Raw genomic sequence first — 46,231 nt, 5'->3', positions numbered from 1 at the left:
ATATTCCCGAAGCACCGTGGTATATCGTCGAGGGCAATGACAAGAAGCGGGCCCGCCTGAATTGCATGGATCATCTCCTGCAACAAATTCCCTATGAGGATGTTCCACACGAGGACATCACGCTGCCCCAGCGGGTGTTCAATCCAGACTACGAGCGAAAGGTCTTGCCGCCGGAACTCTACGTCCCCTCAAAATACTGATCGGGTTGGGAAACAGGCGGCCGAAGCATAAATGATCGCTGCCGCTGGCACCTTCGCGTGGCAAGTTAATGGGCGTCCCGTCTACGACTACTACCGCTCTAGCGATTTCGTAACCCTTGGTTCGCCCGTTGTGGACATTCCCCATTCGGAGTGATCGGACATGACTTCAATACGAGATCTGACCGTCCACGAGCTGCCCGGTCGATGGGGAAAGTTCGCGTTTCAACACGTCGCGAGCCTCGCCGCTGATGACCGAGACCGGAGCGGCAACGGCCACACGGGCCGCCGACCCGGCAAAGTTGGCAGCCGCCACCCCCGCGCGATCCGCGAATGACGCCTCTCGTCCCGATAGCGATTGCCCGGCCAGCCGTCTCCCAAGCAGGCGTACGATCTCAGGACTATCGGCAAAGGCATTGTGGCCGAGCGGATCGTTCGAGGCGATGGCGCTCGTGTCGATGACCGAAACGCCAAGTTTATCAAGTACAGAGGCATATGGTTTGAGATCTGCACCACCGACGCGGTCGACGCCGCCGGAGAGCCAGCCAGAGACCTCCAGAGCCTTGTCGCGCGTCGATGTCAGGATCGCAAAATGCGGCCGTTTTGGTCCCATTTCGATGAACTGGCGGCGAAACACATCGATATCGATGTCTGGCGATGCAAGGATGACATTTTTGATCTTGGCCGGGATAGATTTTTCGCGCATGGCAACCCCGCGCAGTGCCTCCGCCGCGAGCCAGGTCCCCATCGAATGCGCGAGGATGGTTACGTCGTCGACATCGGGGCTCCGGGTCGCCTGAAGGATCAGGTCCTCCAGGGCTCGTCGCGAGTAGTTGGCGCTTTCCTTGTCATAAAGGTAGTCGAAAACCCGCGCCCGCGATGGCCAGGCGAAGAGAATTGGTGCCGCATCGGTGCCCGAGTCGTGAACGATCTGGGCGAAGCGAAAGACGGCGTCGGCGTAGGTATTGTTGAAGCCATGGACAAAGATGAGCACCTGCCGCTTGGCGTTACGGTTCTTGCGAAACCACTTGAAAGCCTGTCCTTCCGTCGCAACCTTGCCGGCTTCAAGGACTGCAAACTCCTTTTGCGGATTCGGCGGTAGGCGTGAGGGCCATTGCACCTTGCCGATCTTGCGGTTTCGATCTGGAGGAATGGAGACGGAGACGTTGTTGAGCGAGATCGCCGTTCCGCGCTCGCCCGAATAGAGCCGACCGGGATCGTCCGATGATTTGCGCGTCGTCGCTACCAGCATGTTCACCCGGCTGGCATCGCTTGCGGTCACGGCCACTTGAGGCTGCAGGACGTTTTCCACCCGGGTCGCGCATCCGGTTATGGCGATGCACATGAGCACCGCCACCGAAAGCAGTTGAGGAGCGCATCTTCGAAAGAGGGCGGAAGACATTCTGGCGTCCATCTCAGTGCTCCTCGATCTCACGCGGTATCCGGAACCAGGCGACATAAAGCGCCGGCAGGAAAAGTAGCGTCAGCGCCGTTCCCACGACGATGCCGCCCATCATTGCGTAGGCCATCGGTCCCCAGAAGATCTCGTGCGAGATAGGGATCAGCGCCAAGGTCGCCGCAGCCGCGGTCAGCATGATCGGCCGCATGCGATGTTCGGTCGCCTCGACGACCGCCTTCCATGGCGACATTCCCTCCGCTCGCAATTCCTCGATCTGCACGATCAGGATCACCGAGTTGCGGATGAGGATTCCGACGAGCGCGAGCACGCCAAGGAGGGCAACGAAGCCGAGCGGGGCATGGCTCAGATAAAGGGCCGCGACCACGCCGATGAGGGCCAATGGGGCAACAGAGAACACCAGGAACAGCCTGTGGAAGCTCTGAAGCTGCACCATCAGCAGTGTTGCCATGACGAGGAGCATGGCCGGGATGACGCGCGCGATCGGACCTTGCGATTTGGCACTTTCCTCGACTGCGCCGGCGACTTCGACGTGATAGCCTGCCGGCAACGTCTTTTCGAACGCCGCAATCTTGTCGGTGAGCGCTTTGACAATGGTTGCCGGCTGCGTCGTATCGCTGATCCCGGCCTTGACGGTGATCGTCGGGAGCCTGTCGCGCCGCCAGACCGTCGGCTGTTCGAGCTCATAGCGGAACGTTGCGACCGACGACAATGGCACCGGCTGGCCGCTGCTGGCTTGGAGCTGCAGGTCGAGCAGCGTGCCGATCGAGCCGCGCTCCTTTTCCGCGGCACGGCCGACGACATCGACGAGATAGATGTCGTCCCGGACCTGCGTGACCGAGTCTCCTTGAACGACGGTGTTGAGCGCCATGGCGATGTCCTGGGACGAGACGCCAAGCTGGCGCGCCTTGTCCTGCATCACGTCGATCTTCACAACGCGCGCCGGTTCATTCCAGTCAAAGGCAAGGTTCTTGAGGGAAGGATTGGTGCCGACGACAGACCCCAGTTTTTGTGCCAGATCACGCACCGTCTGAAGATCCTCGCCGGACACGCGGTACTGAATCGGCTTGCCGACGGGGGGTCCGATTTCGAGGAGCTTCACATAGGCGTCAGTTCCGGGAAAGGTCTTCTGAAGGTAAGCTTCGACGTCCTTCTTCAGCTTGTCGCGGACATCGAGCCCTTTGGTGACGATGACGGTCTGCCCGAAGGCAACGTCGGCCGGCTGGACATCGAAGGAAAGAACGAAGCGGGGCGCGCCCCGTCCGACATAGGTCGACCAATGCTCGACCGCAGGGTTGCCGGCTAACACCTCGCGCTCGAATTGCCCCATCTGACCGCCTGTTTCGGCAATCGAACTGTTCTGCGGCAGGTTCCAGTCAATGATGAGTTCCGGACGGTCGGAGCTCGGGAAGAACTGCTGCTGCACCATCGACAGGCCGACGACCGATCCGGCAAAGAGGAGAACCGTGGCGATGATCGTCATCCAGCGCCAGCGCAGGCAGAATTGTAGCAAGCGCGAAAATACCTTCGCGGACCGGCCCTTGTGTTGTGCATGCTTCTTCATCGACTTGGGCAGCAAGGTCACGCCGATAAGGGGCGTGAACACTACAGCAACGATCCAGGATACGATGAGTGATACGGCGATGACGACGAAGAGGGTGAAGGTGAACTCGCCGGCGCTGCTTTTGTTGAACGCGACCGGGATGAATCCCGCGACGGTCACGAGCGTGCCGGTGAGCATCGGGAAGGCTGTGGACGTGTAGACATAGGTAGCCGCCTTGGTGAGACTGTCACCCAATTCCAGACGTGCCACCATCATCTCAACCGCGATCATGGCGTCGTCAACGAGAAGGCCGAGCGCGATGATGAGCGCTCCGAGCGAAATCCGCTGCAGCGAAATGCCAAAATAGAGCATCACCATGAAGGTGATGGCCAAAACGAGCGGAATAGCGATCGCCACGACAAGCCCCGCACGGAACCCGAGACTAATGAAACTGATCGCAAGCACGATGGCGACCGCCTCGAACAGCGCTTTTGTGAAGCCTCCCACTGCCTCGTGAACCACCTCCGGCTGGTCGGAGACCTGTTCGACCGAAACGCCAATGGGAAGATCCTGAACGATCCTGGTCATGGTCTTTTCCAGCGCTTCGCCGAAGGCCAGCAGGTTTCCGCCTGTCTTCATGCCAATCGCCAACGCGATTGCCGGCTTCCCGTTGAAGCGGAAAAGAGAGCTTGGCGGATCGACGTAGCCGCGACTGATGCTGGCGACGTCGGTCAGCGCAAAGAAGCGGTCGTTTACCCTCAGATTAATGCCGCGCAGGGTATCTTCGGAGAGAAATCGGCCGCCGACGCGCAAGGCGATGCGCTCCGGACCCGCCTCGACGAAACCGGACTGTGTCACGGCGTTTTGCGCTTGCAGTGCCGAGATGATTGCGGCGCGGTCGAGGCCAAGGGCAGCGATCTTGCGGGTTGAGAACTCGAGATAAATAACCTCGTCCTGCTCGCCGACGATGTCGACCTTGCCCACATCCGGTAGTTTGAGGATCTGGGTTCGGGCGTTCTCGGCGAAATCACGCAACTCCCGCTGACTTAGCCCGTCGTCGCTAAAGGCAAAAATATTGCCGTAGACGTCGCCGAACTGATCATCGAAGAACGGACCAACCACCCCTTGGGGGAACTCGTGCCTGATATCGTCAATCAGGTTGCGGACCCGCGACCAGGTCGGCTTGACGTCCTGCGCGTTCGTCTTCGGCAGCAGATCGACGAAGACGATCGTCTGTCCGGCGGTGGTGATACTGCGGGTATGCTCGAGATTGTCGAGTTCCTGCAGCTTCTTTTCGATGCGGTCGGTGACCTGCTGCGTCACTTCCTGGGCGGACGCGCCGGGCCACTGGGCCTGGATCACCATCGTTTTAATTGTGAAGGACGGGTCTTCCTCGCGGCCGAGGGCCATGTAGGCATACGCGCCGGCCACTGCGAAGATGATCATAAAATACCAGACGAGCGAGCGATGCTCGAGTGCCCAGTCTGAAAGGTTGAACTTGTTCACGGGCGCTGCTCCTGTTGTGTTCTCACGGCCTGCCCCTCGGCCAGCTGGTTGACGCCCGCGACGACCACTTCTTCTCCGTCCTTGAGCCCAGAGAGGACCCGGATGGAGCGGACGCCAGTCGGGGAGATGTCGAGTCGTACGGGTCTGAGTGAAACGGTGTGGGTTGCGGGGTCGACAACCCAGACACGGTCAGTGCCATCGCTCTTGACGAGCGCCGTTGCAGGCAGCACGACGGGCAGCCCCTGTTGCGCCTTTGGCGGCGTAGCGGTGACCACCGAACCAAGACGGAAAACATCCGGTGCTTTATCGATGGCGATTTTCAGCCTGTGGGTGCGGGTACCGGCATCGGCCTGCGGGCCGATCTCGCGCAGGACGCCTGAGGTCCGCAGCGTGTCATCGAGCTGGAGGGCGATGTCGAAATGGTCGCCCACGCGCACAGACCGGAGATACTCTTCCGGAACGTCGACGATCACGTCACGCTGGTCAAGGCGAGCGAGTGTGAGGACTGGCTCGCCGGCGGTTGCCGTCTGTCCGACTTCAACGGACGTGGCCGCCACAACACCATCGAACTCGGCCTTGAGCTCGGCATAACCAAGCTGCTCACGTGCCTTAGCGAGGCCGGCATTGGCCTTTGCCACGTTAGCCTGCGCCGATTTCAACTCCTGCTCGGCAAGATCCAGATCCGCGGCACTCGCGGCGCTCGTCGACGCCAGCCTCTGCTTGCGCTCCTGCGTCAACAGGGCGTTCCCACGGTGCGCTTCAGCGCTGCGCAGATCGGCTTCGGCGCTGCGGACGGCGAGTTCAAGCGCGAGCGGATCAATCCCGGCCACGACGTCGCCGGCACGCACGAGGTCGCCCACACCCGCTTTGCGTGATACGACGCGCCCCAACGTGCGGAATGCGAGATCGGTTTGCACTCCCGCCTGGACGACGCCAGGAAAGCGCACTGTCTGCGCCTGCGTTGCGCTGGCGGCTACGGACTTGACGGGGCGCGGTCCAGCCAGCTCGCCAGAGCTGGCGTCCTGATTGCAGCCGGCAAGAAGAGCGACTAACGCAAGGACTGAAATCGAGCAATGAAAGCGGCAATGGGACATCTTATTTGTCCTCCCAGGCCACGGTTTGACCTTCCTTGAGAAACTTTCCTCCCTCGGTGATGATCAGGTCCTGCGGGGCGATACCGCCGGACGCGATCACGTCGCGATCGCGGTATCTTGCGACTGCGATCTTCCGGAGTGAGACAGAACTGCTGCCCGGGGCGACGAGCCACACGGCGGGCTCGCCTTTGGCGGAGGCGATAGCGCTCGCAGGCAAAACGATCCCCTGGCGTGGCGGCGAGCGGAACTCGCCGACAACGGGCGTGCCGAGCGGCCATTGCGCATCTTCGGGGAGTGCCACCTTGATACGGATGGTTCCGGTTCTCGTGTCGATGAAGGGAGAGACCTCCCTCACCGTCGCCCGCGCTCCGGGGGTGCGATCCGACACCGGTGCAACATCGACACCGGATAACGGCTGACCTTCGAGGAAAAAGGCCTCGAAGATATTGAAAACGGCGTCCCGGGGCCCGTTATGGGCAAGTGTGAAGGCGGGCTGCGCCGCCGACACCACCCGGCCCACCTCGATGTCCCGCGCGGTTATGATCCCGTCGGCGTCGGCTTTCAGTTTGGTGTAGGAAAGAGCATCCTCCGCCGTCCCCAGCGCCACTTCGGCAGCTTCCAGGGAGGCCCGCGCCGTGCGCAGCTCCTTATCAGCCTCATCAAAAGTGGCCTGGGAGATGGACCGCGAGCGCAGCAGCGCCTCATACCGCTCGTAAGTCAGCGTCTTCTGCGTGGCGACCGCTTGCGCCGACTGCAGCCCCGCCCTTGCGACTTCCACATCGGCACGCTGTTCGCTGTCATCGAGGCGGGCGAGAATGTCGCCGGCGTGCACGGGTGAACTGACGTCGACAAAGCGCTCAATCACCCTGCCGCTTACCCGGAACGAAAGGTTCGACTGGATCCGGGCCTTGACCTCGCCGGTGATTTCCGCTCGCGGCTGATATTCGGCGAGCGAGGCGTGAATGGCGCGGACATGCTGCGGCGGCGGTGCGACTTCTGCTTTGTCTTCGCAGGCGGCGAGTTGGACGCAGGCGAGACCGATTCCAATAAGACGTATAGGCTGCATTTTTTGCTCCATTACGGTTTGCAACCAAAAAGGTATGAGCCAGGGGCGCAGCTCAGCCTCAGCGATAGGGTTCGAGGTTTTTATGGTGTGAGAAATCCTACGCCTGCCAGCGGCGGATCAACATTTCAGTGACTATTAAGTCATTTCGAACTTATAGTCAATATGAAATAGGCGCATGGGTGCTATGCAAGAGAATGGAAATGTAAATCTCTCCGGCTTCGAACTGGCCTTTCAGGTCAATATGACTTACTTGTAGGTAGAATTTTGAGGAATCACGATGGCAAACATCAACCTGATCCGCCGAGCCGAAATTGGACGCGAAAAGCGCGTAAAAACCCGTGCGCAGCTTGTTGAAGCTGCCAATGTTCTGTTTGCCGGACGGGCTGTGGAATCCGTCACGGTGGATGACGTGGTTCAGGAGGCAGGCGTCGCGAAGGGAACGTTCTACACTCATTTTGATAGCCTGGAAGCATTGGCCGCGGCGGTCGCGGAGGAATTGGTCCAGTCGTTCGATGAACTGCTGCAGCCGGGCCGGACCGCCCTCACCGAGCCTGCCCTGCGCATTGCCTTCGGCTGTAGAGCATTCATCGACAAAGCCCTCAATGACTCCCGATGGGCCGCAGTGGTCGCAAGGATGACAGCAACCAATCCGCAAAGCGGCGACAACATCCGCCGCCGTCTCCTCGAGGACCTCCAACACCTGTCTCAGGAAGCGCCGGCGGCGGAACTGAACGTCGAGATTGTCGTCGGGATTATGCTCCACATGTTGCGCGTGATCGGTGAAGACAGACTGTCCTCGTTCGACCCTGATGCTGTCATCAGTGCCATCTTGCGCGCGATTGGCCTCAGCGCCCAGCAGGCGGGATCGGTACTCAAGCGCCTGCCAGCCGCTGGCATGTAGTAGTCTTGGTCAGCAAGGATAGACTGGCCGGACAAAGCGCCATCATGTCGATAGGGATAATCCCTCAGGCGGAGCGCTCCCGAGTGCTCGAAGCGCCGCCTGCAAGGCCTTGCGAGTCAAATCAGGCGTTGGGGCTCGCTCGAAAGTGCCTCGTGTCACCTGGAGCCAAATTCCGACGAAGATGTCAGTGGCGAGTTCCGGGTCCAGCACGGCCATGTGTCCTTGTCTTATCGCTTCGGCGATATCGGCCGTAAGCTTTTTGCGAACTCCGCCGCCGAACTTGTTCGGCTTTTGCGAGGTTTGAACTACCAGCCGCGCCCAGGCAGTATCGGAAAGCGCCTTTTCCAGGGATTGCGCAAATGCAAAGGACAGGCGCGCGACCGGATTGCTTAACCCCGCATGAGGAGGTGCCAGCACCTCGTCAAAGCTCCGTTCCAGCTGCACATTCACCGCAGCAATCAACTCCTCGACGTTGCCGAAGTGATAGTAAAACGTGCCCTTGGCGAGGCCCGCCGCCTCTGCCACGGCATCCAAGGTCAGCGCAGCCCCTTCCGCAAGCAGCGTCGCTCCCGCGTTGAGGATATGTGCGCGGGTCCTCTCGCGCCGGTCGCGTCCGATTTTTGCCCTCCGTGCCAGATCAATCTTCGCCATTAGCCATCCTCTATCCAAATGTCATATTGACCTTTTAGTCGAAATGACATAAAAGTGCAATTAAGATAACGGGCGACTGTCCCATTGTTATGAAATCCTGTTGCTACACAGGTGTGAGGTTATTGATGCCATGCCTTCTTCATCTCGATTCCAGCATACTCGGCGAAAACTCGGTGAGCCGGGCGCTTTCGGCGGCGGTGGTCGCACGGATCCAGTCTCTCGATCCGATGACTGAAGTGGTCTATCGCGATCTTGCGGCCCAACCGATCCCGCACCTGTCGGGCAAATACGTCGGCGTGGTCCGGGCGGGCTTGGATGTCGGCCAGGATGCTGCATTAAAGACGGACCTTGCGCTTGGGGCAAACGTTCTAGAGGAGTTTTTGACCGCAGACACGGTCGTTCTCGGCGTCGCGCAGTACAATTTCAGCGTGCCCAGCCAGCTGAAGGCATGGATCGATCGCATCGCCGTCCCCGGCAAGACCTTCCGTTACACGGAAAAGGGACCCGAAGGCCTGCTTGGCAGCAAACGCGTCATCATAGCGCTGGCGCGCGGCGGCTTTTACGGACCGGGCTCCCCCGCCGAGAATTTTGAGCACACGCTGAGTTACTTGAGGAGCGTGTTCGCCTTCGTCGGCATCGTTGATCCGGAAGTCATCACTGCCGACGGCGTTAATATCAGCGCTCGGCAGCGCGAGGTATCGCTAAAGGCGGCGCAGGCGGAGATCGGTACCCTTGCGATAGCATAAGTGTTCCGGGTGGCGTTAAAACTTCACCCTGAACCCCGCTGTCCCATTGAGACTATAGCTTTCGGCGAAGTGAGACAGGCTGGTGTTGACGGAGACCTCACTGTAGAGCGAGTAACTGTCGTTATTCCAATTGTAGCTGCCGCCTGCCCCGATGCCGCCCCAGGTGCGGTCATTGGCGGTGGCAAAGTTCACGCCTGAGACGTCGGTCTCATTGCCATCCAGGAACTCATAATAGAGGTTGGCGATGCCATAGAGATTGGTGCGGGTGAGCTTTCCGGCTCTGTCCTCCCAGGCATTTTGATAATCGGCGGAAACGCCGATCCGGCCCTTGAGGCTGTCGCCGCTGCCAAACGACACGTCGGTGCCGAACGGATCGGTAAAGTCGTCGATATCGACATTGGAATAGGCCAGCTGCGCCTGCGGCGTCATGGTCCAGTTCTGGTTGAGATTGAACCGTTTTCCGGTTTCAAGGCCGAAGGCGTAGCCAAAGCCGTCATTGCCGTCGGCGAGACTGCTCCCAAGCGTGGTGGAGGTGAGATCGCTATCATACCATGTCGCCTGCGCCTGTCCGTCGAGGTAAAAGCCGTTCTGGCCATACCAGGTCAGCGTGCCGCCGAGACCATATCCATCGGTGTCGATCGAGCCATCACCGAAGAACGAGGCTATGTCGGCGGAGGCATGGCCGTAATGGGCGGTGAGACCGCCGATGAGCTTACCGGCATCGCTTTCATGGAACTGGCCATCGATCCCTGTCTCTACCTCCCATGTATCGGCATCATAGTCAGACAGCGTAGTTGAAGTCCTGGGCTCGAACTTGCCATGCGCACCTTCAATCCGGCCCCAGATACCACGGGAATCGATCGCGATATCGCCACCTTCCGAGGGGAGCGGTGCGGCTTCGACCATGCCCGAGCCATCGCCTTGCGCCAGCGCACCATTGCCTGCCCCGGCCCAATAGCGATTGCCTCCGCGCTGCTGCAGGGTCGAGACACCGTTCAGGCTTTGCAGGACCTGACCATAGGCTTCGTAGATCGGCACGCCGGGTTGATAGATCGGGCCCTCAGGTCCACCAGGATTTCCAGGTACACCCGGTTCCCCAGGGTTTTCCGGCTCACCAGGTTCGGCCGGCGAAGTAAGTGCAGATCGCAGATACCAGTCTCCATCGCTGGGGGTGCTCACCCCGTTCTTATGCAGGGTATAGCCATAGGCACCGGCAATGACCGCCTGTTCGCCATTGATCACATAATCGCCGAGCAGCGAGAATGCGCCATTCGAGGCGCCGCCCACATCGACAATCTTGATCCCTTCGATCGTCTGCGCACCGGTACCACCGACATTGATTACCCGTACACCGGCGCTGCCGGAGGTGTCGCCGGTTACCACCAGACGGTCCGTCGGCGAGGCGTCGCCGCCGAGCGCAGTTTCGATCTCGAGCACACCGCCGCTTCCGATATAATTGCCGTTTATGGTCAATGTGCCGATGGAATTGCCAGGAGCAACGGTACCAGTGTTGGTCACATCGCCGAAGATCGTACCGATGCCGCCAAGCGTACCGGCACTGGCCACGGAAACCGGCGTCGCGATTGAGCCATTTATGGCCAAAGTGCCGGCAACAACGGACGTCAGGCCGCTATAGGTATAATTGCCGTTCAGGATCGTTTTGCCACTGCCATACTGCATGACCTCGCCGGTCCCGGTGATGACATTGTCGAAGGTGACCGTATCGGAGCGGAAGAAACCGAGCGTTCCGCCATTCAGGGTGATATCGCCGATGACACTGCCACTGGTGCCGCCATTGCCAACGGTCAGGAACCCGCTCTGGATATCCCAGTTCGTCGTGGCTGTACCTGTACCTGTGAGATACCAGTCGCTCGTACCGGTCTTCTGGTAGATATCGAAGTTCTGATATTGCGGGCCGATGGCCGACACGTCGAAGATGGCGTCATCGGTTCCGCCAAGGCGAAGGGTGTCGGTGGTTGCCGCTGCATTCGCAACGACATTGCCTTCAATCACCGATCCGGCCTGCAGTTCAAGGTTGATGATGCCTGTCGTCGCTCCCGGCGCCAGCCCGATCGCGTTCGCCTGGCCAGCACCTGCCCGGATTGTGCCGCTGTTGATGAGATTGAGACTTACGGTCGCCGTATTCGCTTGGATCGCATGAGCCCCCGCTCCGCCTTCAATCGTACCACTGTTGACGACCGGGTTTGCGCCGGTGCGAACCTGCAAGCCTTGCCCGCCGCCGAGGGCTCCTGTCCCGCCCCGAATCGTGCCCTTGTTGATCAAAGTGCCTGGTGCGCCCGGTCCGCCGAGTATGACGCCCGGTCCTCCAGATCCACCAAGGCTGCTTCCTCCTTCCACAAATCCGTTGTTGGTCACTGATGCCCCAAGCCGTATCTGCAGACCTTGCCCTCCGCCTCCCAAATCCGCGTTACCGCCTTTGAAGTTCCCCACCAGCGTAAACATGCCGCCGGCTCCACCAACCAGGTTCACCCCGCCGCCACTGCTTGCACCGGCACCGGCTTGGCCGGAAAGTGTGAAACCTTGAGTGTCAATGGTGATGGGCTTGGCGGGTGCGGTCAGACTTGTGGTTGTAACCGAAAAACTGCCGGTAAGCTGGATCGTTGCATTTGGATCGGCATCGGCGTTCGCCGCCGCAATGGCTCCATTGAGCTGTCCCGGGTCGCTGGCCGTATACGTCCCTGCCATGACTTCCGAGGGAATTCCGCAAACGAGGGCCAGTGCGGCACAACTCACGCCCGCGAGAAGATGCCTGTTTCTGACCCGGTTGGCAGTATAGAACCTATCGTTCATGCTATTTCCCAAGATTGTCTGAATAGCGAGTGTCGCTAGTTGGTCCAATCAATGGCGGGATTCGATTAACAGGCAAGTGACGCAACCAGATCAATTTAACGGTAGGGTTAAAATAACAACCATTGGTTGCATGTCGGCAACATGCAATTTTTACTGGTTAAATACTGTTTTTCATTGGTGGAACAAAACGGCAAAGTTAATACAAAAAATCAGGGATCGAGCGATGGCGCCAGGCTCTTGATCGTTTTCACGTGAACGTTTCTGCAGTGTCCGCCCTGCGCCGGCATAAGCCGGTATCCGCCGTTCAATCCGCCGCTGAAGCACTGTTGATGGCGTCGATTAGCAGGTTGGCCGGAAATGGCTTGCGCAGATAGGCAATGCAACCGGCCTGTGTCGCCTCCGCTTCCAGTGCGCCGTCTTCGAGAGCAGTGATGAAAATCACCGGAAGCTTGGACCCCGAAGCCCTCAATCGGCGCTGCAACTCGATCCCGGATATGCCGCCGAGATCAATATCGAGGACAAGGCAGTTGATTTCGGTCGCGGCAGAGTGACGAAGAAAGTCTTCGGCCGACGAATATTCCTCCGTCACGAAGCCATGGGCATTCAGCAAGCGCCGAACGCTCCTGCGCATGCTCGGATCGTCTTCCACGACAGCCACGATGCTTGGTGGGCGTTCCAACTTTGTGCCTCACTTCAGCCAGTGTTGAGAAAATGGTCAGCTCGATGGATGATAGAGCTGACTAAGGACCAACGATACTGTCCTAAAGGGAAGTGCGCAGGCTTCACTCATAAGGCGATGGGTTTGACGCAGGATCGAGGCGCCCCATTTTCTCCGCAATCAATACCGCCTCGGCAAGGGAGCGCACTCCAAGTTTTTCCATGACGCAGTGCCGATGTGCCTTGACCGTTCTTTCAGACGTTCCCAGAACGTAGGCGATTTGCTTGTTCAGCTTGCCGCGAACAATCAGATCGAAAACCTGCGCTTCGCGTGGAGTGAGGCTTCCCACCCGAACCTGAAGGCTATGAATCCGATCCTGTTCGACATGCCGTTTTTCATACTGGCACAGCGCTCGTTCGATCGCCGCCAATAAGGTCTTGCCAACAACCGGCTTCTCTAGAAAATCTTCTGCGCCCGCTTTCATCGCCATCACACTGGCTTTGATGTCGCCTTGGCCTGTGAGGTAGATGATCGGCAGCAACGGTGCTTTCTCCACGAGATGCTGTTGCAGTTCAAGCCCGCTCAGGCCAGGCAATTGAAGGTCGAGGAGGATACAACCAGGTTCGAAGTTCGGTAAGACCGCGAGAATTTTATCGCCGGACTCATAGAGCGCCACCCGAAAACCGGATGCCTCTACCAGCCGGCCCACTGCAGTTCGAAACGAGGCGTCGTCATCGACGATGTGAATAACTGGTCTCACCTGGCTTATCCGTTTCGAGCGAGAGGCAGGACGAAGCGGAAAACAGCGCCGCCTCCCGGACTATTGTCTGCCCATATTTTGCCCGCGTAGGTTTCGACGATCATCCGGGCGATGGGAAGGCCAAGCCCGGTGCCGGTCGGCTTGGTCGTGTAGAACGCGTCAAAGACTCCGACAAGCTTTTCGCTGGGGATGCCGCGGCCGGTATCCGAAATCGACAATTCGACCTTGGATTCCTTCGTCAGCCGGGTCTGGAACACCAGACGCCTTTCGGTCGACGCCACGTCGAGCATGGCATCCATCGCATTGGTGGCGAGATTGAGAATGACTTGCTGGATATGGACCTTGTCAGCGCGCACGCGTAGTTCCTCCGTCACGCCGAGGGAACTGACCACGATGCTTCGCTGCTCGGCTTCTGGCCGGAGAATTTGGATCGCACCGTTTATCACATCATTGAGGTCGAACTCCGTCCAATCGATCTCACTGCGCTTCTTGAGCAGCCCCCTTAGACGGGCAATGATATCGCCCGCACGCTGATCGTCATCTTTAATGTCGACGAGAATCTGCTTTATCAACTCGAGATCCGGCGTCACGCCCCGGAGCAAGAGCTCTGCCGCCTCAGCGTTGCTGCGGATCGCGCCGAGTGGCTGGTTGAGTTCATGTGCAATAGACGCCGTCAACGCGCCAGCCGTCGCGGACTGGTTGAGATGGACAAGCTCAAGGAGACGAACGCGTGATTCCAGTTCCGCGGCACGGCGGCGGCGGCGTTCGATAAGCAGGCCGGTAATGACGACGCCTTGCGCAGCAATGACAGCGAGTGTGGCGAGGACCGCCAGCCAGTGCTGTTCCCAGAGTGTTTTTTCCCGGAACCATTGGACAGTTCCGGAAGGCAGATCGCTCTCCGAAAGCCCCCAGCGCTTTAATTGTCTCGCATCGGCAATATAGGTTTGCGGAGCATCGACGTTGGCAATCGGCTTCCCGGCTACCGCATCGATGGCGAGGTCGGCAACGGCCAGCCCCAGCGACTCGAATGTCACCATGTTGCCGCCGACGATGCCGTAGTCGAGGTAGGTTGGATAAGGGCCGTAGAACGGGGCGCTGGCAGTTGCCGCTATCTGTTTGATGGCTTCGCGCGGTATGAAGTTGCGCCCGGTGCGATCTTTGAAAATGGTCAGGGCGAGGACGATGCTGTCGGGGGGAAGATGAGCGGCGCGATCGACGAACTCATCGATCGTCAAGTTCTCCAGATAGGTCGTTTCATAATTCTTGGCCCGGCCCGCAAGGTCGGAACGAGCCGTTGCGAGCCACGCACGATCGAAGTCCGCCGATCCCCCGATAATGAAAAGATGCCGCGCCTGGGGCTGAAGGCTGCGTGCCAACTCGAGCGTCTTCGTTACGTCATACTCGTTGAAGACACCGACGACATCACTGGGCAAGCGCATACTCTCGGCGGTCGATTTGCTGAAGCCGGTAACAAGGATTTGCGCTCCGGGAGCGATGATATTGCGGTTTGTGACGATGAAGCTTGCCGATTCCTCCCCGAGCGCAACCACCACGTCCGGGCGGCGATCGGCATATTTGCCAGTGAGAAAGCGGGCCATTTTCTCGATGTGGGTCTTTTCCGGAAATCTCGAAAGATCGAGAAACTCCGAGAAAATATCGATCTTGCCTGATGTCCTTTCCCGCAGCCGGTTTCGCACTGCTTCCCCGGCTTCAGTTGTTGCGGCTATTCTCTCATCGTAGGGATAAAGGATCAGAACGCGGGGAGCGCGGTCCACAATCTCCATCGAGGCGGCCGGTGCCGCCATGAGGAGCACGAGAAATACGCAACACAATACGCCCGGATTCTGGGCGAATCGGCTCGATCGAACCTTCCAATTGCGCACCATGCCCATCGTACTTGCCCCCAACAAGCTGATCCATAGTAACAGATTGGCCGGGTAGTACTATCCGGGGAAGTATGGATGCCCATCCGGGAAATGCCCCCACTCTTTGGCAAGACGATTATCGCGATATATTGGGTTCCGGGGCTACCGATGGCGGTCCGATCGATGGCTGATGCATGCGTGTTGCCCCAAAGTACAATATCGCCTCGGCCCGCTCTTGCGTACGATGTTTGCGACCTGCGCACCATTTTCCAAGGCACGCGGTTCGAAATCTCGAAGAAGTTCTGGCTGAGCAGACGGGTCAAGGCGAACACGTTGGTCGCGACGTGTGCATGTCCTGTCCAGTGCTTTGTTAGAACCTACCAGCACATTCCGCTCTTACTTGGAGGTTACTGATATGAAAATCTTTCCCATCGTAGGCTTTATAGCCGTTGTCGGGAGTTTTTCGGGAGCAACACCTGGAGCATTTGCCCAAGATCCTGTCAAAAAGCCAAATGTGCCCTTGCGAAAAACCATTGGTACCGTCACACCGACTGGCCCGGTGCCGTCCCTCGCAGTCATTAATTCGTCTGGTGCCAAGCTTGATGGCGGTAAGCTTCTTCTCACCGGGGTCTCGGCGAATTCTGTCGTCTTTGCCGATCGCCCGGTACGGGCTGCCGGGCATGTCACCACCGAGCAGTTCATAATGCAGTGGGATGAGGGCAAGGATAACTTTGCCATTGATCCGCCAAACGCTACGGTTTCGGTGCTGGGCGGCGACGGATCAGACGTGAGTGAGGCCGTGGTCACCCTCAAATCTCCAAAGCTTGAAGGCAGTAACCTCACATTCGATGTTACGGTTCTCGAAGGAAGTCTCGATGGCGGGTCCGGGCCGGCCGCACTCTTTATCGATCATTTCGCCGGAGGCTTTGCGGCTGGCGGATTCCATGGCGGCGATGTCGGTGCAGGCGGGTTCCACGGCAGTTTCGCCCATGTCAATGATGTCAATGTTGCTCATGTCGGCGGGGCTTACTGGCACGCCCCCGTCTACCACGGGGCCTGGTATGGCAGCGGTGCGGTCGCAGCGGGAGTGGTGGCAGGTGCGGCCATTGGGGCGGCGGCCAATCCCTACTATTACCCGCAATGCGGATATTATCCGCTTCCACCTTGCTACTGAACTGATCGATTGATCTGAATCAGGATGGCCGATTGCGGCTGACCGTTGAAGGTCAGCCGCCGCTCTACCAGCCTTGCTGCCTGCTATCTCCCCCGCCAAGGATCGCTAAGCCGCAGCGGCTAAAAATGCATGACGACACCGAAGATCGGCCCCTGTTCAACAATGTCCATGACGAAGCCGTCGTTGCTGTAATCGACGCCAAGCGCCCGGTACCCGGCGACCGCGGATATCTTTTCGTTGAAACTGTAGCCAATACCACCGGCCACATCCCAGTCGACATCGGCCCCGCCGCCTCCGACAAGCCCCCATCCCGTAAAATAAACTTTGTCGGTGATTGAATATTTTGCCCGTATCCCGCCGAGACCGTCGACCCAGGTCGCGCTGTCTTCACGGCTCACACCATCGAGAATGCCGCCGCTGAACGAGATCTCCGTGCTCGCATGCCATACCCTCAGGCCTGCGACGAGATCGAGATTGCCCCGGTCATTCTGCAGTACCGAATAGCCAGCGCCGAGAAGCCCGGCAAAGGTTTCGGAGGTCACGTCGACATCGTCGGCAATGATGCCTCTCGGCGTACCGGAACCGCTAGAAATCTTCGAATACATGATATCGCCAAAGATGCTGTAGCGCTCGTACCGCGCCTCGCCTATCGCCATGGCTGCGAAATCGAGATCATTCAGGATATCGCCGAAATCCATGTCGGTATGCACTGTCGGAAGGCCAAACAGACCTGTATCTCCGGACATGCCTGCTGCCCAGAAATATGGGCTCACCGCGAACGTCCAGCCGTCCTGTTCGGTTTGCTTGAGTTCAGGTGCCATCGGCGACGCGATGTCGGCTGCGCGCACGGGACCTGCGGCCAGAAGACCAGCAGCCACCATTGATATCAAAGAAACGGAATACTTCATGTTGTTCCCCTCAACATAGCTGCGGCTGTCTGCAACAAAGTCATTGCACGCCAACCAGATTCGCTCCCGTAGGCACGGTACCACCCTTCCGGCGCGGCCGCCACCGGCCTTGGGGCACGGCAGCGCATGGTGGTGATCGCAATTCCGTAGCGTTCTTCTTATAGCTCGCTTCTAACTGGAATTTTGCCCACAATATCGGGCCTCTGCAGTTCCAATTGTTTGATAGCGGCCTTTGGCCGTAACGGTAGTCGCGCAAATTGTTGTCTTCGGGTTCCACCAGAAAATGGTCTGCCCCTGTTCCATACCAATTCTATATCCACGAGCCAGCATTTGGGATCTTCCTGTGCCCGCTGGCGCATTCACCAAATCGGCCACATCCATTGGCCCGCCGTTAGCGGCCGTTGCTGTTGCAACCATACTCGGCGGTACGGCGGACGCTGGAACCGCCCCCGTGCCATCGCCGCCTGTTTGACAACCGGCCAGCATCAGCGCCGAGAAAAATACTATGGGCATCATGAGACGCATTTAGATTCTCCCCCCTCAGAGCATCGATACGATCGTAGAGGCGAAACACTGGTGCGGCAACCGGAACGTGCTGGAAATGAAGTATTTCGACGAAGCCCAAGCTCACAAAAAACAGTGTTGCCCGAAGGTACAATACCGCCGGCGGTCGCGGTTAAGTAGGATGCTGGCGATGGGTTCGCGACACTTGGGCTGGACGTCGCTCCAGCTTGAAGAGTGCGCGGAATTAAAAGAGCTCCAGTTGTTTCGATTGAATTCAAGGTGAACACGCGGCAGCGGCATCCATTGAATTGTCGTTGCCTGTCAGCACCCCTCATTGATCGACAAGCTGGAGGGTCAAACGGAGGAGAAGAAAATGCGTCGCAAGGTTCTAAACTATAGTATCAGTGCGTTTGCTGTTACGTCCGTTCTCTGGGGCGCACTTGCCCCCGCACAGGCCCAGGAAGCGCAAAGAAAGCCCAACATTCTGTTCATCGTATCCGATGACACCGGCTATGGCGATCTTGGTCCCTATGGTGGCGGTGAAGGGCGCGGGATGCCGACTCCCAGCATCGATAAGCTGGCAAGCGAAGGCATGACCTTCTTCTCGTTCTATGCTCAGCCGAGTTGCACCCCTGGCCGCGCCGCCATGCAGACCGGGCGCATTCCCAACCGCAGCGGTATGACCACAGTAGCCTTCCAGGGCCAGGGTGGTGGGCTTCCGGCAGCGGAATGGACCCTCGCCTCAGTGCTGAAACGAGGCGGGTACCAGACCTATTTTACCGGCAAATGGCATCTCGGTGAGGCGGATTATTCGCTGCCCAATGCGCAGGGCTACGACGAAATGAAATATGCTGGTCTGTATCATCTCAACGCCTACACCTATGCTGATCCGACGTGGTTCCCCGACATGGACCCGGCACTCCGCGCAATGTTTCAGAAAGTGACGAAAGGCGCACTGTCCGGCAAGGCCGGAGGCCCGGTGACAGAGGAATTCAAGGTCAACGGCCAATATGTCGATACTCCCACGATTGACGGCAAGGAAGGTATCGTCGGCATCCCGTTCTTCGACAACTACGTCGAGAAAGCCGCAATTGAATTCCTTGATACGGCCTCCCAGAAGCCGGACGTGCCCTTCTTTATCAACGTTAACTTCATGAAGGTGCACCAGCCGAACATGCCGGCACCGGAATTCGAGCACAAGTCAATGTCGAAAAGCAAATATGCAGATTCGGTTGTCGAACTCGACACCCATATCGGACGCATATTGGACAAGCTGCGCGAAACCGGCATGGACAAGAACACGCTTGTTTTCTACACCACCGACAATGGCGCGTGGCAGGACGTCTATCCCGATGCCGGATACACGCCCTTCCGCGGCAGCAAGGGCACTTTGCGCGAGGGTGGTAACCGCGTTCCCGCGATTGCGGTATGGCCCGGCAAGGTCAAGCCCAACACGAAGAATCATGACGTCGTCGGCGGCCTCGATCTGATGGCCACATTCGCCTCTGTTGCCGGCGTTCCGCTTCCCGACAAGGACCGCGAAGACAAGCCCATTATCTTCGACAGCTATGACATGTCGCCGGTCTTGCTTGGTACCGGCAAATCCGAGCGCAAATCCTGGTTCTATTTCACCGAGAACGAGCTTTCACCCGGTGCTATTCGCGTCAACAACTACAAGTTCGCGTTCAATATTCGCGGCGATGACGGGGCCCCGACCGGTGGCTTGGCGGTTGACTCGAATCTCGGCTGGAAAGGCGCGGAAAAATATGTCGCCACGGTGCCCCAGGTGTTCGATTTATGGCAGGATCCCCAGGAACGTTACGACATTTTCATGAACAACTTCACGGAGCGGACCTGGATGGGCGTGGTCATGGGTGAGGAGTTGAAGAAGATCATGGCCACTTACGTCGAGTATCCCCCGCGTAAGATGCAGAGTGTCGGGTACACAGGACCGATCACGCTCTCGAACTATGAGCGGTTCCAGTGGGTGCGGGACTCGCTCGCGAAGGAAGGTGTCAGCATTCCGTTACCAACGGGCAATTGACATTCAATTGGACCCCCGGCCTGAACCGGGGGTCCTCTCGTTCGCACCGCCGGCGCGTCTGGGACGCGCAGCTCGCATTGGAGGAAGCCCTTATGTACGAGGCTCATGATCTTGCCAAAGTCGCCCGTGCTGGGGCGCTCTGTATCGCGGCCATCCTTCTTGTCGTTGTACCGGCATTGGCTCAAAATGACGCTCTCCCCTCGTGGAACGACACGGCACCAAAGGCGGCCATCATCGAGTTTGTCAAAAAGGTGACCACCGAAAATTCGCCCGACTTCGTCCCGGAGCCGGAACGCATCGCCGTCTTTGACAATGACGGCACCCTGTGGGTCGAACATCCGATGTACACCCAGCTCGCCTTCGCCCTCGACCGGGTGAAAACTGAAGCCGCATCGCATCCGGAGTGGAAGGACACGCAACCGTTCAAGGCGGCGCTTGAGGGTGATATGAAGACCCTCGCAGCCGCCGGCGAAAAAGGCCTCGTGGAGCTCATCATGGCGACGCATGCCGGGATGACCACCGGAGAGTTCCAGAAGATCGTAACGGACTGGATTGCAACCGCGCGTGACCCGCGGTTCAAGAAACCCTACACCGAGCTGGTCTATCAGCCGATGCTCGAACTGCTCACCTATCTGCGTGCCAATGGCTTCAAGACGTTCATCGTATCGGGCGGCGGCATCGAGATGATGCGGCCCTGGAGCGAAAAGGTCTATGGCATCCCGCCCGAGCAGGTCGTCGGCTCGTCGATCAAGACGCAGTTCGAGATGAAGGACGGCGCACCGACACTGTTTCGCCTGCCGCAGATAAATTTCATAGATGACAAGGCCGGCAAGCCCGTGGGGATCAACGAGCACATTGGCCGTCGTCCAATTGCCGCGTTCGGAAATTCCGATGGCGACCTGGAAATGCTGCAGTGGACAACATTGGGCGGAACGCCCGGTTTTGGCATGCTCATTCATCACACCGATGCGGAGCGCGAATATGCCTATGATCGGAACACCGAGTTCGGCCGCCTCGACACGGCGCTTGATGCCGCTTCCGTGAATCAGTGGACGATTGTGGACATGAAGGCAGATTGGAAGCAAATCTTTCGCGATTGAACCATTGTTACCTACGTTTCCGCGCCAAGGAGCAACTCGACGCAATGGGCAGTGTTCACGTTCGCTCAACGGCAATTTATCAGGCAGCCCTTGGCCTTTGCTGCCTGCTTGCGCTCACCGGGCAGGCTGTCGGCGCAGAGAGCGCCGCCACTGCTGTGGTCGATCCATTGATCTCGATGCACGAGGGGTTCGTGGACGAGAAGAAATGTGCCTCCTGCCACACCGATGAGGCGGAGGCCTTTGCCAAATCACATCACGCCAAAGCAATGGCCCTCGCCGGCGACACAACCGTGCGGGCTGATTTCAACGACGTCCAGTTCGATCACGATGGCATCGTGACAAGCTTCTTTCGCCGGGACGGTCGCTCGTTCGTCCGGACTGAAGGACCTGACGGCAAGCAAGCGGAGTTCGAGGTCAAATACACCTTTGCCTACGAGCCGCTGCAGCAGTACCTTATCGATCTCGGTGGCGGGCGATTGCAGGCTCTCGACATCGCCTGGGACACCAACAAGCAGGAATGGTTTTGGCTTGGCGAAGGCAAACCCGCTAGACCAGGGTCCACATATCACTGGACGGGCCCATTCTACCGCTGGAACCGCACCTGCATCGATTGCCATTCGACCGATCCTCAGACCAACTATCAGCCGCAGGCGAATGAATACAGATCAACCTATGTCGCGACCAGCATCGGCTGCCAATCCTGTCACGGCGGCGGGGCAAAACATGTCGAATGGGCCGAGACGAAATCGCAAGCAGTCCTGACGACGATCGGACCGACCCTGGGTCTGTCAGAGATCGATGCGAGCACTTGCTTTGGCTGTCATTCGCGACGGACCAAGGTTCTGGACGGCTATCAACCCGGACAACGCTTTCTCGATCATTTCTCCCCGGCGCTGCTTCGTTCGGACCTCTACTTTCCTGACGGACAGATCCTCGACGAGGTATTCGAATACGGCTCCTTCCAGCAAAGCAAGATGGCCAAAGCAGGCGTCACATGCCTCGATTGTCACCGGCCGCATGAGGCAACACTAAAGGCAGAGGGCAATGCTCTGTGCACGCAATGCCATACAGCAAACGCTCCGGAGCGCTTTGTGAAATTCAATCCAGGCGGCGACTTCGACACACCGGCCCACACCCATCACCCGATGGGCTCGTCCGGAGCGCAGTGCGCCAACTGCCATATGCCCCAGCGCACCTATATGAAGGTCGACCCGCGTCGCGATCATTCCTTCGTGACCCCGCGTCCCGACCTTTCCGAAATGTACGGCACGCCGAATGGCTGCACCACGTGCCATGCTGGTAAAACCAGTGCCTGGGCCGCCGAAACCATGGATAAGTGGTACGGCACGGCCTGGCGTGAACGTTCGACCATAGCGCACGCTTTCGCAGGCGCGGCGCAGAATGATCCGGCCTCAATCAGCGCACTGCGCAAGCTTGTCGCGGACAGTGATCAGGCAGGCATCGTCAAGGGCAGCGCGATTACCGCGATGAGCCGGGTCGGTGGAGCAGATGTTGCGGCAGACGTCGAGGCGGCAGCGGGACATTCCGATCCGCTTGTCCGGCTCGGAGCCGCGGAAGCGGCGGGCAATTTGCCATTGGAGAGCAGGCTAAAAGCAATAGGGAAGCTGCTCGGCGATGATACACGCGCCGTTCGGGTGGCGGCCGTCACGGCACTTGGCCGCATACCATCGCTGGACTTCCTCGGCAATGAACGCCGCACTTTCGAGGCCGCTATCGAAGATCTGCGGGCATATGTCCAGGCCAACGCCGATGTCGCCGAGGTCCAGAACAATTATGGATCCTTCCTGCTCGACCAGCAACGCTTGAACGAGGCAGAGAAAGTGTTCCGCCAGGCGCTCGTGCTCGATCCGGCGTTTTCGGGCGCGCGCATTAATCTTGCCGAGCTCTACCGCGCCTCCGGCCAGAACGAAAAATCCGAACGGTCCTACGCCGAGGCAATCGCGATTTCGCCCGAACAGGCCGACCTCCGCTACGGCCACGCATTGTCGCTCGTCCGCATAAAGGCGTTGCCGGACGCAATTGCGGAATTCGAGATGGCGGTAAGTCTTGATCCAGACAATTCCCGGTATAGGACGACGCTCGCCATTGCATTGGATTCGGCCGGCCGGACTGCGGACGCGTTGGCGATAATTGACAAAGCTGGGAGGGAAACGGACGCTAACATGCTCGGCGTTGCGATCCAATTTGGCCTAAAACTTCGGCGCTTTCCAGAAACACTCAAACATGCCGAGGCGCTAGCCCGCTTGCAGCCGAACAATCCGCAGATCGCAGACCTTGTAAGACAGTTGCGGGCGGTGGTTGGGAAAAATTGAAGCGGCAATGAGCAGCGTTCTCCCATTGGGATCAACATCAATGGTGATGATCGTGCTCGCTCAGAGAGATCTTTATATCCTGCAGGAACCGGAATAGAGAACCGACCAGCAGGCATAGGGAGACGATGAACAACACACCTGCGCCCAATTCATGGCGATATCCGAGGAGAGCCACGACAAACCCAAACAGCAGGAGGACGACGATCCCGATCGCGCCCGTGACCGCCAGTTGAAGCGACTGATTCAACAATGTCTCACGGCGCTTCAACCGGGCGATATCCGACTTTAGCCACGTGCGAGCAGGATCATCATCGGCAATCTGATTGATGGACCGGATTCGGTCTGTCACCCCTGCCATCCGGTTGATCAGGATCGACACCAGAGCTGCGATGGAGGCCAGCAGAAACGCTGGAGCCACCGCATGAGCGATCATTGTGGAAAGTTGATCGACGTTGACAGACATATTCTTTTGCTGCCGCTAGCTTGATCTTGTCGAGATTGAACATGTCACCGATTGGACTTTTCGGCAAACATGGGCCTTGGCATCGCCTCGCGACCGCTGCATTAAGCGCAATTGCCTTGTGACATCGAAGTGCCGGGGATAGTCTGCCGGTGCACCTTCCAGGCAACATGCAGGTTTCTCGTCGGATATCAGGTTGGGAGCGGCTGGGCAGCGAGAGCAACTATGGAACCAAAGATCACATATGGACCCGGTCTTGCCCATTGCACGGACTTCCGATCCGGCCGCCGCAAGACGGAATCAATCGACGCTGAACTGTTGCAACGCCCATGAGCGAGCACCCTGTCCGCGACGAACCACGATGGGCTCCTGCGCTGGCGATACTGGCCGTGCTCGGTCTTTTGGCAGTGCTGCCCCACCATGTGCGTCTGATGCCAGCGTGGGTTTCCTACATCGTCGCGCTTGTGGTTATTGTGCCCATGATTGTGGTCACACTAACTGCAAGCAGTTTATGGACACGCATTGAGCAGACCGTGATCATGCTCCTTGGTGCGGCCTATATCGCCAACACGGCGGCAGAATTGGCAGACATGATCGGGATCATCACGCTTCATCCACCGGAAACCCGCGCTGTCTCGCTGCTCTCCTCATCGCTTGCGATTTGGGTCACCAATGTTTTGACGTTCTCATTGCTTTACTGGCAAATCGATCGCGGCGGGCCATTCTCCCGGGCGCGTGGAACCACAATAAAGCCGGATTGGCTCTTTCCGCAGGCGGCGGCACCCGAGGTCACATTACCCGACTGGCAGCCATTGTTCCTCGATTACCTGTTTCTCGGATACAACACGGCGACGGCATTCAGTCCCACCGACGTCCTTCCGCTCACGAGACGCGCGAAGATGCTGATGATGCTGGAGAGCACGATCTCGCTGTTGACGCTCGTCATCGTTGCCGCCCGCGCGGTCAACGTTCTCCCGTAGCTGTGCGGGCTTTCGGCGTCACTTCGGGAAGAGAAAGGTTATGCCGGCCCTCGCGCCGAAGCCATCGGGTCCGCTGTCCGGACTTTCAGCCCAATAGCGCAATCCGGCGAACAGACTGATCGGCTGCTTGTCGATCTTCACAAGCTTCGCCACCGTGAAATTGACTGGCACCGACCATTGTTCGGCCTCCCAGTCATAGGTCGACTCGGTATTCAGCGTGAAGGTCCAGGCATCCTTGGTAGTGTAGGAGATGAAGGGTTGCAGGAACGTCGCGTTGACATCATTGCGGTCGTCATCACCGGCAAACGACCAGATGTGGTTGGCCAGCCCGCCGAAGGTCCAGGGTCCTTCCTGCTTCAGGACGACCGCTGTGGGCCCTGCGCCCCATTTTTCGCCACTGAGCAGATCGTCCGTTCCAGTCGGCAGGAGGAACATCGGACCGGCACCCCAGATGATGCCACCAGCTGTCGGCTTCTTGGGCGAGAAAAAAAGGCTTTGGGTTGTATCGCCAAGGCCGAACTGGTCGCCGGACGGTCCGGCGACGTCGTTCTGCCAGGCAACTGGAACAATGGTTCGCGAGATGAGGTTCCAATCCTCGTTCAGCGTGAACGGAATGACGGGCTGGATGTTGACGTAGAATTTCTCTCCGTCGTTGGGGCCGTAGCCGCTGTCGTAGTTTCCCTGGAATGGCACGCTGATTAGTGATGCGATGGGGTTTGAAAGTTTTTTGGCCAAGTCTTCACTTGATTCCTGCGCTGAAGCGCCGGAATTGACGAGCTGCAGCACAGTGATTGCAACGATCGGGATTGAATACCAGCTTTTGACAATATCCATGTGAGTTTCCCCCGACGCATCGTAACATTGTTGGCTGAAAAGGGAAGAACAGCGTGACAGCTGCATTTGGACCCTTGCTCCATGGCATTCTGCCACTCGAAAGCTGGCTGTTGCATTGAACAGTTGAGCCTCAACCGCCGAATGGCGGGCCACATACCTTGGAGGAAGGTGCGGGCACCAGCGATTGCGTTACCGTAACGTACTTGTGCCTGTTGCCCATGGTGACAAGTTTATAGCTGAACGAACGGGAGGCTACGACGATGCTGAGAATCGGCACATTGTTTCTTGCGACATTGAGTTTGACGGCGGTTTCGTACCATCGTGCTGATGCGCAGCAAGCCACGGGTGAGCCTGGTTCGCCGAGCGCAACAACGACGATCGATGGAAAATACTTGCCCAATCAGCCTCCGGCGTTCGGCGGGCAAATCGGTCTCGATGCCAAGAGCTCCAAACCCTACTGGCCGCCCCAAATCGTGCCGCCCAAGGGTGCACCCAACGTCCTGCTGATCATGACCGACGATGCGGGTTACGGCGTAGCCGGAACATTTGGCGGTGTCATCCCGACGCCGGCTTTGGACCGGGTAGCAAATGCGGGTCTGCGTTACACCCAGTTTCATTCCACCGCGCTCTGTTCGCCGACACGGGCCGCATTGATCACCGGCCGCAATCACCATTCCTCCGGTTTTGGTGTTATTTCAGAGCAGGCGACCGGGTATCCTGGCTATGATTCCATCCTCGGCGTGAACAACGCCACGATCGGCGAAATCCTGAAGCAAAACGGCTACGCGACCTCGTGGTTCGGCAAGAACCACAACACGCCTGCCTTTCAATACAGTGCTGCGGGGCCGTTCGATCAGTGGCCAACCGGGATGGGTTTTGATTATTTCTATGGCTTCATGGGTGGTGACACCAGCCAGTGGCAGCCATACCTGTTCCAGAACACAACACAGATTTTTCCATGGGTTGGCAAGCCCGGCTACAATCTCATCACTGACGAAGCCGACAACGCCATCGACCATATCAAGCAGCTGAATGCCGCAGCGCCTGACAAGCCGTTTTTTGTCTATTACGTGCCCGGTGCCACGCACGCACCTCACCATCCGACCCAGGAGTGGATCGACAAGTTCAAGGGCAAGTTCGATATGGGCTGGAACGAAATGCGTGAGCAGATTTTGGTCAACCAGAAGAACCTCGGCGTGGTTCCGGCGAACACGCATTTGACGCCTTGGCCAGATGATCTGCCGAAATGGGATACGCTTGACGCCGACAGCAAGAAACTCTTCGCACATCAGGCGGAGGTGTTTGCTGCCTATGTCGCCTATTCCGACAACGAGATCGGGCGGGTGATCCAGGCCGTGGAGGACGTCGGCAAGCTCGACAACACACTCATCATCTACATTGAGGGCGACAATGGCACCAGCGCAGAGGGAAGTGCACTCGGTACGCCCAGTGAAGTGATCACAATCCAGGGCATCGACATTCCCGTCAAAGACCAGCTGAAGTTTTATGACGTCTGGGGTTCAGACGAGACCTATCCGCATATGTCTGTGGCATGGTCATGGGCCTTCGACACGCCGTTCAAATGGACAAAGCAGGTCGCCTCGCATTTCGGCGGTACGCGGCAGGGCATGGCGATGGCCTGGCCGGCACGGATCAAGGACGCGGGCGGCATCCGTAGCCAGTTCCACCACGTGATCGATATCGTTCCCACGATTCTCGAGGCGACCGGGATACCCGCGCCGGTGATGGTCAATGGCGTGGCGCAGAAACCGATCGAAGGCGTCAGCATGACCTACAGTTGGGACAAGGCGAACGCCAATGTTCCGTCGGCACGGAAGACGCAGTATTTCGAGATGTTCGGCAACCGCGCGATCTACAACGACGGCTGGGTCGCTGCCACGACACCGCCCGCCCCACCTTGGCTGATGGGCAAAAGCAAGATGCCCGATGTCGTTGATGGCTACAATTGGGAACTGTACAACCTCACGGAGGATTTCTCGCAGTACAACGATCTGGCTGCAAAAATGCCGGACAAGCTACGTGAGATGCAGGAAATGTTTCTGATGGAGGCGGCGAAGTACAACGTGTTCCCGCTGGATAACTCGATCCTCGAGCGCATCCTCACATCACGACCGAGTGCGACCGCAGGGCGCAACGATTCACATACTCAGGCGTTTTGTCCGGCCTTCCAACCAGCGATGCTCCGAGCATCCTGAACAAGTCCTACTCGATCACTGCGGACGTCACCATACCGGAGGGCGGCGGCGACGGCATGCTCGTCACCACTGGCGGCCGCTTTGGCGGATACGGGCTTTATCTGCTCAAGGGCAAGCCCGTTTTTCTCTACAATTTGGTAGATATGGAGCGCTTCCGCTGGGAGGGGCCTGAGGTGCTGACGCCAGGAAAGCATACGATCGTCTTCACTTTCCAGGCTGATGGCCCAGGCTTCGGCAAGGGTGGTGCAGGCGTCCTTAAGGTGGATGGCACAGAGGTTGCTAGTCAGAAAATTCCGCACACGATCCCGATCATAATGCCATGGGATGAGACCTTCGACGTCGGGGTGGACACCCGCACGGGTGTGGAAGACAACGATTACCAGGTGCCGTTCCGTTTCACTGGCGAGATCGCAAAGCTGACGGTTAACCTGCAACCCTAGACATGGATGGCGCGTACAAGGGGCATTGGCATCAATGTCCCCAGGTCGATTTGTCCATGGCTGCAAGACTGGACGGACACTAGTTCCGCCATCCCTGGCCGTCAGGGCCTTCATCCCTTTGGGGTGATTGTCGGCACGGCGCATTTGTCAGATGATGCATTGGCAATCAACAATGACGGGGGAACAACCTCATGCGCCTGACAGCCTTTAACTGCCTGACCGTTTTCACCATCGGCCTCAGCCTCGGCATCACAATCGGCGTGTTTCACATTTAACCGCTTCGCCCAGCACCTGGACCAGCTTCCGAACCGGATGCATTTGTTGCATGCCGGCATGACTGCGGCCATGAACAGGAAGGCGCCGGCGCGCCTTCCCATCCGCACCATTCGACTATTGTGTGTTGAGATCATCAAGCGCCCGGTTCAGCGCCAGAACATTGACGACGGGCTCACCCATAAAACCAAGCTCGCGCCCTTTGACATTCTGATCGACCAGTTCGCGAACGCGCGTCTCGTCAATACCACGAGCTCTGGCGACCCTTGGTACCTGAAAATAAGCCGATTCCGGCGAAATATGCGGATCGAGACCGCTGCCTGACGTGGTGACAAGATCGATCGGTACGGCCGCATTCGGATTGGTTTCCTTCAATGCTGCCTCATCCGTCTTGATACGGTCGATCAGTTTCGGATTGGTGGGTCCGAGATTGGAACCGCTGGAGGCACCGGCATTGTACCCGTCGCCCGCAGCGGATGGTCTGCCATGGAAATAGTTGTCACTGGAAAATGCCTGGCCGATCAGTTCCGAACCGATGACGGTGCCGTTCTTCTCGATGAGACTGCCATTCGCCTGACGAGGGAACAGTAGCTGTGAGATACCGGTCATGCTTAAGGGATAGATCAGGCCTGTGATGACCGTAAGGGCGATTACCATGACAATCGCGGGTTTGAGTTGTTTCAACATTGGGATGATCCTTTATGCGAGCCCGAGGCTCGTGATGACCACATCGATGGCTTTGATGCCGATGAAGGGGACAATGACACCGCCGAGGCCATAAATCAGAAGGTTGCGGCCCAGGAGAGAACCGGCGCCGACCGGCCGGTATTTGACGCCCTTCAGCGACAGCGGGATGAGCGCGACGATGATCAGCGCGTTGAAGATGATCGCCGACAGGATGGCGCTTTGAGGCGTCTGCAATCCCATGATGTTCAGAGCGTCCAGCTGCGGGTAGAACGCCAGGAACATTGCCGGAATGATGGCAAAATACTTGGCGATATCATTGGCGATGGAGAAGGTCGTCAACGCCCCGCGGGTCATCAGCAACTGCTTGCCGATCCCGACGATCTCAATCAGCTTGGTCGGATCGCTGTCGAGATCCACCATGTTACCGGCCTCTCGCGCGGCCACGGTGCCTGTGTTCATCGCCACGCCGACGTCCGCCTGCGCCAATGCCGGGGCATCGTTGGTGCCGTCGCCGCACATGGCAACAAGTTTGCCTTTCGACTGTTCGTCGCGGATGAGCGACAGCTTGTTCTCCGGCGTTGCCTGGGCGAGGAAATCGTCGACGCCGGCTTCCGCGGCGATAGCTGCCGCCGTCAGCGGATTATCCCCCGTGATCATAACCGTCCGGATACCCATGCGGCGCAACTCGGCAAAACGCTCACGAATGCCGCCCTTCACGATGTCCTTGAGGTAAACCACCCCAAGCAGCCTGCCGTCACGCACGACCGCAAGCGGCGTACCGCCGGCCTTGGCGATTTCGTCGGCGATAGCCTGCAGATCGCGGACGGTCCCGGCGCTGGCGCCCCTTCCTATTGTCGCGACCGTCCCACCCGCTGCGGGCGCCGCTGCCATCGCCGTCTGATCGGCATAGGCAAGGACGGCATCAACAGCACCCTTGCGGATCGACGATCCGTCAATATCCACACCGCTCATGCGGCTTTGTGCGGTGAATGGTACGAAGTGGGCATGCAGGGTTTGCATGTCGCGGGCGCGAATGCCGTACTTTTCTTTCGCGAGCACGACGATCGAACGGCCCTCGGGTGTCTCGTCGGCCAGCGAGGCGAGCTGGGCGGCATCGGCCAGTTCCTCTTCGGTGACGCCTTGTACCGGGAGGAGTTCGGTGGCCTGGCGGTTGCCAAAGGTGATCGTACCGGTCTTGTCCAGAAGCAGCGTATCAACGTCGCCTGCCGCCTCAACCGCGCGTCCGGACATTGCCAGTACATTGAACTGGATGAGCCGGTCCATGCCGGCGATACCGATTGCCGACAGCAGCGCACCGATCGTTGTCGGGATCAGGGTCACGAACAGGGCGACCAGGACGACGACCGGAATAGCGCCGCCCGCATAGCTGGCAAAGCTCGGAATGGTTGCTGTTGCCAGGACGAAAATCAGCGTCATGCCTGCCAGGAGAATGTTCAGGGCGATCTCGTTCGGTGTCTTCTGACGCTGAGCGCCTTCGACAAGCGCAATCATCCTGTCGATGAATGTCGAGCCCGCTGCCGCCGTGATGCGGACACGCAGCCAGTCGGACAGGACCTGCGTACCGCCGGTGACGGCCGAGCGGTCACCTCCGGACTCGCGGATGACAGGAGCGGATTCACCAGTGATCGCCGATTCATTGACCGAAGCGACGCCCTCGATGACCTCGCCGTCGGACGGGATGATGTCACCGGCTTCCACGAGGACGACATCGCCGACCTTCAAACTGGTGCCGGGAACCAGCTTGAATTTGGCGGCGTCGTCGCCGGAGAGCAGCTTCGCCTGGGTTTCAGTGCGGGCCTTGCGCAGCGAATCCGCCTGTGCCTTGCCCCGCCCCTCGGCGACTGCCTCGGCAAAATTGGCAAAGAGCACCGTAAACCACAACCACAAGATGATCTGAAAGGAGAAGCCGAGGCTTTGGCCGCCTGTTGCCACCTCTTTGAGGAAAAGCACCGTGGTCAATGCGGAGACCACGGCAACGACGAACATCACCGGATTCCGGATGAGGCTGCGCGGGTTCAGCTTTTTGAAAGCGCCGCCGATGGCGGGCAGCAAGATCGATGAGTCCATCAGACTCGCGGATTTGGACTGGCTCATGAGAGACTCCAGTTGTGGATGTGAATGAAGGCGTATGCAGCGAGCCATACGAGCAGCATGATCATCGCCATGCCGAGAATGATGTCGGAAGCGCGCACGCGCCGGGTTGCGCCCCGCGCCAGATTTCCTGCGCGGGCCTGAATGTCGAATTGCAGATAGCCGTGACGCATGGTGCGCTCCGTCAGAATGTCTGCCCGAGCCCGGTGGCGAGATGCTCGACGATCGGTCCGACGGCCAGCGCCGGGAAGAAGGTGAGACCACCGACGATCAGGATCACACCGACGAGCAGGCCAACGAACAGCGGGCCGTGGGTGGGAAATGTGCCCGCGGATTCCGGAACAGTCTTTTTTGTCACAAGAGAACCGGCGATCGCCAAAGCCGGAATGATCACGAAAAACCGCCCCATCCACATGCCGGCGCCGAGCGTGATGTTGTACCAGGGCGTGTTCCCTGTCAGGCCACCGAATGCCGAACCGTTGTTTGCCGCGGCGGAGGTATAGGCATAAAGGATTTCCGAGAAGCCATGCGGACCCGCGTTGGCGATGGAAGCGACCGCGGAGGGCAGAACGGCCGCAACCGCGGTGAAGCCGAGCATTGCCAGCGGCAGGCATAGGACAGCCAGCATGGCCATCTTGACTTCCTTGGCCTCGATCTTCTTGCCGAGATATTCGGGCGTGCGGCCAACCATCAGGCCAGCCACGAAGACGGCGATGATGACGTAAAGCAGGATACCGTAGAGCCCCGCGCCAACGCCGCCGATAACCACTTCGCCAAGCATCATGTTGATGAGCGGAATCATGCCGCTGATCGCCATGAAGCTGTCATGCATCGCGTTGACAGCGCCGCAGGATGCGGCCGTCGTGATGACGGCGAACAGCGCTGACAAGGCGATGCCGAAGCGCGTCTCCTTGCCTTCCATGTTGCCGCCGTCGATGCCGAGTGCATGGATCAGCGGATTGCCGGCGGCCTCGCCCCAGTAACAGACGATCACACCGCCCAGGAACAGCAAGCCCATGGCGGCGAAAATGGCCCAGCCCTGACGCTGGCTGCCGACCATCCGGCCGAACACATTGGTCAATGCCGCGCCGATGACAAAGATCGACACCATCTGGATGAGGTTTGAGATCGCATCGGGATTTTCGAACGGATGCGCGGAATTGACGTTGAAGAAGCCGCCACCATTGGTACCGAGCATCTTGATGGCCAGCTGCGAGGCCACCGGGCCGACGGCGATGGTTTGCTTGGCGCGCTCTAGCGTCGTCGCGACGGCGTAGGTTCCCAGTGTCTGCGGCACGCCGAGATAGACGTATACAAGCGTCAAGACGACACAGATGGGCAGCAGTATATAAAGCGTGCTCCTCGTTAGATCGACCCAAAAATTGCCGATCGACTTGCCCGATGCGCGTGCAAATCCGCGGATCAGCGCAATTGCGATGGCAATTCCGGTCGCCGCAGAAACGAAGTTTTGCACGGTCAAGCCGGCCATCTGCACGAGATAGGACATCGTGCTCTCGCCGCCGTAGTTCTGCCAGTTCGTATTCGTCACGAAGCTGATGGCGGTGTTGAACGCGAGATTGGGTTCGGTCGCACCCATTCCCGCGGGATTAAGGGGAAGATCCCCCTGAAACCGCTGCAGGAAATAAAGAACGATGAAGCCGGCCAGACTGAAAAACAGCAGAGCCGCTGTATAGATGGTCCAATGCTGTTCTTCGCGTTCGCTTGTCCCGGCCAGGCGATACAGGCCCCGCTCCACGGGAACGAGAATGGGCGACAGAAACGTGCGATCGCCGTTGAATACCCGCGTCATGTAGCCACCGAGCGGCTTTACGAGCAAAATGATGATCCCGCAGAAAACCAGGATTTGTAACCAACCGTTGAGAGTCATGGGAAGAACTTTCCGTGCCTGGCGTCAGAAGCGCTCTGGGCGCACGAGGGCGTAGGTGAGATAGGCGAGAAGGAACAGAGTCACAGCGCCGCCGAGAATGTAGTCGATAGTCATCTGGCACTCCTTCCCGTCAAAGACTGTCGCAGGCCTTGGTGTAAGCCAGCGACAGGACAAAGAACAAAATGCCAATTCCAAGAACAACGACGTCCATCGAAAGAACTCCTTTTCCATTACTGCGCCGGGTCCGATCGGGCCCGCAAAGACGTAAATAAAACGATCGGTCACCGCCGTGAGCGGATAGCTCCAGGGCCAGGACCGGCCAAGATATGACTTGGAACGGCATATGAATTCGAGACGGCATCCATGGGAGAGATATAAAAATACTATAAGGATTCGCGTTGGCGCCCGGCCTGCCGCGATACCAAAGTTAAAAAAACAGTGGTTACAGGCCCCCTCCTCCGCCGTGATGTTGGTTTCGCACGGGCGAATCGGTGCAAACTATCCGCTGACGCGGAAATGGCGGCAGGAAGGATGACCGGAATGACGATGAGCTTCGAGGAGTTCCAAGCTTCGCGTGATTATAGCGATGACCTCCATGCGCTCGGTTTGTGCGAAGGCGAAGGCTTTTATTATGCCGACGGCCTTTGTTGCATCGAAAAGAGCGGCGCTGTGTATCTATTGCATCACGGCGACCGTACTCTGGTCGATACGGACCTCGGCAAACTGGAGCGCGAGCTTTATCACCGTTTTTATTCCGCGGCAGCGGCGTAAGACGCAACCAAGTGTCTCCCGGCTACACCGGTTTAGACCCGAACTGCCGGCTACCTACTCCATTTGCGGAATGTTACTCCCATTTGACGCCTTGTGTCTGTTCATTGCGAACGTAAAATCATGGCTATGATGATGATGGAACCGACAAAAAGCTCCGACAATCAATCGGACAGAACCAGAGAATGCAAAGAAGCGCTGAAGCCGGGTTTTGAGTATCTGGCCGAGCAGGCCTTGAGTGTCGGCTGGGATCGCAACGAGGTAGCGCTGGCTCTGTCCGAACTGGGGGAACAGCTTCTTCAGCAGACAGCGGAAACTGCCGGCTCAGAAGCCGACATCGCAATAGCCAAAGCACTGTTCGAAATAAGAAAATCCCTTTTGACATCCCATTAGGGTAGTCCATAAATTTTTTTCAGAATTGCTGGAACAATCTCGGCGTCAGTGCGTTTTATGAGTGCCGAGACAGCATCGGACAAGTTCCGACAGGCATCTCGACAGAGGCTCAGTATCGTCCATGGCAAAAAAACCATGTGGCAATCTGGGCCTCACTTTTTTGAAGAGGGTCAGCTGGATGTGATAGTCACGCCAGTATATCTGCCAATTCCCGCCTCGCAATTTCACGCAGACGTTCTGCTTCATCCTGGGCAATCCAGCGGTAGGGAAAGCGGAGGCGCGTTCCCACAGGTCCCCAATTGCCCACGGCGGCCAGCAACTTATCGAGAGCGGCATTTGAATAGCCGAGTTTCTGCCGGAACGGCACGATATGTTCGTCCATGAATCTGCAGATCCGCTGTTCGATCTCCAGAGCGGCAGCAATGTCTTCATTGATCATTTGCGTCCATCGTTGAGCGCCCCGCGGACTGAGGCATGCGACGTTCGAAAATGAACCCGCCGCAACCCCCTCTTTGACCCCTGTGGCGAGATGATGCCCTGGAACGAAAAGCGAAACAGCCTGCAAATATGTGCGGGCTTCGGCGTACCAGTCGTTGCCGCCATCAGCCAGTTTCACGCCGGTTACGCCAGGTACCGGTGCCAATATTGCCGCAAGATCCTTTGGTGAGAGAACGCGCTTTGCATGGGGCGGATTGTAGAGGATCAGCGCAACCCCACCTGCTACCTCGGATGCCCTGTGGAGAAAGTCGATCGCTTCGTCATTGGTCAGCGGCCACCAATCGGGCAATATTACCTGAATTGCCGCCGGACCATACGATGCGGCGCGGCGCACCCGGTTCAGCATGATTGCCGGATCAGGCTGGCACGCGCCAATGACGAAAGGCATTCCCGCCCGCTTGCAACGTTCGGCAAGCGCCGGCTGGATGCGGTCAAATTCCGCTTCTGTCTGATTGTGGAATTCGCCCGCAGTGCCATTCGAATAGATACCATCGACACCCGCCTCGATCAGGATATCGATCTCGTCGCCCAGTTTACTGAACTCTATACTGTCATCTGCCTCTATCGGCAGGAGCAGACTGGCCCAATTACCGGCAATGGCAGGGTTTTCTGATATCACAGCAAACTCCCGGGTCAGCTCAAATCATCGCGGATACAGGCCTTGAACTGGCCGGGCGCAATTTCGCGCAATTGCGGCACCGTATTGGCGCAGGCATCCAGCGCATTCGGACATCGTGTGCGGAACACGCAGCCGCTGGGCGGATTGGCCGGGCTCGGTATATCGCCCTTCAGTATCTGGCGATTGCGCGGCGCGTCCGGGTCGGGCGATGGGATCGCTGACAGCAAAGCCCGTGTATAGGGATGTTGGGGCCGGGCATAAAGATCGGCGCTGGCGGCAATCTCCATGATGCGGCCGAGATAAAGGACGATCACCCGGTCGCAGATATATTCGACCACGGCTAGATCATGCGAGATGAACAGCATGGTTAGTCCGAGCCGCTGCTGCAGATCGCGCAAGAGATTGATCACCTGCGCCTGGATCGACACATCAAGTGCCGAAACAGGCTCGTCAGCGACAATGAATTCGGGAGCAAGCGTCAAAGCGCGTGCAATACCGATACGCTGGCGCTGCCCTCCGGAAAACTCATGCGCATAGCGGTTGATCGCTTCGGCCGGCAGATCGACCTGTTCGAGTGCGGCTCGCGCCCGATCGAGGCGTTCCTTGCGGGTTCCGATGCCCTGAATGTTCAGACCTTCGGTCAGGATCTCGCCGATTGTCATGCGCGGCGAGAGGCTGGCGAAGGGATCCTGGAAAATATACTGCATTCGCGGCCGCGCCCGCCGCATCTGTGCGGACGAGAGCGTCGTCAGTTCCGTTCCGTCGAATTGAACACTGCCCGACGACGGCTCGACGAGACGCAACACCGAGCGGCCGATCGTGGTCTTGCCGCTGCCGGATTCGCCGACAAGACCGACCACCTCGCCCTTGCCGATATCGAATGAAATGCCTTCGAGTATATTGAGTTTGGTGCCGCGCGAAACATAGTGCTTCGCCAGATCACGAACTGAAACGAATGGGACGCTCATCGGCTTACCTCCTGCCATCTGATGCAGCGGCTGTGATGCGCTGCATTGACCTCGGCGAGCGGTGGCACCGCCGTCCGGCAGGCGTCGAGGGCATAGCTGCAACGTGGAGAAAAAGCACAGCCCCCCGGCATGTCCGCGAGACTCGGCACGACCCCGGGGATAGCCGCTAGTTTCTCTCCGGCCTGCTTCATGCGGGTCGCATCTCCAAGCCGCGGCATCGATGCGAGGAGCCCAAGTGTATAGGGGTGGCGCGGATTGCGAAAAACCTCGCCAACAGGGCCTTCCTCGACAATGCGACCGGCATACATCACAGCCACGCGATGGGCTATTTCTGCAACGACGCCCAGATTGTGCGTGACAAAAAGCATGCCCATGCCGCGTTCACGCTGCAGCTTCAGCAGCAAGTCGAGAATCTGCGCCTGGATCGTCACATCCAGCGCGGTCGTTGGCTCATCGGCGATCAGCAATGTCGGATCGCAGGCCAGCGCCATGGCGATTGTTGCGCGCTGCCGCATACCACCGGAGAGCTCGTGCGGATACTGCCCTGCCCTGCGTCTCGCATCGGGAATGCCGACCTGATCCAGAAGTGCAATTGCTGCAGTCATCGCCGATTTCCGATCCGCATTGCGGTGAATCCGAATGGGCTCCGCTATCTGGTCACCCACGGTAAAGACAGGATTGAGGCTCGACATCGGCTCCTGGAAGACCATGCCGATGTCGTCGCCGCGGATTCCCCGCATTTGCTGTTCATCCAGCGCCACCAGATCCCGGATCGCACCATCCTTGCTCTTGAAGCGGATACTGCCCGCCGCAATCGCCCCGACATTGCGGGTCAACAAGCGCATGACCGATAGACTGGTTACGGATTTGCCGGAACCGGATTCGCCGACAAGCGCCACCGTTTCACCGGGCGCAATGGTCAGGTCGATGCCGTTGACAGCCGTAATCTCGCCGCCGCGGGTGCGGAAGATTGTCCGCAACCCGCGAATGTCGAGTATTGGGTCGATGCGCTTGTCCATATCCGGCTCAGCCAAGCAGGCCGGTTGACCGCAGAATCGCATCGATACGCGCCGCCTCCGCGTCATTGAGCGCCTGCCGCGGTCGTGGCATGACATTCGTGCTGATGATGCCAAGGCTGCGCATCGCGGTCTTGAACCCGCCAACGCCCGAGGCACCGCCGCTCACTCGTCCTTGCGCGATCCACACGATCTCAAAAAGGCGGCAGAGCCGCTCCTGTTCCTTGCGGGCAGCAATCCAGTCACCGCGCTGCGCCGCTTCCCACAGCCGCACATAGCCGGATGGATCGACATTGGCGAGACCCGGAACGACACCGTGTGCGCCCATCAGCAGCGCATTGTCGACGACAATCTCGGAGCCGGTCATCAAGAAAATATCCTTGTGTTCGGCAAGATCGAGCAGGGCATAACGGAAGTTGCCATCGTCGCCGCTGGAGTCTTTCAGGCCAACAATGACGCCTTCCCTGGCCAGCGTCGTCACCGTAGGGCGGGCCAGTTTGACATGGACGCAAACCGGAATGTCATAGGCCACCAGCGGAATGTCCACGGCATCCTTGATATAGCGGAAATGGTCCATCGTCTCAGACTGGCTTGTCACGGTGTAGTACGGTGCGGTCACGACCGCCGCGGCGGCACCGGCGGCCTTTGCGACCTTCGCGTGACGGATGACATTGTCCGTCGTCGCGTCGATCACGCCCGCGATGACCGGCACTCGTCCATTGACCACTTTCACCGAGTGTTCGAGAATTTGCCGGCGCGTCGTCTCATCGTGGAATACGACTTCGCTCGTCGAGCCAAGCACGAACACGCCATGGCAACCTGCCCCGATCAGATGTTCGAGCACGCGGGTATAAGACGGATAGTCGACCGTGAAGTCCGGATTGAGCGGTGTCACGACGGGAGGAACAACACCATGGAATTTCGTCATTTTCGCTTTCTTTCGTTTTCAGTTTAGTTCTGCGCGAGGATCGAAGGCATCCCTCAGACCATCGCCGATGAAATTGATTGCAAGAACAGCAAGGACCAGTGCGCCGCCGGGGAACAGCCATTGCCAGGGAAATTGTTCAAGGACCGCAGTTGACCGCGCAGCATTGAGCATATTGCCCCAGCTGGCAGCCGGCGGCGCGATACCCAGCCCCAGGAAGGACAGGCCCGCCTCCAGCAGGATCGCGTTGGCGATTTGTAGCGTCGCGTAAACGACAAGGATATCGATCGAGTTCGGCAAGCCATGCCGGAACAAGAGGTGTCCGAGCCCCGCCCCCATGCCCCGCGATGCCATGACAAAGTCGCGTTCGCGCAATTCGAGCAGGCGTGAGCGGATCATGCGCGACAGCAGTGGCCACGACAGCAGGGAAATGACGAGCACCGTCGGCCAGATGCCGGTGCCGGCGATCGATGCGAGCACCAGAAGGAAGATAACGGGCGGCAAGGTCATCACAAGATCGACGAAACGCATGGTGACGGCATCGGCCCAGCGTCCGGCAAATGCCGAGATTGCCCCGGCCAGAAAACCGATGATTGCCGAGACGGCAGTCGACGCGACTGCCACCAGCAGTGAAATCCGCCCGCCCTCGAGAACGCGGGCAAACACGTCCCGGCCGACGCCGTCGGTACCGAACCAGTGCGTTACGGTGGGTCCACTATTCATGGCCAGAAGATCGATGTCGTTCGGCTTGAACGTCCACCACAGCGGATAGGACAGAATCATCACCAGCATCGGCACGATTGCCGAGACCCCGAAGAGCGCCGCCTTGTTATGGCCGAAACGATGGAACGCGCGAGCCATTGGACCCGGGCTGGAGGGAGGAGTACGTGCAAGCATCTCAACCCACCTTGATTCGCGGATCAATGACCGCATAGGTGATGTCGGTCAGCAGATTGACGACGATCACGCAGGCACCGATGACAAGGGTCGCGCCCATGATAACCGGGTAATCGCGCGTTTCTACGGCGTTCACCAGCAAAAGCCCCATGCCCGGCCAGTTGAACACGCTCTCGATAAAGATAGCGCCGCCAATAGCCAGTCCGATGGTCGAACCGATGACGGTCACAACCGGCAGCAAAGCATTGCGCAAGGCGTGCTTCGCTACGACCCAGAATTCCTTGACGCCCTTGGCGCGGGCGGTTCGCACATAGTCCTGATTAAGCACTTCCAGCAATGAAGAGCGCATATAGCGCATGATCAATGCGGCCTGCGCGACGGAAAGAAGTGCGGCCGGCAGGATCAGGTGACTGAGCAGATCGGCAACTGAAAATTCCGCGCCCGGTGTCAGCATGCCGCCGGAGGGCGCCCAGTTCAGCCGCACGGCAAATATGTAAAGACCGATCAAGGCGCTGAGAAATGCCGGGCTGGAGATCCCGACGAGCGCGAAAACCGAGAACGACAGGTCCGTGGCGGAATTTCGGCGCACGGCGCTGATAACACCGGTGACAATCCCGGTGATAATGGCAATGACCAATGCGGAACCCATCAGCAGCACGGTCGGCCCGATCCGCGAAAGGACAAGACCCAATACCGGCTGGTCCTGACGCTTGATCGAATGGCCAAGGTTGCCGGAGACGGCCTGCTGCAACCACGCCAGGTATTGCACCGGCAAGGGCTTGTCGAGCCCGAGTTGGCTACGCAGGTCGGTGAGCTGCGCTGGCGACATCGGGATATTGGGATCGATATAGGCATCGATCGGATCGCCCGGCGTGAGGCGCAAGAGCAGGAAGATCAGCATGCTCAATGCGATGAGCATGCCCACTCCTATCATCAGGCGTCGAAGACTGTACTGAAGCATTTTGTTTCCGCTGTGTTGGGGTGACCAAGGCCACCCCGCTTTAAGCAAGCAAACGGTCTATTCGGCGATGGACCATTTTTCCGGATGGGCCTGATAGGGTCCACCGCCCGGCGCGGGCGTCCAGGTGAAGTCCTTGACCTTTGCCGAGACCACGCCATAGCGATTTGCGACCCACAGCGTCGCCCATGGCAGATTGGCGTTCATCACCTTGCAGACTTCCTGATAGCGGGTATCGCGCTTGGAGGCGTCGGGCTCGGCCAGTGCCGTATCGAGCGCCGCATTCAGATCGGGCATGCGGGCGCGCACGACATTCGGACCTGCGGGCGGAATCTGCTTCTCGTTAAGACCGACATTGATGCTGCCCGCATCGGGCCCGTTCTGCAGCCCCGCATACACCATCTGGAACTGCGCGACGTCCGGCGCCGGGTTGAGCACGATACTGTTGTAAGTCGGCGTATCGACCGCTCGCGGGACGACATTGATGCCCACCTGTGCGAGCATGGCCTGAACGGCGGCGAGCACATTGGTCGCCAGCGGTGTCGTATAATAGGTCAGCAGTGTAATCGGCTTGTCGCCGTTGATCTGCGCCCATCCGGCTTCTTCGAGCAGCTTCTTCGCTTTCTCCGGGTCGTAGGCATAAGCGTCGATGCCCTGCGGTAACAGCTGATCGACCACATAGGCGCAATTAGCCGGCTTGGCGGCGCCGCTATAGAGGCTCTTTATGATGGCGTCGCGATTGATCGCATACATCACAGCCTGGCGGACACGGACATCCTTCCAGATGGGCGAGTCGTGATTGAAGCCCAGATAGTTCACGACATATGAGTCGCCTTCGATCACCCTGAAGCCTTCGTCGCCCTTGAACGTCGAAACGTCATTGGAATCGACGTAGGTAAACTGGATTTCGCCGGCGCGAAGTGCAGCGATAGCTGCTGCCGGATTGGCGAAATAGCGGTTGATCACCCGCTCCAGCGCAGGCTTGCCACCGCGATACTCGGTGTTTGCAGCAAGTTCGACATATTGGTCGGTCACGTATTTGGTGAACTTGAATGGCCCGGTGCCGACCGGTGCCGTCGACCACCAGCTGTTCTTCGCGAGCTGATCGATGGGTATGGATGCCAAGGCATGTTCGGGCAGCATCATCACCTTGGTCATCGTATCAAGCGTGCTTGCGCTTGGAGCGCTGAGCTTGACGACCAGTGTATGATCGTCGGGTGCCTCAACCGAGGCAACTGCCTTCAACCGCGCGGCAAGAACCGATCCCGATTTCGCGTCCATGGCCAGGCCCATCGTGAATTTGGCGTCCTTGGCCGTGAAAGGCTTGCCGTCGTGCCATTTGGCATCGGCCAGCTTGAACGTGTAGGTCAACTGGTCCGGACTGACCGCATAGGAATCCGCCAGAACTCCGGTGACCTTCTGCAACTTCTCGTCATAGGTGACGAGAGGCTCGTAATAGACACTGAGCCAGGTGAACCCGGCTGTCGCAGCCAGGGGATTGAAGTTACCCTGGAATCCTCCGGGTCCCACGTCAAAACCACCCGACAAGGTTGCCGCCTGGGCGGTGGCCGGTGCCAAAGATGCGCCTCCCATCAGTGCCGCGGATATCGCCAGCGCCGAAGCCATCATTCTTAGTTTCATAGTATCCTCCCATTGGATGTATTGGTCTTGTTATGTGCAATCACCCGCGCGATCCCCTCGTAGTGACTGTCAAGACGGTTGCGCGCGTCTTCGAGATTTCTGGCTTCCACCGCATCGACGATCGCTTCGTGATCGCGCCAGGTGGCCATCGGATCGGTATTTTCGAGATTGACGAAGTCGGATGCCTTGTAGAAGGCAAGCCAGAACACTTCGATGAGCCTGACCAGCGTCTCGTTTTCCTGGCAGCGGAACAGCAGTCGGTGGAACAGTCTGTCTTCGTCCACAAAGGCCTCGTTGCGTTCAGCATGAATGCGCATTCGCGCCACGACCTGCCGCAGTTCGTGGATATCCTCGTCGGTAATTCTCTCGAGGGTTTTGCCGATAAGGCCTACCTCCAGCGTGCGGCGGATCTCCAGCACCTCCTCGATCTGACGGAGTGCACCGCCGAGCCCGTAGGCGAGATTGTCAAGCAATGGTTCGAACGAGAATGCCTTGACGAAGACGCCCACCCCTCGCCGCGACTCCAGAACACCAACCGATTCCAGCGCCTTTATGCCTTCGCGCAAAGAGTTCCTGCTAACGCCAAGCTGGCTGGCAAGCTCGCCCTCGGGCGGCATGGGTGCACCGGCTCCAAGGCCATTCTCGTTGATGTAGGCCCGCAGGCTCTCCTGCACGGAAACATGAAGCAATGGCGCGCGGTGCAACGGCTTGAGTGATTTGAACGTCATCGAGGCTGACCCAGTCCGGTCTGAAATTTCAATTTCGAATTGGTTAACCACTTGTAGGATATCTGTCAACAGGATATTCAATCCACTGAACAAGCGGCGCTTTGGATGTTAAGCAGTTCCACCCTTGTTTCAGATTGTGAAACGCTCGCAGCCCGATGTGATCAACGACAGCACAAACCCGCCAAATACATCAATGAGGTCCTTGAAAACAAAACGTGAACATGCATAATGGGCACTGCATTGCCATGATCGAACGAATTGATAATTTCATATATTTTTCAAAGGATTATTGCTGATGAGCATGGAATATACCGTGTATACGCCATTGCAGGAAATCTCCGATGAGATAATTCCGGCACTGGTTTCAGAATTGAACAAATTCGATATGATTTGCGAAATCCACCCAGATGTTTCATTTGCAGATTCGCCAGGTTTTGTGCCGTTCAAATTCCGTCTCGATGCGATTCAATTTCCGGAGATCGCGGGTAAGGACCTGGTCAGCGGCGTGGAAATTTCCATCTATGATTTTGAGGCGGACGAGCAAGGCAACCCCTATTTTGGTTCTGAAGAGGATTCCCAGCAGGGCCAGTACAACAAGATTGTCAGCTTCCACTTCACGGGTGTCTCTGATCGATTTGAGTTCCGCTTCGCCTGTTTGACGAGTGCCGTTCTGACAAATCTTCTCAATGGCATTCGCTCGGACGACGATTGGAATATGAGCAAAGGCTCGGCTGCTATCGTTGCGGAAGCCTGGAACGAGGTGAAGAGCTACGAAGAATACTGCGCCAGGGAGCTCGACATTCCATACCACGAGTTTGAAGGATGGACGTGAGCTACTTGGGCACCGCCTAACGACAACGCATGCGCAAACTATTGGCCCTTCACAGCAAGGCGCGCCGCATCAAGCGCGCGCATCGCTGCGAAGAGAACTTCCCTGTCGCGCTGGTGTGCGTCGAACAGCGCGACAAATACCGGATTGGTGATTTCGTGAGGTTTGGGTGCCGCCTTCGCACGATCGAGACTGATATCTGCCGCGCGCTTGGCCTTGTCGACAAGCTGCTTCGCTGCGTCAACGGCAGAGAGCGGCTCTGCGAACCTGCGCTTTGCGTCATCCGGCGCTTTGGCGGGACGTCCATCAAATCCCGCAAGCAATGATTGCAGGAGCGTTCCGCTGGTAACATCGGCGTTCATGGGCTCAACCGTTCTGCAGTTCATTACATATGGGCTTTTCGTGGATGGATTCATTTGTATTGTCTCAAGAATAGACCTTCGCCGTCCTGCGCGAAACGAATTCAGGATTAAAATCACACTGGATATGAGTACGGGATTCTTGTTTTTGATCAGGTTCTGGAAATCGATTTACTTCGCTGGCGTCGCACTCGCGCGTGCCCTGGCTGCAAAATAATCTCCAGGCGATGAATAAAACTTCGCCCAGCTGTGTTCTCCATCCGTGAGTTCTATTCAGCGGAGATACACGCCATGAGAAATATCGTCAGATCACTGCGCCATCAGCTTCCATTGGCTTTGCTCGGCGCCGGGCTTGCCGTTAGCACCCTCTCCACCCCGGTGTTTGCCGCAGGTGGTGAGGGTGGGGATGCAACGCCCACCTGTGCGAAAGGCAAGGTTTACGATTCCAGGAGCAAGAAATGCGTCAGCAAGAACAGCAGTTTCGTTCCCGATAAGGATCGCACCGAATACGCCTACGCCTTGGCCGAGGCAGGAAGATACCAGGAAGCGCTGGAGATGCTCGACACGCTGAAAGATCCGAACACCAAGGAAGCCCTCAACTATCGCGGTTATGCAACTCGCAAGCTTGGGCGAACCGACGAAGGCATATCCTGGTACAAGAAGTCGGTCGCACTTGATCCCAAATATGCGAAAGTTCGCGAATATCTGGGCGAAGCCTACGTCGTCAAGGGTCAGATCGATCTCGCCAAGGAGCAGCTCATGACCATCAAGTCGATCTGCGGAACCACATGCGAAGAATACAAGGATCTTCAGGAAGCGATCGAGAAGCCGTCGAAGATTTGACTGGGCCATTGCCTGGCTTGGAAGAGCCCGAGCGATGGTCGTGAGGCGTTCACAAACAAGGGATCAAAGTGACCATCGCTCATTTCGAACTTTCTGCATATAGTCGGGCGAACCCATATCAGTCGTCAGCACTGGAAGTCCGGATTGGGCACGCCGGGACGGAGGCAATTATCGCGAGCGAACACGAAATCAGGGCGAGTTTGAGCCAGCACCTCGCCCGGCTTTGGCGGTACGGCGTGGTGCTGTCCCGCCAGCGCGATGTTGCAGATGATCTCGTCCAGGCTACTTGTGTGCGTGCGCTGGAGCGCGCCGCCCAGTTTACGAGCGGCACAAGGCTTGACCGTTGGCTGTTCTCGATCCTGCATTCGATCTGGCTCAATGAAGTTCGCTCCCGGCGGATCCGTATGGGCAACGGTTTTGTCGACGCGGACGTCACGCTTACCTTCGACGGTGAACAGGAAACCGAGCGCCATGTTCTGGCCAATCAGGTCCTGCGGCAAGTGAATGATTTGCCCGAAGCTCAACGGACGGCGGTGTTCCTCGCCTATGTCGAGGGCCTCTCCTACAAGGAGATTGCCGACGTGCTGGATGTGCCCATAGGAACGGTGATGAGCCGGCTTGCGGCCGCTCGTGCAAAACTTGCCGAGAATGCCGGTCCGGAAATGGTCGCGAAACGAACGAAAGGAGGGAATTGATGATTGACCACAGACAAGACCAAATGCCCTCCGACGAACTGTTGGTCGCCTTTCTCGATGGGGAACTGGATGACGCCGAGCGCCTTCGGATTGATACACTGATCAACACCGATGAGACTGTCTCCACCCGGTTCGAATTCCTGTCGCGCAGCGAGATGCCTTTCTATGACGCGTTCGAACCTTTGCTTGAGAATGCTCCGACAGCTAATCTTGAGGCCATTCTTCAAGGTCTTCCCTCGTCCATTGCGGCGGAACCAGCAGGGAAAAACTGGAACCGGCGCAGTTTTATCGCCGCCGCCATCGGCTTGGTCCTTGTAGGCGTCGTCGCGGATCGCGCCTACATTGAAATGCAGGATGCTTCCAGCGAAAGCGACGGATCGGAGTGGCGTGCGGTTGTCGCGGAGTATTTGTCGCTTTACACAGCCGATACACTTGCCAACCTGACGAGTGATGAATCATCGCAAGGCCAGCAACTGCGCAGTCTTGGCGACAGCCTTGGCCTGTCGCTTCCCGCGGAAGCGGTTTCGTTGCCCGGTATCGCGCTGAAGCGCGCTCAGGTTCTTCAGTATGACGGCAAACCCCTTGGCCAGATCGCCTATCTCGACCCTGCCAGCGGGCCGCTGGCGCTCTGCATCATTCGGTCATCCAAGGGGCCGAATTCCCCGCGCGCCGAACAGCGCCACGGCATGAATGTCGTCTATTGGTCCGATCAAGCCCATGGCTACATGCTGATTGGCCATAATTCGGCCGATCAGTTGACCGTTCTGGCCGAGCGGGTGAGAACGGCCCTCTCCACCTAGAGTATCCGTTTTGATCAAGTGGCTTTTTGGTTCCATTTTCGGTTGTCGCGCAGGAGCGCGTTGGCGAGGACGATAAGTTTTCGCATGATTGCAGTTATAGCGACCTTTGGCGGTTTTCCAGTCCCG

The 46,231-nt window shown here is 58.2% G+C and carries 39 protein-coding genes and 3 pseudogenes; 15 read left to right on the top strand and 27 right to left on the bottom strand.

Annotation, left to right across the window (positions count from 1 at the left end; translation table 11 throughout):
* Positions 1-200, top strand: a pseudogene (locus CU103_RS29690) (polyphosphate kinase 2); the annotation flags it as partial.
* Between the two features lie 166 nt (positions 201-366).
* On the opposite strand, the gene CU103_RS29685 reads toward CU103_RS29690, so the two are convergent.
* From CU103_RS29685 to CU103_RS29670, 4 genes are all read right to left on the bottom strand, one after another.
* A complete protein-coding gene (locus CU103_RS29685; RefSeq protein WP_245449072.1) occupies positions 367-1,542 on the bottom strand; it encodes an alpha/beta hydrolase in 1,176 nt (391 codons plus the stop codon).
* A gap of 70 nt (positions 1,543-1,612) precedes the next feature.
* A complete protein-coding gene (locus tag CU103_RS29680; protein WP_106667633.1) occupies positions 1,613-4,663 on the bottom strand; it encodes an efflux RND transporter permease subunit in 3,051 nt (1,016 codons plus the stop codon).
* Positions 4,660-5,757 carry an efflux RND transporter periplasmic adaptor subunit gene (locus CU103_RS29675; RefSeq protein ID WP_106667632.1) on the bottom strand — a complete coding sequence of 366 codons (1,098 nt, stop codon included), beginning with the start codon at positions 5,755-5,757 and terminating at the stop codon, positions 4,660-4,662. Before CU103_RS29675 ends, CU103_RS29680 begins: the two co-directional genes overlap by 4 nt.
* A gap of 1 nt (position 5,758) precedes the next feature.
* On the bottom strand, positions 5,759-6,823 hold the full coding sequence (locus CU103_RS29670; RefSeq protein WP_106667638.1) for an efflux RND transporter periplasmic adaptor subunit: 1,065 nt from the start codon (positions 6,821-6,823) through the stop codon (positions 5,759-5,761).
* 277 nt (positions 6,824-7,100) lie between these two features.
* Between CU103_RS29670 and CU103_RS29665 the strand changes: the two genes are divergently transcribed.
* Positions 7,101-7,724: a TetR/AcrR family transcriptional regulator gene (locus CU103_RS29665; protein ID WP_106667631.1), complete on the top strand. Its 624-nt coding sequence runs from the start codon at positions 7,101-7,103 to the stop codon at positions 7,722-7,724.
* Positions 7,725-7,766: 42 nt separating this feature from the next.
* Here the strand turns inward: CU103_RS29665 and CU103_RS29660 are convergent, their stop codons facing one another.
* Complete coding sequence (locus tag CU103_RS29660; protein ID WP_106667630.1) at positions 7,767-8,375, bottom strand: TetR/AcrR family transcriptional regulator; 609 nt, start codon at positions 8,373-8,375, stop codon at positions 7,767-7,769.
* A gap of 125 nt (positions 8,376-8,500) precedes the next feature.
* On the opposite strand from CU103_RS29660, the gene CU103_RS29655 reads away from it, so the two are divergent.
* The gene (locus tag CU103_RS29655; RefSeq protein WP_106667629.1) at positions 8,501-9,121 is read left to right on the top strand and encodes an FMN-dependent NADH-azoreductase; all 621 of its coding nucleotides are present in this window, start codon (positions 8,501-8,503) and stop codon (positions 9,119-9,121) included.
* Positions 9,122-9,136: 15 nt separating this feature from the next.
* Here the strand turns inward: CU103_RS29655 and CU103_RS29650 are convergent, their stop codons facing one another.
* From CU103_RS29650 to CU103_RS29635, 4 genes are all read right to left on the bottom strand, one after another.
* Positions 9,137-11,932, bottom strand: coding sequence for an autotransporter family protein (locus CU103_RS29650; RefSeq protein WP_106667628.1), 2,796 nt, complete (start codon positions 11,930-11,932; stop codon positions 9,137-9,139).
* Positions 11,933-12,236: 304 nt separating this feature from the next.
* Positions 12,237-12,563: a response regulator transcription factor gene (locus CU103_RS29645; protein ID WP_106667637.1), complete on the bottom strand. Its 327-nt coding sequence runs from the start codon at positions 12,561-12,563 to the stop codon at positions 12,237-12,239.
* Between the two features lie 151 nt (positions 12,564-12,714).
* Positions 12,715-13,359: a response regulator transcription factor gene (locus CU103_RS29640; RefSeq protein ID WP_106667627.1), complete on the bottom strand. Its 645-nt coding sequence runs from the start codon at positions 13,357-13,359 to the stop codon at positions 12,715-12,717.
* The gene (locus tag CU103_RS29635) at positions 13,356-15,242 is read right to left on the bottom strand and encodes a sensor histidine kinase (RefSeq protein ID WP_106667626.1); all 1,887 of its coding nucleotides are present in this window, start codon (positions 15,240-15,242) and stop codon (positions 13,356-13,358) included. Before CU103_RS29635 ends, CU103_RS29640 begins: the two co-directional genes overlap by 4 nt.
* A 388-nt stretch (positions 15,243-15,630) precedes the next feature.
* Here CU103_RS29635 and CU103_RS29625 point away from each other — a divergent pair, with 388 nt between their 5' ends.
* Positions 15,631-16,389 (top strand): hypothetical protein, encoded by a 759-nt coding sequence (locus CU103_RS29625; RefSeq protein WP_106667624.1) that lies wholly within the window; start codon positions 15,631-15,633, stop codon positions 16,387-16,389.
* 119 nt (positions 16,390-16,508) lie between these two features.
* Here CU103_RS29625 and CU103_RS29620 read toward each other — a convergent pair whose 3' ends face one another.
* The gene (locus tag CU103_RS29620; RefSeq protein ID WP_106667636.1) at positions 16,509-17,297 is read right to left on the bottom strand and encodes a DUF481 domain-containing protein; all 789 of its coding nucleotides are present in this window, start codon (positions 17,295-17,297) and stop codon (positions 16,509-16,511) included.
* An 877-nt stretch (positions 17,298-18,174) separates the two neighbouring features.
* Here CU103_RS29620 and CU103_RS29610 point away from each other — a divergent pair.
* The 3 genes from CU103_RS29610 (at position 18,175) to CU103_RS29600 (ending at position 23,278) form a co-directional block, all read left to right on the top strand.
* Complete coding sequence (locus CU103_RS29610) at positions 18,175-19,845, top strand: arylsulfatase (protein ID WP_106667622.1); 1,671 nt, start codon at positions 18,175-18,177, stop codon at positions 19,843-19,845.
* A gap of 92 nt (positions 19,846-19,937) precedes the next feature.
* On the top strand, positions 19,938-20,945 hold the full coding sequence (locus CU103_RS29605; protein WP_106667621.1) for an HAD family hydrolase: 1,008 nt from the start codon (positions 19,938-19,940) through the stop codon (positions 20,943-20,945).
* A 44-nt stretch (positions 20,946-20,989) separates the two neighbouring features.
* Complete coding sequence (locus CU103_RS29600; RefSeq protein WP_106667620.1) at positions 20,990-23,278, top strand: tetratricopeptide repeat protein; 2,289 nt, start codon at positions 20,990-20,992, stop codon at positions 23,276-23,278.
* A gap of 37 nt (positions 23,279-23,315) precedes the next feature.
* Here the strand turns inward: CU103_RS29600 and CU103_RS29595 are convergent, their stop codons facing one another.
* Positions 23,316-23,741, bottom strand: a complete 426-nt coding sequence (locus tag CU103_RS29595) for a DUF2721 domain-containing protein (protein WP_106667619.1) — start codon at positions 23,739-23,741, stop codon at positions 23,316-23,318.
* 326 nt (positions 23,742-24,067) lie between these two features.
* Between CU103_RS29595 and CU103_RS29590 the strand changes: the two genes are divergently transcribed.
* Positions 24,068-24,718, top strand: coding sequence for a hypothetical protein (locus tag CU103_RS29590; RefSeq protein ID WP_106667618.1), 651 nt, complete (start codon positions 24,068-24,070; stop codon positions 24,716-24,718).
* 18 nt (positions 24,719-24,736) lie between these two features.
* On the opposite strand, the gene CU103_RS29585 is transcribed toward CU103_RS29590, so the two are convergent.
* A complete protein-coding gene (locus CU103_RS29585; RefSeq protein WP_106667617.1) occupies positions 24,737-25,552 on the bottom strand; it encodes a hypothetical protein in 816 nt (271 codons plus the stop codon).
* Between the two features lie 260 nt (positions 25,553-25,812).
* Here CU103_RS29585 and CU103_RS29580 point away from each other — a divergent pair.
* Positions 25,813-28,208, top strand: a pseudogene (locus CU103_RS29580) (arylsulfatase).
* A 390-nt stretch (positions 28,209-28,598) separates the two neighbouring features.
* On the opposite strand, the gene kdpC reads toward CU103_RS29580, so the two are convergent.
* Genes kdpC through CU103_RS29560 form a run of 5 tightly spaced genes read right to left on the bottom strand, consistent with a single transcriptional unit; the run spans position 28,599 to position 33,282 of the window.
* The gene (gene kdpC / locus CU103_RS29575) at positions 28,599-29,168 is read right to left on the bottom strand and encodes a potassium-transporting ATPase subunit KdpC (RefSeq protein WP_106667616.1); all 570 of its coding nucleotides are present in this window, start codon (positions 29,166-29,168) and stop codon (positions 28,599-28,601) included.
* Positions 29,169-29,180: 12 nt separating this feature from the next.
* Positions 29,181-31,283 carry a potassium-transporting ATPase subunit KdpB gene (gene kdpB, locus CU103_RS29570; RefSeq protein WP_106667615.1) on the bottom strand — a complete coding sequence of 701 codons (2,103 nt, stop codon included), beginning with the start codon at positions 31,281-31,283 and terminating at the stop codon, positions 29,181-29,183.
* On the bottom strand, positions 31,280-31,453 hold the full coding sequence (locus CU103_RS31675; RefSeq protein WP_162707133.1) for a hypothetical protein: 174 nt from the start codon (positions 31,451-31,453) through the stop codon (positions 31,280-31,282). Before CU103_RS31675 ends, kdpB begins: the two co-directional genes overlap by 4 nt.
* An 11-nt stretch (positions 31,454-31,464) precedes the next feature.
* A complete protein-coding gene (gene kdpA, locus CU103_RS29565) occupies positions 31,465-33,168 on the bottom strand; it encodes a potassium-transporting ATPase subunit KdpA (protein ID WP_106667614.1) in 1,704 nt (567 codons plus the stop codon).
* 24 nt (positions 33,169-33,192) lie between these two features.
* On the bottom strand, positions 33,193-33,282 hold the full coding sequence (locus CU103_RS29560; RefSeq protein WP_100003438.1) for a K(+)-transporting ATPase subunit F: 90 nt from the start codon (positions 33,280-33,282) through the stop codon (positions 33,193-33,195).
* 426 nt (positions 33,283-33,708) lie between these two features.
* Between CU103_RS29560 and CU103_RS29555 the strand changes: the two genes are divergently transcribed.
* Positions 33,709-33,939, top strand: a complete 231-nt coding sequence (locus CU103_RS29555) for a hypothetical protein (protein ID WP_146147896.1) — start codon at positions 33,709-33,711, stop codon at positions 33,937-33,939.
* Positions 33,940-34,059: 120 nt separating this feature from the next.
* Positions 34,060-34,329 (top strand): hypothetical protein, encoded by a 270-nt coding sequence (locus tag CU103_RS29550; RefSeq protein WP_106667612.1) that lies wholly within the window; start codon positions 34,060-34,062, stop codon positions 34,327-34,329.
* A gap of 187 nt (positions 34,330-34,516) precedes the next feature.
* On the opposite strand, the gene CU103_RS29545 is transcribed toward CU103_RS29550, so the two are convergent.
* From CU103_RS29545 to CU103_RS29510, 8 genes are read right to left on the bottom strand one after another with little or no spacing between them, the layout of a single operon-like run.
* The gene (locus CU103_RS29545) at positions 34,517-35,446 is read right to left on the bottom strand and encodes a dihydrodipicolinate synthase family protein (protein WP_106667611.1); all 930 of its coding nucleotides are present in this window, start codon (positions 35,444-35,446) and stop codon (positions 34,517-34,519) included.
* Positions 35,447-35,460: 14 nt separating this feature from the next.
* Positions 35,461-36,414 (bottom strand): ABC transporter ATP-binding protein, encoded by a 954-nt coding sequence (locus tag CU103_RS29540; RefSeq protein WP_106667610.1) that lies wholly within the window; start codon positions 36,412-36,414, stop codon positions 35,461-35,463.
* Entirely contained in the window at positions 36,411-37,433 is a 1,023-nt protein-coding gene (locus CU103_RS29535; protein WP_106667609.1) for an ABC transporter ATP-binding protein, read from the bottom strand. Before CU103_RS29535 ends, CU103_RS29540 begins: the two co-directional genes overlap by 4 nt.
* Positions 37,434-37,440: 7 nt before the next feature.
* The gene (locus tag CU103_RS29530; RefSeq protein WP_106667608.1) at positions 37,441-38,358 is read right to left on the bottom strand and encodes a dihydrodipicolinate synthase family protein; all 918 of its coding nucleotides are present in this window, start codon (positions 38,356-38,358) and stop codon (positions 37,441-37,443) included.
* Between the two features lie 18 nt (positions 38,359-38,376).
* A complete protein-coding gene (locus tag CU103_RS29525; protein ID WP_106667607.1) occupies positions 38,377-39,252 on the bottom strand; it encodes an ABC transporter permease in 876 nt (291 codons plus the stop codon).
* Position 39,253: 1 nt separating this feature from the next.
* Positions 39,254-40,213: an ABC transporter permease gene (locus CU103_RS29520; protein ID WP_106667606.1), complete on the bottom strand. Its 960-nt coding sequence runs from the start codon at positions 40,211-40,213 to the stop codon at positions 39,254-39,256.
* Positions 40,214-40,270: 57 nt separating this feature from the next.
* Positions 40,271-41,851 carry an ABC transporter substrate-binding protein gene (locus CU103_RS29515; protein WP_106667605.1) on the bottom strand — a complete coding sequence of 527 codons (1,581 nt, stop codon included), beginning with the start codon at positions 41,849-41,851 and terminating at the stop codon, positions 40,271-40,273.
* Positions 41,848-42,579: a FadR/GntR family transcriptional regulator gene (locus CU103_RS29510; RefSeq protein WP_106667604.1), complete on the bottom strand. Its 732-nt coding sequence runs from the start codon at positions 42,577-42,579 to the stop codon at positions 41,848-41,850. The genes CU103_RS29515 and CU103_RS29510 overlap by 4 nt, the downstream gene beginning before the upstream one ends.
* A gap of 289 nt (positions 42,580-42,868) precedes the next feature.
* Here CU103_RS29510 and CU103_RS29505 point away from each other — a divergent pair, with 289 nt between their 5' ends.
* Positions 42,869-43,411, top strand: a complete 543-nt coding sequence (locus CU103_RS29505; protein ID WP_146147895.1) for a hypothetical protein — start codon at positions 42,869-42,871, stop codon at positions 43,409-43,411.
* 38 nt (positions 43,412-43,449) lie between these two features.
* On the opposite strand, the gene CU103_RS29500 is transcribed toward CU103_RS29505, so the two are convergent.
* Positions 43,450-43,770, bottom strand: a complete 321-nt coding sequence (locus CU103_RS29500; RefSeq protein WP_106667602.1) for a hypothetical protein — start codon at positions 43,768-43,770, stop codon at positions 43,450-43,452.
* 288 nt (positions 43,771-44,058) lie between these two features.
* Here CU103_RS29500 and CU103_RS29490 point away from each other — a divergent pair, with 288 nt between their 5' ends.
* The 3 genes from CU103_RS29490 (at position 44,059) to CU103_RS29480 (ending at position 46,105) form a co-directional block, all read left to right on the top strand.
* Complete coding sequence (locus CU103_RS29490; RefSeq protein WP_106667600.1) at positions 44,059-44,610, top strand: tetratricopeptide repeat protein; 552 nt, start codon at positions 44,059-44,061, stop codon at positions 44,608-44,610.
* Between the two features lie 68 nt (positions 44,611-44,678).
* Positions 44,679-45,305, top strand: a complete 627-nt coding sequence (locus tag CU103_RS29485) for an RNA polymerase sigma factor (RefSeq protein WP_210203856.1) — start codon at positions 44,679-44,681, stop codon at positions 45,303-45,305.
* Entirely contained in the window at positions 45,305-46,105 is an 801-nt protein-coding gene (locus CU103_RS29480; protein WP_245449070.1) for an anti-sigma factor family protein, read from the top strand. Before CU103_RS29485 ends, CU103_RS29480 begins: the two co-directional genes overlap by 1 nt.
* A 14-nt stretch (positions 46,106-46,119) precedes the next feature.
* Here CU103_RS29480 and CU103_RS29475 read toward each other — a convergent pair.
* A pseudogene (locus tag CU103_RS29475) lies at positions 46,120-46,231 on the bottom strand (IS110 family transposase); the annotation flags it as partial.

Origin of the sequence: Phyllobacterium sophorae (genome assembly GCF_003010965.1) — a bacterium.
GTDB classification, from domain to species: domain Bacteria; phylum Pseudomonadota; class Alphaproteobacteria; order Rhizobiales; family Rhizobiaceae; genus Phyllobacterium; species Phyllobacterium sophorae.
The sequence above is the reverse complement of the archived record's forward strand: the minus strand, read 5'-3'. Positions and strand labels throughout refer to the sequence as shown.

Coding starts and splice junctions, on each gene's coding strand:
- CU103_RS29530 (WP_106667608.1), bottom strand. CDS start 38,358: ATGACGAAATTCCATGGTGTTGTTCCTCCCGTCGTGACACCGCTCAAT.
- CU103_RS29635 (WP_106667626.1), bottom strand. CDS start 15,242: ATGGGCATGGTGCGCAATTGGAAGGTTCGATCGAGCCGATTCGCCCAG.
- CU103_RS29665 (WP_106667631.1), top strand. CDS start 7,101: ATGGCAAACATCAACCTGATCCGCCGAGCCGAAATTGGACGCGAAAAG.
- CU103_RS29490 (WP_106667600.1), top strand. CDS start 44,059: ATGAGAAATATCGTCAGATCACTGCGCCATCAGCTTCCATTGGCTTTG.
- CU103_RS29525 (WP_106667607.1), bottom strand. CDS start 39,252: ATGCTTGCACGTACTCCTCCCTCCAGCCCGGGTCCAATGGCTCGCGCG.
- CU103_RS29500 (WP_106667602.1), bottom strand. CDS start 43,770: ATGAACGCCGATGTTACCAGCGGAACGCTCCTGCAATCATTGCTTGCG.
- CU103_RS29675 (WP_106667632.1), bottom strand. CDS start 5,757: ATGTCCCATTGCCGCTTTCATTGCTCGATTTCAGTCCTTGCGTTAGTC.
- kdpC (WP_106667616.1), bottom strand. CDS start 29,168: ATGTTGAAACAACTCAAACCCGCGATTGTCATGGTAATCGCCCTTACG.
- CU103_RS29655 (WP_106667629.1), top strand. CDS start 8,501: ATGCCATGCCTTCTTCATCTCGATTCCAGCATACTCGGCGAAAACTCG.
- kdpB (WP_106667615.1), bottom strand. CDS start 31,283: ATGAGCCAGTCCAAATCCGCGAGTCTGATGGACTCATCGATCTTGCTG.
- CU103_RS29480 (WP_245449070.1), top strand. CDS start 45,305: ATGATTGACCACAGACAAGACCAAATGCCCTCCGACGAACTGTTGGTC.
- CU103_RS31675 (WP_162707133.1), bottom strand. CDS start 31,453: ATGCGTCACGGCTATCTGCAATTCGACATTCAGGCCCGCGCAGGAAAT.
- CU103_RS29550 (WP_106667612.1), top strand. CDS start 34,060: ATGGCTATGATGATGATGGAACCGACAAAAAGCTCCGACAATCAATCG.
- CU103_RS29620 (WP_106667636.1), bottom strand. CDS start 17,297: ATGAAGTATTCCGTTTCTTTGATATCAATGGTGGCTGCTGGTCTTCTG.
- CU103_RS29605 (WP_106667621.1), top strand. CDS start 19,938: ATGTACGAGGCTCATGATCTTGCCAAAGTCGCCCGTGCTGGGGCGCTC.
- CU103_RS29510 (WP_106667604.1), bottom strand. CDS start 42,579: ATGACGTTCAAATCACTCAAGCCGTTGCACCGCGCGCCATTGCTTCAT.
- CU103_RS29560 (WP_100003438.1), bottom strand. CDS start 33,282: ATGACTATCGACTACATTCTCGGCGGCGCTGTGACTCTGTTCCTTCTC.
- CU103_RS29590 (WP_106667618.1), top strand. CDS start 24,068: ATGAGCGAGCACCCTGTCCGCGACGAACCACGATGGGCTCCTGCGCTG.
- CU103_RS29535 (WP_106667609.1), bottom strand. CDS start 37,433: ATGGACAAGCGCATCGACCCAATACTCGACATTCGCGGGTTGCGGACA.
- CU103_RS29520 (WP_106667606.1), bottom strand. CDS start 40,213: ATGCTTCAGTACAGTCTTCGACGCCTGATGATAGGAGTGGGCATGCTC.
- CU103_RS29515 (WP_106667605.1), bottom strand. CDS start 41,851: ATGAAACTAAGAATGATGGCTTCGGCGCTGGCGATATCCGCGGCACTG.
- CU103_RS29625 (WP_106667624.1), top strand. CDS start 15,631: ATGAAAATCTTTCCCATCGTAGGCTTTATAGCCGTTGTCGGGAGTTTT.
- CU103_RS29540 (WP_106667610.1), bottom strand. CDS start 36,414: ATGAGCGTCCCATTCGTTTCAGTTCGTGATCTGGCGAAGCACTATGTT.
- CU103_RS29660 (WP_106667630.1), bottom strand. CDS start 8,375: ATGGCGAAGATTGATCTGGCACGGAGGGCAAAAATCGGACGCGACCGG.
- kdpA (WP_106667614.1), bottom strand. CDS start 33,168: ATGACTCTCAACGGTTGGTTACAAATCCTGGTTTTCTGCGGGATCATC.
- CU103_RS29595 (WP_106667619.1), bottom strand. CDS start 23,741: ATGTCTGTCAACGTCGATCAACTTTCCACAATGATCGCTCATGCGGTG.
- CU103_RS29645 (WP_106667637.1), bottom strand. CDS start 12,563: ATGCGCAGGAGCGTTCGGCGCTTGCTGAATGCCCATGGCTTCGTGACG.
- CU103_RS29610 (WP_106667622.1), top strand. CDS start 18,175: ATGCGTCGCAAGGTTCTAAACTATAGTATCAGTGCGTTTGCTGTTACG.
- CU103_RS29685 (WP_245449072.1), bottom strand. CDS start 1,542: ATGTGCATCGCCATAACCGGATGCGCGACCCGGGTGGAAAACGTCCTG.
- CU103_RS29585 (WP_106667617.1), bottom strand. CDS start 25,552: ATGGATATTGTCAAAAGCTGGTATTCAATCCCGATCGTTGCAATCACT.
- CU103_RS29600 (WP_106667620.1), top strand. CDS start 20,990: ATGGGCAGTGTTCACGTTCGCTCAACGGCAATTTATCAGGCAGCCCTT.
- CU103_RS29555 (WP_146147896.1), top strand. CDS start 33,709: ATGACGATGAGCTTCGAGGAGTTCCAAGCTTCGCGTGATTATAGCGAT.
- CU103_RS29670 (WP_106667638.1), bottom strand. CDS start 6,823: ATGCAGCCTATACGTCTTATTGGAATCGGTCTCGCCTGCGTCCAACTC.
- CU103_RS29650 (WP_106667628.1), bottom strand. CDS start 11,932: ATGAACGATAGGTTCTATACTGCCAACCGGGTCAGAAACAGGCATCTT.